General features: G+C 68.7%; 41 protein-coding genes and 3 pseudogenes. 28 read left to right on the plus strand and 16 right to left on the minus strand.

Annotation, left to right across the window (positions count from 1 at the left end; all coding sequences use genetic code 11):
- Positions 1-410, minus strand: a pseudogene (locus QR77_RS44690) (ATP-binding protein); the annotation flags it as partial.
- Between the two features lie 861 nt (positions 411-1,271).
- On the opposite strand from QR77_RS44690, the gene QR77_RS41620 reads away from it, so the two are divergent.
- Positions 1,272-1,610 carry a MerR family transcriptional regulator gene (locus tag QR77_RS41620; RefSeq protein WP_040029648.1) on the plus strand — a complete coding sequence of 113 codons (339 nt, stop codon included), beginning with the start codon at positions 1,272-1,274 and terminating at the stop codon, positions 1,608-1,610.
- A 490-nt stretch (positions 1,611-2,100) separates the two neighbouring features.
- Here the strand turns inward: QR77_RS41620 and QR77_RS41625 are convergent, their stop codons facing one another.
- From QR77_RS41625 to thpD, 3 genes and pseudogenes are all read right to left on the minus strand, one after another.
- A complete protein-coding gene (locus tag QR77_RS41625) occupies positions 2,101-3,414 on the minus strand; it encodes an MFS transporter (RefSeq protein ID WP_160311034.1) in 1,314 nt (437 codons plus the stop codon).
- A 410-nt stretch (positions 3,415-3,824) separates the two neighbouring features.
- Positions 3,825-3,956, minus strand: a pseudogene (locus tag QR77_RS49705) (M56 family peptidase); the annotation flags it as partial.
- Positions 3,957-3,972: 16 nt separating this feature from the next.
- A complete protein-coding gene (gene thpD, locus QR77_RS41630) occupies positions 3,973-4,875 on the minus strand; it encodes an ectoine hydroxylase (RefSeq protein ID WP_040029650.1) in 903 nt (300 codons plus the stop codon).
- Between the two features lie 322 nt (positions 4,876-5,197).
- Between thpD and QR77_RS41635 the strand changes: the two genes are divergently transcribed.
- The 16 genes from QR77_RS41635 (at position 5,198) to QR77_RS41710 (ending at position 19,118) form a co-directional block, all read left to right on the plus strand.
- Positions 5,198-5,773, plus strand: coding sequence for a CGNR zinc finger domain-containing protein (locus QR77_RS41635; protein WP_040029651.1), 576 nt, complete (start codon positions 5,198-5,200; stop codon positions 5,771-5,773).
- Between the two features lie 341 nt (positions 5,774-6,114).
- Positions 6,115-7,098 (plus strand): LuxR family transcriptional regulator, encoded by a 984-nt coding sequence (locus QR77_RS41640; protein ID WP_040029652.1) that lies wholly within the window; start codon positions 6,115-6,117, stop codon positions 7,096-7,098.
- Positions 7,099-7,163: 65 nt separating this feature from the next.
- The gene (locus QR77_RS41645) at positions 7,164-7,451 is read left to right on the plus strand and encodes a hypothetical protein (RefSeq protein ID WP_040029653.1); all 288 of its coding nucleotides are present in this window, start codon (positions 7,164-7,166) and stop codon (positions 7,449-7,451) included.
- Positions 7,452-7,662: 211 nt separating this feature from the next.
- Positions 7,663-8,148: a winged helix-turn-helix domain-containing protein gene (locus QR77_RS41650; protein WP_040029654.1), complete on the plus strand. Its 486-nt coding sequence runs from the start codon at positions 7,663-7,665 to the stop codon at positions 8,146-8,148.
- 50 nt (positions 8,149-8,198) lie between these two features.
- Positions 8,199-8,729, plus strand: coding sequence for a transposase (locus QR77_RS41655; RefSeq protein ID WP_040029719.1), 531 nt, complete (start codon positions 8,199-8,201; stop codon positions 8,727-8,729).
- Positions 8,730-8,967: 238 nt separating this feature from the next.
- Positions 8,968-10,254 carry an alanine racemase gene (locus QR77_RS41660; RefSeq protein ID WP_040029655.1) on the plus strand — a complete coding sequence of 429 codons (1,287 nt, stop codon included), beginning with the start codon at positions 8,968-8,970 and terminating at the stop codon, positions 10,252-10,254.
- Positions 10,255-10,301: 47 nt separating this feature from the next.
- Positions 10,302-11,255, plus strand: a complete 954-nt coding sequence (locus QR77_RS41665) for a 4'-phosphopantetheinyl transferase superfamily protein (protein WP_040029656.1) — start codon at positions 10,302-10,304, stop codon at positions 11,253-11,255.
- The gene (locus QR77_RS41670) at positions 11,255-12,805 is read left to right on the plus strand and encodes a class I adenylate-forming enzyme family protein (protein WP_040029657.1); all 1,551 of its coding nucleotides are present in this window, start codon (positions 11,255-11,257) and stop codon (positions 12,803-12,805) included. Before QR77_RS41665 ends, QR77_RS41670 begins: the two co-directional genes overlap by 1 nt.
- Before the next feature lie 67 nt (positions 12,806-12,872).
- Positions 12,873-13,136: an acyl carrier protein gene (locus QR77_RS41675; RefSeq protein ID WP_040029658.1), complete on the plus strand. Its 264-nt coding sequence runs from the start codon at positions 12,873-12,875 to the stop codon at positions 13,134-13,136.
- The gene (ectB, locus tag QR77_RS41680; protein WP_040029659.1) at positions 13,133-14,395 is read left to right on the plus strand and encodes a diaminobutyrate--2-oxoglutarate transaminase; all 1,263 of its coding nucleotides are present in this window, start codon (positions 13,133-13,135) and stop codon (positions 14,393-14,395) included. The genes QR77_RS41675 and ectB overlap by 4 nt, the downstream gene beginning before the upstream one ends.
- Positions 14,396-14,459: 64 nt before the next feature.
- On the plus strand, positions 14,460-14,993 hold the full coding sequence (ectA, locus tag QR77_RS41685; protein WP_107069182.1) for a diaminobutyrate acetyltransferase: 534 nt from the start codon (positions 14,460-14,462) through the stop codon (positions 14,991-14,993).
- A 60-nt stretch (positions 14,994-15,053) separates the two neighbouring features.
- The gene (locus QR77_RS41690; RefSeq protein WP_040029661.1) at positions 15,054-16,259 is read left to right on the plus strand and encodes a cytochrome P450; all 1,206 of its coding nucleotides are present in this window, start codon (positions 15,054-15,056) and stop codon (positions 16,257-16,259) included.
- Between the two features lie 25 nt (positions 16,260-16,284).
- On the plus strand, positions 16,285-16,482 hold the full coding sequence (locus tag QR77_RS41695) for a ferredoxin (protein ID WP_040029662.1): 198 nt from the start codon (positions 16,285-16,287) through the stop codon (positions 16,480-16,482).
- The gene (locus QR77_RS41700) at positions 16,479-17,720 is read left to right on the plus strand and encodes an FAD/NAD(P)-binding oxidoreductase (protein ID WP_040029663.1); all 1,242 of its coding nucleotides are present in this window, start codon (positions 16,479-16,481) and stop codon (positions 17,718-17,720) included. The genes QR77_RS41695 and QR77_RS41700 overlap by 4 nt, the downstream gene beginning before the upstream one ends.
- 62 nt (positions 17,721-17,782) lie before the next feature.
- The gene (locus tag QR77_RS41705; RefSeq protein WP_040029664.1) at positions 17,783-18,193 is read left to right on the plus strand and encodes an ectoine synthase; all 411 of its coding nucleotides are present in this window, start codon (positions 17,783-17,785) and stop codon (positions 18,191-18,193) included.
- 151 nt (positions 18,194-18,344) lie between these two features.
- Positions 18,345-19,118 (plus strand): NAD(P)H-dependent oxidoreductase, encoded by a 774-nt coding sequence (locus QR77_RS41710; RefSeq protein ID WP_040029665.1) that lies wholly within the window; start codon positions 18,345-18,347, stop codon positions 19,116-19,118.
- A 93-nt stretch (positions 19,119-19,211) separates the two neighbouring features.
- On the opposite strand, the gene QR77_RS41715 is transcribed toward QR77_RS41710, so the two are convergent.
- The 3 genes from QR77_RS41715 to QR77_RS41720 all read right to left on the minus strand — a co-directional run bounded on the left by QR77_RS41715 (position 19,212) and on the right by QR77_RS41720 (position 22,300).
- Positions 19,212-21,203, minus strand: coding sequence for a S9 family peptidase (locus QR77_RS41715; protein WP_236711254.1), 1,992 nt, complete (start codon positions 21,201-21,203; stop codon positions 19,212-19,214).
- 212 nt (positions 21,204-21,415) lie between these two features.
- The gene (locus QR77_RS46365; RefSeq protein WP_150130637.1) at positions 21,416-21,616 is read right to left on the minus strand and encodes a hypothetical protein; all 201 of its coding nucleotides are present in this window, start codon (positions 21,614-21,616) and stop codon (positions 21,416-21,418) included.
- Between the two features lie 9 nt (positions 21,617-21,625).
- Entirely contained in the window at positions 21,626-22,300 is a 675-nt protein-coding gene (locus QR77_RS41720; protein ID WP_040029720.1) for an HNH endonuclease family protein, read from the minus strand.
- A gap of 125 nt (positions 22,301-22,425) precedes the next feature.
- Here QR77_RS41720 and QR77_RS41725 point away from each other — a divergent pair, with 125 nt between their 5' ends.
- Complete coding sequence (locus QR77_RS41725) at positions 22,426-23,199, plus strand: hypothetical protein (RefSeq protein WP_040029667.1); 774 nt, start codon at positions 22,426-22,428, stop codon at positions 23,197-23,199.
- Between the two features lie 276 nt (positions 23,200-23,475).
- Here the strand turns inward: QR77_RS41725 and QR77_RS41730 are convergent, their stop codons facing one another.
- Positions 23,476-23,985, minus strand: a complete 510-nt coding sequence (locus tag QR77_RS41730; protein WP_040029668.1) for a hypothetical protein — start codon at positions 23,983-23,985, stop codon at positions 23,476-23,478.
- Between the two features lie 445 nt (positions 23,986-24,430).
- Between QR77_RS41730 and QR77_RS41740 the strand changes: the two genes are divergently transcribed.
- The 4 genes from QR77_RS41740 to QR77_RS41750 all read left to right on the plus strand — a co-directional run bounded on the left by QR77_RS41740 (position 24,431) and on the right by QR77_RS41750 (position 26,076).
- Complete coding sequence (locus tag QR77_RS41740) at positions 24,431-24,955, plus strand: hypothetical protein (protein ID WP_040029670.1); 525 nt, start codon at positions 24,431-24,433, stop codon at positions 24,953-24,955.
- 281 nt (positions 24,956-25,236) lie between these two features.
- A complete protein-coding gene (locus QR77_RS49930; RefSeq protein ID WP_269084377.1) occupies positions 25,237-25,362 on the plus strand; it encodes a hypothetical protein in 126 nt (41 codons plus the stop codon).
- 100 nt (positions 25,363-25,462) lie between these two features.
- Complete coding sequence (locus QR77_RS41745; RefSeq protein WP_052489863.1) at positions 25,463-25,762, plus strand: hypothetical protein; 300 nt, start codon at positions 25,463-25,465, stop codon at positions 25,760-25,762.
- On the plus strand, positions 25,759-26,076 hold the full coding sequence (locus QR77_RS41750; RefSeq protein ID WP_040029671.1) for a hypothetical protein: 318 nt from the start codon (positions 25,759-25,761) through the stop codon (positions 26,074-26,076). The genes QR77_RS41745 and QR77_RS41750 overlap by 4 nt, the downstream gene beginning before the upstream one ends.
- Before the next feature lie 847 nt (positions 26,077-26,923).
- On the opposite strand, the gene QR77_RS46370 is transcribed toward QR77_RS41750, so the two are convergent.
- Both QR77_RS46370 and QR77_RS46375 read right to left on the minus strand, forming a co-directional pair.
- Positions 26,924-27,415 (minus strand): hypothetical protein, encoded by a 492-nt coding sequence (locus tag QR77_RS46370; protein ID WP_150130638.1) that lies wholly within the window; start codon positions 27,413-27,415, stop codon positions 26,924-26,926.
- Between the two features lie 515 nt (positions 27,416-27,930).
- Positions 27,931-28,254: a DUF6233 domain-containing protein gene (locus QR77_RS46375; RefSeq protein WP_150130639.1), complete on the minus strand. Its 324-nt coding sequence runs from the start codon at positions 28,252-28,254 to the stop codon at positions 27,931-27,933.
- A 72-nt stretch (positions 28,255-28,326) separates the two neighbouring features.
- Here QR77_RS46375 and QR77_RS41755 point away from each other — a divergent pair, with 72 nt between their 5' ends.
- A complete protein-coding gene (locus QR77_RS41755; RefSeq protein WP_236711255.1) occupies positions 28,327-28,566 on the plus strand; it encodes a hypothetical protein in 240 nt (79 codons plus the stop codon).
- Here the strand turns inward: QR77_RS41755 and QR77_RS41760 are convergent.
- Positions 28,556-31,276, minus strand: a complete 2,721-nt coding sequence (locus tag QR77_RS41760) for a hypothetical protein (RefSeq protein ID WP_040029672.1) — start codon at positions 31,274-31,276, stop codon at positions 28,556-28,558. The two genes, QR77_RS41755 and QR77_RS41760, sit on opposite strands and share 11 nt — an antisense overlap.
- Before the next feature lie 282 nt (positions 31,277-31,558).
- Between QR77_RS41760 and QR77_RS41765 the strand changes: the two genes are divergently transcribed.
- A complete protein-coding gene (locus QR77_RS41765; protein ID WP_150130640.1) occupies positions 31,559-31,780 on the plus strand; it encodes a hypothetical protein in 222 nt (73 codons plus the stop codon).
- 125 nt (positions 31,781-31,905) lie between these two features.
- Here the strand turns inward: QR77_RS41765 and QR77_RS41770 are convergent, their stop codons facing one another.
- Positions 31,906-33,450: a pentapeptide repeat-containing protein gene (locus QR77_RS41770; RefSeq protein WP_040029674.1), complete on the minus strand. Its 1,545-nt coding sequence runs from the start codon at positions 33,448-33,450 to the stop codon at positions 31,906-31,908.
- Positions 33,447-35,333, minus strand: coding sequence for a zeta toxin family protein (locus tag QR77_RS42770; RefSeq protein ID WP_236711257.1), 1,887 nt, complete (start codon positions 35,331-35,333; stop codon positions 33,447-33,449). Before QR77_RS42770 ends, QR77_RS41770 begins: the two co-directional genes overlap by 4 nt.
- A gap of 139 nt (positions 35,334-35,472) precedes the next feature.
- On the opposite strand from QR77_RS42770, the pseudogene QR77_RS49710 reads away from it, so the two are divergent.
- Both QR77_RS49710 and QR77_RS49935 read left to right on the plus strand, forming a co-directional pair.
- Positions 35,473-35,727 (plus strand): annotated as a pseudogene (locus tag QR77_RS49710) (helix-turn-helix transcriptional regulator); the annotation flags it as partial.
- Positions 35,728-35,745: 18 nt separating this feature from the next.
- On the plus strand, positions 35,746-36,111 hold the full coding sequence (locus tag QR77_RS49935; RefSeq protein WP_269084378.1) for an N-6 DNA methylase: 366 nt from the start codon (positions 35,746-35,748) through the stop codon (positions 36,109-36,111).
- 375 nt (positions 36,112-36,486) lie between these two features.
- Here QR77_RS49935 and QR77_RS41785 read toward each other — a convergent pair whose 3' ends face one another.
- A complete protein-coding gene (locus tag QR77_RS41785; protein WP_052489865.1) occupies positions 36,487-37,071 on the minus strand; it encodes an AAA family ATPase in 585 nt (194 codons plus the stop codon).
- 147 nt (positions 37,072-37,218) lie between these two features.
- Entirely contained in the window at positions 37,219-37,560 is a 342-nt protein-coding gene (locus QR77_RS46380; RefSeq protein ID WP_150130641.1) for a hypothetical protein, read from the minus strand.
- Between the two features lie 193 nt (positions 37,561-37,753).
- Here QR77_RS46380 and QR77_RS41790 point away from each other — a divergent pair, with 193 nt between their 5' ends.
- Together QR77_RS41790 and QR77_RS41795 are read left to right on the plus strand one after the other, a co-directional pair.
- The gene (locus tag QR77_RS41790) at positions 37,754-39,985 is read left to right on the plus strand and encodes a helix-turn-helix transcriptional regulator (RefSeq protein ID WP_040029676.1); all 2,232 of its coding nucleotides are present in this window, start codon (positions 37,754-37,756) and stop codon (positions 39,983-39,985) included.
- A gap of 12 nt (positions 39,986-39,997) precedes the next feature.
- Positions 39,998-40,555, plus strand: a complete 558-nt coding sequence (locus tag QR77_RS41795; RefSeq protein ID WP_040029677.1) for a hypothetical protein — start codon at positions 39,998-40,000, stop codon at positions 40,553-40,555.
- Positions 40,556-40,781: 226 nt separating this feature from the next.
- On the opposite strand, the gene QR77_RS41800 is transcribed toward QR77_RS41795, so the two are convergent.
- Positions 40,782-41,161, minus strand: a 380-nt coding sequence (locus tag QR77_RS41800) for a hypothetical protein (RefSeq protein ID WP_160311035.1), incomplete at its 5' end; no start/stop codon positions are given.

A 41,161-nucleotide genomic window follows, 5' to 3' on the forward strand; every position in this document is an offset into this window, starting at 1 on the left:
GTCAGCCCCGTAATTTTCAAGATCCGCGAAGCGCGAAGCCATCAACCGGGTTGTTCCGTATCGGCGGGTGACGGCGGTGGTGGTGGCGAGGCGGTTGACCATGGGCCAGCCGAACCCTCCGGTGCCGCCGTTGAGGTCGGGGGTGCGCATGCGCGGCGGCTGCGAGCTGCCGTCGCGCACGGCCACCTCGAGGCCGTCCGGGTGGGCGGTTAGGTCCAGGTTGCAGGTGCCGCCGCCGTGGCGCAGGGCGTTGGTGACGAGTTCCGAGACGACCAGGACCACCGGTCGGCCACCTGGGCTGCGATCGTCGGCGCTCCGAGGGCTTCGAGGAAGTCCCGGGCGCTGTCGCGTGCGTCGGCGGCGGAGGTCACGCAGGAGGCTGTTGCGACGCTGACGCTCGTCTTGTCCATCAGGTCACCGTCCCTGGATCGCCATGCCCGCTGCCGTCTGCGGGGGCTCGTACCCCGCATGCAGTCCGGCAACCCGGGGCTGAAGGGCTGCCGGACCGTCTCCGTTCCTTTCCTTCGGAGGCGATTACCGCACCACCGGACACACGAAAATCTATGATGGCTGGAGTAGACATTGGGTGGTGGCGTGGTTATGGTTTCTCTCGTAGCCGAGATCGACAAGGCCCGGCAGAGACGAACTGGCGGGCAGCAGTACAGCAGTTGCAGTTCGCACGACGGTGCGGTGGCGGAGTTTCGAAGCCAGGGTTGGCGCAGGACGGCGACGGGACTGGCGACCGGACCGGGTGGCCCGCAGTGATCAGGGGCCGCCGCGAGCAGGACCGCGGCTGACGCGGTGGCAGTACCAGTAAGTGCAGTTCGCAGTACCCAGCAGTGAGTAACACAGCAGCACCTTGGTGAAGGCGTCGGCTGCGGGCGCGCGCACCGGGAGGTTCGGCAGTGGGGTTCCAAGCCAGAGCAGACGCAGGACAGGCGACGGGGCTGGCTGCCGAAGAGTGACGCTTACTCAGGTCACAGCAGTACGCATCAAGATAAGTGCTGATCAAGAGGGAAGAACGGAGGAGCCGAGCGCCATCAGGATCGCCCGGGCGGACGTCTTGAGTCCGGGTACCGCAGGACATCGATAGTGAGGTGGTCTCCGGTCGAGCAACCGCGATCCCCGCACCCCCTGCCAGCCCCCTCGGCGGCGGTGCGGAGACAGTAGGCCGGCGCAGTCCCAGGGTCGGCAGATGGTGTAGCAGTTCCTTCGGGGCCCTGGTGCCACATGGCACCAGGGCCCCTCCACGCGTCCCCAGAGAGGAACAGATGGCAGCAGACGACTTCTACGGCCGTCTCGACGACGACGACTACCCCGCCTACACCATGGGCCGCGCCGCCGAGATACTCAACACCACCCAGGGCTTCCTGCGCGCCATTGGCGAAGCCCGCCTCATCACCCCGCTGCGCTCCGCAGGCGGACACCGCCGCTACTCCCGCTACCAGCTGCGTATCGCCGCCCGCGCCCGCGAACTGGTCGACGCCGGCACCTCCATCGAGGCCGCCTGCCGCATCGTCATCCTCGAAGACCAGCTCGAAGAAGCCCAGCGCATCAACGCCGAACACCGCAAGACCGCCGAATCGGCCAGCCCCACGACCGCAGCCTGATACCGCCCGGAACGCCGACGTTCCCGGCAACTCTCTCCACGGCCGCCGGACCGGTGGACCATGACGCGGCGCCCGCCCGACGGGGCCGGCGGGTGCACGGTGATCGGCGCAGAAGCCATACCTCCAGCGTGCGCGCGGTCGGTCATCTCAGCACCCCGAGCGCGGTGTCCGGCCGGCAATACGGACCCGACTCCACACCATCAGCGAGCAGCTGCCGGGCCTCTTCCGTGCAGGCGGCAGCCGCCCGGCTGACCTCGTTCGGCAAGGGGAAAGGGAATCGCATGGCGACGCTTGCCCCCGAGGCTCCGTGGGCGATGCGGCTGGTCACCAACCGGCTGCCGGCCGGCCCGCCGTCCTACGCGACGGTGACGCTCGACGCGACACGCAGACCGCCCGCTACACCGACACCGTCGGCCAGCCGGTAGATCGCTGAACGCGGGTGGTCACCGGCGGACCGGTGGCCACCCGCGTGACCCGTGAGGCGCTCGGGCTACGCCTTGAAGATGCCCCGGTTGCAGCGCAGCGCCGCCACGACGACTGCGACGATGACCGCCGTGATGACGGCCGTCCCCACGATCGAGTCGGTGGCGGCGAAGATGCCACCGAAGCCGGCCACGCCTAGCGCCGCACCCACCGCGAGGGCCGTCTCCTGGAGGGCCGCGGCGCGCGCGACGTCCTTCGGCGGGACGCTGCCCAGCAGGTAGGCGTCGCCGGAGGCCATGGAGACGCCGACGCCTAGGCCGATCAAGAAGCTGGCGGGCCACAGGCCGATGGAGGCGGCCACGATGAGGCCGACGGCGCAGGTGGCCAGGCTGACCTGGAGCATGTGCACCGCGGTGAATCGGGCCTGGAGCTTGTGGAACGCGAACCCGCCGAGGGAGACCCACAGAGCCAGGACCGAAACCGGCAGGATCGACAGGAGCGAGTCGGCCTCCGCGCTGAACAGGAAGACCGATCCCGTGTAGCTGGCGGAACTCACGACGAGCGCAAGGGAGGGCGCGCCAAGCCGGGAGAAGCTGAGCATCCGTACGTCGATAAGCGGGTCGCGCGAGCGGAGCTGCCGCGTGCAGAAGACCGCCAGGACCAGGCAGCCCGCGACCGTCGCGAGGAGGCGCCCGAGCGCGGCGCCATGGCTCTGCAGTCCGGCCACGAAGAGTCCGAAGCCCACGAAGGCGAGGGCGGAGGAGGCGACGTCGACCTTGGTCGACGAGGCCTGTCCCAGGGTGATGCCGCGCAGCAGCGCGGTGGCGAGCACTCCGCACACCAGGGCGACGGCGGCGGGCAGCCAGAAGAGCATCGTGTAGGCGCCCATGCCGACGAACGCCCGGCCGATCAGAGGTCCTGTACCGGCTCCGATGGCGTACGTGGTGATCCACAGGGAGTAGCCGAGGGTGCGCTCCGACGTCTCGGGCAGTCCGCCGATGACCGAGGCGACGCTGGAGACGATCAGCGCGTAGCCGAAGCCTTGGATGAACCGGCTCCCTGTCCACGTCGTCGCCGAGTCCAGCAGTGCGGGACTCGCCCCTGCGAGGGCGAAGACGAAGAGGCCGGTCGCCAGCGTCACGCCGGGACCCAGGCGTGCACCCAGACGCGAGCCGAGGACGACGCTGGAGGCGAGGGCGATCGTGTACCCGTCGATGAACCACAGGTGCCATGAGCCGGTCAGGACCGGCAGGTCGTAGGCGATGGAGTTGAACAGCGTGGAGTCCACACCGCCCAGGAACATGGGGACCAGCAGCAGCGGGAAGAGGACCTTCTTCGACACGGTGGTGGACCGTGCTGGGGCAAGGACGGTTCCGGTCATGGCAGACCTCGTCTCAGTTGGCATTCTTCGGCGAGCGCAGCAGGAGGAGGACCGTTGCGACGACGCCCGGCAGGACTGCTAAATCCACAGTCGGTCTTCTTTCTCCGAGCCCGGTGGGAGGTGCGTGCGCCGCGCGGTGGGCCGCAGGGCACTCAGGGCTGGTTTTCGAGGGGGCCATGAAGTCTCCAAGCCGAAAAGTGAACCATCTAAGATGGTTCTACCAGTCCGCGGTTCCTACGACAACCGGCCAAGCCGGTTCCACGCTCCTGTCTGGGGTGCCGCGCGAGCAACGCGTCGGAGGCCGACTCCGCGGCGGGCCGGCGGCCGGAACTACGCAAGTCGGGCCCCGCCCCGTGCGGCGCCCGGAGAGGGAGCGCCACGGCCGAGGCCGACACGGCCTCACCTGTGCACAGGGCGGCCGTGGCGGCGCGGCCGGACACCTCGTCGTACGGCACCGCTTTCCTGACCTCGAGGTCCGACCAGGCGTCGGGCAGCGGATTGCCGGGGAGCTGCGCCGTACCGACCACTCCGAGCAGCGCCACGACGGGCGTGGGTGCCCTACATGCCCCGCGGGTAAGGGAATTCGCGGTTGCTGAGGTACTGCGGACGCGGAGCGTCCGCAGCGTAGGGTGCCCCCAGCGTGTTCTCCACGCTGTTGTAGACAATGAAGATGTTCGAGCGGGCGAACGGCGAGAGGTTCCCGTTGGAGCCGTGCAGCAGGTTGGAGTCGAACATCACCGCGGAGCCGGCGGGACCCGTGATCTGCTCGATCCCGTGCTCCTCCGCCATGCGCGTCAGGTGCTTGCGGTCCGGGGAGCCGACGCTGGGGGCGGCCACGCGGAGCGACTCCTTGTGGTAGTCCTGCGGGGTGGCCCCGACCGTGGGGACGAACGTCTTGTGGGTGCAGGGCATGACCATGAGCGGGCCGTTGAACGGGTGGTTCTCGGTGAGGGAGATCGAGACGCTGAACGCGCGCGGCCGGGGCATGCCGTCCTCGGAGTGCCAGGTCTCGAAGTCGGAGTGCCAGTGGAACGGGGCGCCGCCGAACCCCGGCTTGTAGTTGACCCGGCTCTGGTGGATGTAGGCCTCGGAGTCGAGTACCTGGCGGGCGATGTTCATGAGCCGGGGCGACCGGAGCAGTTCGGCGAAGATCTCGCTGACCTTCTCGACCTCGAAGACGGAACGGACCTCGTCGGACTCCGGTTCCAGGATGACGCGCTCGCTCGCGCGCAGCGCCGGGTCTTCGCCGAGGCGCCGGAGTTCGGAGAGGTAGAGGTCCACCTCCTGCGCGGAGAGCAGTTTGTCGAGGACCAGGTAGCCGTTGGACTCGTACTGCTTGAGCTGTGCGGCGTCGAGGGGGCCCGGAGCCTCCCCCCATACCGACGGGTCCGTCCGCGGCTTGGGAACGGCCTCACCGAGGACTCGGGTCGGATAAAGGTCGGGGCGCTGAGCGACAGTCATGTACTGTTCTCCTTTTCAGGGGAGCGGCGGCTTTTTCTGCCGCGCAATTCATCGGCTCGCGGGGCGAGGTGCCGGAATTCCAAGGCATTTTTTCTCGCGGCTCATTGGTCCGCCCTCCGGCCCTTTCGATACTGCAAGCTCGCAGAGAGTAAAGAAAGGGTCTTCGAGTGTCCTGAATCGTCCTTGGCCTAATCAGGACCGCGAAGTGCACCGTCCGTCCACGGAGACGCGGACGCGGAGCGCCGTGCCCTCCAGCAGCGCGGAACCGCCTGGAGCGGTTCTCTTGCTTGTCCTCGATGTGGCAACCGGCTAAGGTGGTTCCATGTCCGTCAAGCGATTCCCCGAGTTCCGTCTTGGCAAGGTGCTGGCGACCAGCTTCACGGCGACCCTCACCGAACGCTGCGGTGAATCCGTCGAACGCATTCCCGTCCCCGAGCGGCTGGTCGACTGGTTGGCGGTCAACGGGCTCAACGTCGTTTCGTGCAGCGATTCCCAGCTGGAGCATGCTCGGCAACTGCGTGAAGCGATCCACGAAGCCGCCACCGCCTTCGCGACGCAGGTCCCCCCTCCCGCCGCAGCCATCCAGGTCATCAACGACTGCAGTACGGGCGGCCAGGCCTCGGCGGTCCTTTCGCCCCGAGGCGAACAGGAGTGGTACCTGGGTTCCGCCTCCGTCGAGGACGCCCTCAGCGTGATCTCCGCCGACGCGGTCGACATCGTCTCGGGCGCGCGCGAGGGGAGGATGGCGCTGTGCGCGTCCCCGACGTGTCGGGCCGCCTTCTTCGACACCAGTCGAGGCGCCACGCGCAGATGGTGCGAGATGAACACCTGCGGGAACCGCGAGAAGAAGGCACGGTTCCTCGCCAACAAGCGCCAAGACCCGAGCCGCGCCGGCTGAGGTCGCACCGGGCGCCGTTCTGAGCCGACGCCCTCCTGCCTCCTGGCCGTCCCTCCCCGTCAGGGAGGTGCCCGACCCAGTCGCACGGTGGCCAGAACGCCCCGTGTTCGACCGTCGCAAGCGGGTAGCCGCGCCATCGTCGCTCATCCCGACCGCGTCCACACCAGGACTTGCCTCGTGCGTTGGAAGCGGCCCGCGCCGCAGTGTGCTGCTCGCAAGTTCGGAATGCTGCCGCTCGACAACCGTCGGGCGCTGTAGACGACGAGGACAGGGCGTCGTTGCCATCAGGCTCCCGCACTCCCTCGTCCCGCCACCGCACGCAGGTGCAGAGGGGGAATTACATGCTGGACGTTCTGAAGATCGACGCCACCGCGGAAGTGGTCTACCGCGAGATGCTGGCGCATCCGCAGGAGGGCGTGACCGAGCTGGTGCGCCGGCTCGAACTGACCGAGCAGGACGTACGGGCAGCACTCGACGCCCTCGGCGAGATGGCCCTGGTGCGGCACTCCCTCGAAGACCCTCAGATCTTCCACGTCGTGGAACCTCACCTCGCTGCGGAGATCCTGCTTGCCAAGGAACGGGCCGACCTCGCGGCCCAGCAGCAACGCGTGCAGGAGGTCCAGGCCGCCGCCTTACAGCTCAAGTCGGAGTTCACCCAGGAGAGTCCCAAGGACGAGGTGCACCGCCTGACCGGGGTCGACTCCGTACGCGACTACCTGGCGGCGCTTCACAACGAGGTCCAGGACGAGCTGCTGACCTTCGCCCCGGGCGGAGCGCAGACGGAGGCCAACCGGCGCAGCTCGCGCCCGATCGCGGACGCCCTGCTCGCGCGAGGGGTACAGATGCGCACCGTGTACCTGGACAGCGTCCGCAACGATCCCCTCACGGTCGCGCACGCGGACTGGCTCGCCGAACGAGGCGGCCGCATACGCACCGCGCCTTCGCTGCCGAACCGCCTGATCATCTGCGACAAGAAGATCGCCATCGTCGCCGTCGACTCAGAGGACACCTCGGCCGGGGCGGTGGTCCTCCTGACGGCTGGAGTAGTGTCGTCCCTGTACGCCCTTTTCGAGAATATTTGGCAGACTGCCCAACCCATTGGAGAGAGCGCCCAGTCGAGTGACGAACAGGGCCTCAGTCCGCAACAACTGGAAGCCCTGAGGCTGTTATCCCTCGGGCACACCGACGACTACGTTGCGGCGCGGCTGGGCGTGTCAGGCCGCACGGCACGCCGAATCGCCACGAAGCTCATGGGCCACCTCGGCGCGCGAAGCCGGTTCCAAGCCGGCCTGCACGCGGCTGCAAGGGGCCTCATCCGGCCATGACGGCGCGTACGTCGCCGATCGACAAGCAGTCGAAAGGAATGGCCATTCGGACAGGACACCCACTCATGTACCTCGTACATCTCACCCTTGCACCCTCGGGCGATGCCCACCCACCCGCTGAGATCAAGCAGGCGCTCCACGACGCGGCGCCGGACGTCGTCGACCACGTCACCGTTCACACGCAGACGCGGCCCCACCTTGTCGTCAGCCTCTTCCTCCGCGCCGCCTCCCTGGATGAGGCTGAGGCGGCGGCGAAGCGGATCTGGCAGCACGCGACCACCAGATGCAGCCCTCTGGCCGCCTGGTCCCTGCGGCGGGCCGAAGTGCCCCTCCACCCCTACGACATGGAGTGAGCCCGGCTCCTCTCGACGCCCGTGCCACGCGCCGCCGATGCCCGCGCCCGGGCGGTGCGTGGGACCTGCATGCACATTTTTGCGTGTCCCAAACGGTCCAGCCCGGAGAATGTCGCGATCGCCGTGGCCCTTTGGCCGGATGACTACTGAGATTGAACTCGTGAAGTCATAGGTGCTGACGGGTGGTGCCTGCCTGCGGTATCACCGGAGGATGAGGTATCCACAGGGTGGCGGGTTGACCGCTGAACGGCAGTGCAAACGCGAGGAGTTACGGCTTCAGGCGGCTGAGCGGTTCGCCCTGGGCGAGGGCAGTTCAGCGATCGCCAGGGATCTGCGGGTCAGCGTCCGGTCGGTGCAGCGATGGCGTCAAGCGTGGGCCGACGGCGGTCCACGATCCCTGCGATCGCAGGGGCCTGCATCGCTGCCGCGACTGAGCGAGAAGCAGTTCGCCCAGTTGGAGTCGGAGCTGGCCAAGGGGCCGGCCGCCCACGGCTGGGAGGACCAGCGCTGGACTCTGAGCCGTGTGAAGACGGTGATCGGACGGCGCTTCCACCTCACTTACACGATCCAGGGCGTACGCAAGTTGTTGGTTCGTAACGGCTGGTCATGCCAGGTCCCGGCCCGTCGTGCCGTGGAGCGCGACGACGACGCGGTGGCCGGGTGGGTCAAGGAGGTGTGGCCCCGCGCGGAAGACTAGCGGCGGCTCATGGAGCCTGGCTGGTCTTCGAGGACGAAGCCGGCTTCTCCATGACGCCGTCGCATGCCAGGACATGGTCCCAGCGCGGCCGAACCCCGGTGGTGCGAGTCCGCGGCCGCTCTCGCAGACGTATATCGATCGCCGCGCTGACCTGCTACAAACCCGGCCACCGATCCCGGCTGATCTACCGGCCGCGACGGGACGACGGCCGACGTGACGGGCGCAAGAGCTTCTCTTGGCGCGACTACCGGGACCTTCTGATCGCAGCCCACCAACAGCTCGGCGGCCCCATCGTCCTGATCTGGGACAACCTCAACGTGCACAAGGCGGCAGGTCTACGGGAGTTCGCCGCATCCCGGGACTGGCTGACCATCCTCTACCTGCCGGCCTACGCACCCGACCTCAACCCCGTCGAAGGCATCTGGTCCCTGCTACGTCGCGGCTGGCTCTCCAACATCGTCTTCTCCACGCCAGAACACCTCAACCACACCCTCCGGAGCGGCCTACGGCACATCCAGTACCGCAGCAACCTCATCGACGGCTGCCTCACCGAGACCGGCCTGACCATCAGAACCGCATGACGACACCACGAGTTAAACCTCAGTAACCCGACCGCAGGCCTGAACAGGTCAGGACCCATTCAGGCCAACCGTCCGCCCTTCCCTCGCCGCTGCGAACATCGCAGACTCGTTATCGCCGGACAGCAAACCAGCGAAAGGCGAGTCATGAAAGAGCGAATGTTCATCTCCGATAGCTCACCGGTGGAGAGGGGAATTCCTCGCCTCTCACCCGAAGACGACGGCGGGTGGCAGTGACCGTATGACGACCTCGAAGAACAGTGTCCAGGGAAATTCGATGGCGGATCTCGCCGAGAAGTACGGCACCCCGCTGTTCGTCTACGACGCGGACGTCCTCGCGGACACGTACCGCACGTTGCGCGGCCTGCTCCCCGCCGGCGCCGACATCTTCTACTCGCTCAAGGCGAACCCGAACATCAGCGTCTGCGCCCTGCTGAACTCGTTCGGTACGGGAGCCGAGGTCTCCTCCTACGCCGAACTGGCCACCGCCCTGCGGGCGGGAGTCGACCCTGGCGACATCATCTTCCTCGGCCCCGGCAAGGACGAGAGGGAGCTCACCGCGTGCGTCGAAGCCGACATTCACGCCATTGTCTGCGAGTCACTGGACGAACTCGACCTGCTCGACTCCCTGTTGGCAGCGGCAGGACGTGACGACTTCCCGGTGCTCCTCCGGGTGAACCCGGCCTTCGGCAGCAAGGGATCCGGGCTGGCCATGGGCGGTAAACCCCGGCAGTTCGGCATCGATGAAGCCGAACTCCGCGGTTCCAAGCACCGCCTCGCGGCCCTCCGCAACGTCCGAGTGAAGGGCGTGCACGCGTACATGGGGACGCGGTTTCTTAACCACGAGGACGTCGTCGAGAACACCCGGCGCATCCTCGCCACCGCGGAGGACCTGGCCGGACAGCTCGGTTTCCCTCTGGAGACCGTCGACTTCGGCGGCGGACTCGGCGTCGCCTACTTCGAGAACGAGGAGGACCTGGACCTCGATGCGCTGGGCGCCGGCCTCGCGGAGGTCATCACCCCCTTCTCGGTGCGCAACCCAGACTGCCGGATGATCATGGAACTGGGCCGCTTCCTCACCGCCACGGCCGGGACGTACGTCGTCCGCGCCCGCTACGTGAAGGAGTCCATGGGAGAGAGCTTCGTGGTGGCCGACGGCGGCACGAACCACCACATGGCCGCCGTCGGCGTCGGCAGCTTCGTCAAGCGCAACTTCCCGGTCCGCCACCTGGAAAACCGGGCCGCCGGAGCCTCGCGACCCTACAGCGTGACCGGACCCCTGTGCACGCCCAACGACGTCGTGGCCAAGAAGGTCCGCCTGCCGGAAGTACGGCCGGGAGACCTGCTCGCGGTGGAGCGGTCCGGAGCCTACGGGCCGACCGCCTCACCCGGCCTCTTCCTGAGCCACGGCTTCCCGGCCGAGGTGCTCGTCCACGGCGGGCGCGCCCACCTCATCCGGGAGCGCGACACGACTGAGGACCTGCTGGCGAAGCAGCGCCTCGTCGATCTCCGCGCCGCGTCCGCCTGAACACGTGATCCGTATGGACACCTGATCCGAACGAGAACCCGATCCGAATGAGAACCGCAGCGAAGCAAGCTGCGCGAGTCGGACTGGACGTACTCGACCGCTCCGAACTCCGCCGCCTCATCGAACGACCCTGGTTCTTGCGCTTCAGTTTCGCCCCGGAGGAAATAGCCCACGCCGAGACCCTCGGCGAAGATCGCCGCCTGGAATTCCTGGCCGGTCGGTTCGCCGCCAAAGAGGCCATCCTCAAAGTCCTGGGAATCGGTTTCCTACAAGGTGTGACGCCACGGGAGATTTACGTGGAACACACCGCGCACGGCGCTCCTGTCGTCCACCTCCGCGGACGAGCCGCGCAACTGACCCCGTCATCCGTCTCGGTCTCCATCACTCATAAGCAGAACGTCGTGGCCGCCGTCGCCATCAGCCTCCCCGAGGCCCTTGGTGCGACCGCCGACGACACTACCGGCGAAGCAGCCGGAAACGGACGAACCGAACCCACTGCACCGAAGGAGCTTGACGCCGTGCCGCTGCCGAACACTCCCGTGACCGCGACCATCGGGACCAGTACCCGCGACGAGCGAGAAGCGCAGACCACCGCCTTCCTCCGCGTACGCGTCGGCCAGGAAGAGGCTCACTACGGGGGCAATCTCGTCGACGGTGCGCGCATCTTGCGCCTGTTCGGCGACCTCGTCACCGAGATCACCGTCCACACGGACGGCGACGAAGGACTGCTGGCCCAGTACAGCGACATCCGCTTCACCGCACCCGTGAGGCCTGGCGACTACATCGAGGCGCGCGCACGGCTGGTGCGCCAGACTCGACTGCGCCGCGTGGTCGAGCTGGAGGCGCACAAGGTCATCCGCGCCAGCCCCGAAGTGGCCGACAGCGCCGGCAAGGTCCTCGACGAGCCTCAACTCGTGTGCGCTGCGACCGCCACCACCGTTGTACCCCACCGCCGGGCACACACGGCGACCGCCCGCACCTCCACGGCCGAGGAGGCCTGATGCCCCGCACTCCGCAGCTCCTGCACGAGATACTGGACCGAGCCGCCGACCGCGACCCGGAGTCGGCCGCACTGAGCTCACGCGATCGCGGCCTCACCTATCGGGAATTCGCCACCGCCACCACCGCCATGGCCGCCCGTCTGCGGCGCGAGGGCCTGCGGCGCGGCGACCGGATCATCGTCACCGCCTCCGACGGCATCGGCATCGCCATCCTGGTCTACGCCGCCTCGCGCGTCGGCGCCGTCTTCAGCGTGCTCCATGAGCAAGTACGCGGCGGGCCGCTGGAACACGTTCTGCGCGACTGCGAGCCCGCGCTGCTGGTTTCCGACGACCTCGACGCCGGACGGACCGCCGCCGAGCACGGCGTCCGCTCCCTCGTGCTCGACGAGCTCGTGCGCACGGCACTCGACGCGGACATCGCCGAGGCCGCTCCCCCCGCCGACCCGAACGCCCTAGGCGTGGACCCTGCCAGCCTGATCTACACCTCGGGCACCACCTCCCTGCCCAAGGCCGTGGTCAGCACCCACCAGCAGGTGCTATTCGCCGCCACCGCGATCCAGGAGTGCCTGGAGTACCGCAGCGACGACGTCGTCTACTGCCCGAACCCGCTCTCCTTCGACTACGGCCTCTACCAGGTCTACCTCGCGGCCCTCAGCGGCGCCCGACTCCACCTGGCCACGGTCGCCGAGGTCGGCCCCCCGCTGCTGCGCAGCCTGGAGGAGGCGGGCGCCACCGTCCTGCCCTCCATGCCTTCCGTCTCGGACCGACTCGCCTGGCTGCTCAGCCGCAGCAGCGGAGGGCCGAGCCGCCTACGCCTGCTCACCAACACTGGTGCGGCGCTCTCCGGGCCCACCATGACTGCGCTGCGGGCCGCCCTGCCCCACCTGCGAATCCAGGTGATGTACGGCCTCACCGAGTGCAAGCGCACGACGATCATGCCCCCCGATGGGGACCTGGACCGCCCGGGCTCCTGCGGGCTGCCGCTGCCAGGCACCGAGGTCTTCATCGTCGACGACGACGGAGACCGGCTGCCCACGGGAGAGATCGGCCAGATCGTCGTCCGCGGACCCAACGTCATGGCCGGGTACTGGCGTCGCCCCGAGCTGACCGACGAGCGCTTCCCGCGCACGGAGGGGCTGTTCCCTGAGCTGCACACCGGCGACTACGGCTGGCAGGACAAGGACGGCTACCTCTACTTCTCCGGCCGCAGGGACGACCTCTACAAGGAGCGCGGGTTCCGCCTCAGCACCACCGAGGTCGAGGCCGCCGCGACCCGGGTCGACGGAGTGACCTCTGCCGTCGTACTGCCTCCCGAGGGCAAGCGGACCGCGCTCCTCGCCGTCGTCGCGGACCTCCCCGCCGACCAAGTGCGCGAGGGCATGCGGGACCACATCGAACCCTTCAAGATCCCGCGCCGCTGCGTCCGCCTAGACGCCCTGCCCACCAACGGCAACGGCAAGGTCGACCGCAAGAAGCTGGCCGCCTTGATCGAACAAGACCCGCCCGCCTCGGTCACCGCAGAGGCCCTCCAAGCGCGCCTAGCCCACTGACCCCTGTACGCCCCACCAGAGCAACGCCCGAGAACGACAACCACCCGACACACGTGAGGAACTGACCATGGACCGCCAGCACGTCGTCACCGCTCTCGAGAACGCCCTCACCGACGTCCTGGAGCGCCCCGTAGCCGGTCTCACCGGCGACGTGAAGCTCTTCGCCGACCTGCACCTGGACTCCACCACCATGCTCGAGATGCTCATGTTCCTCGAGGACTCCATCAGCCTGGTCGTCGACCCGGAGGAGCTGGACGCGGACGACTTCGTCTCCGTGGACACCTTCACCGACTTCGTCCTCGCCACACAGGGCGAGCAGGTCGCGGCATGACGCTCACTCAGCCCGACCTCAGCGTCTTCACGACCCTGGAGTCCGAGGTACGCAGCTACTGCCGCAGCTGGCCCACCGTGTTCAACCGCGCGCAAGGTAGCCGGATGTACGACGAGGACGGGCACGAGTACCTCGACTTCTTCGCCGGGGCCGGTTCCCTCAACTACGGCCACAACAATCCCGTGCTCAAGCGCACTCTGCTCGACTACCTGGAGCACGACGGCGTCACCCACGGGCTGGACATGTCCACCACGGCCAAGCGCGCGTTCCTCGAGTACTTCCAGAACACGGTGCTGGGCCCGCGGGACCTGCCCTACAAGGTCATGTTCCCGGGCCCGACCGGCACCAACGCCGTCGAGGCCGCCCTCAAGCTGGCACGCAAGGTCAAGGGCCGCGAGTCGATCGTGTCGTTCACGAACGCCTTCCACGGCATGTCGCTCGGCTCGCTCGCCGTGACCGGCAACGCCTTCAAGCGGGCCGGCGCCGGCATCCCGCTGGTACACGGTACCCCCATGCCGTTCGACAACTACCTCGACGGCAGGACCCCGGACTTCATCTGGTTCGAGCGGCTCCTGGAAGACCAGGGCTCGGGCCTGAACCAGCCGGCCGCCGTCATCGTCGAGACGGTCCAGGGCGAGGGCGGCATCAACGTCGCCCGCGCCGAGTGGCTGCACTCCCTCGCCCAGCTCTGCCGCCGGCACGACATGCTGCTCATCGTCGACGACATTCAGATGGGCTGCGGCCGCACCGGCGCCTTCTTCTCCTTCGAGGAGTCGGGCATCACGCCGGACATCGTCACCGTCTCCAAGTCCATCAGCGGCTACGGACTGCCCATGTCGCTCTGCCTGTTCCGAGCGGAGCTCGACGTGTGGGAGCCGGGCGAGCACAACGGCACCTTCCGCGGCAACAACCCGGCCTTCGTCACCGCGACCGCCGCCCTCAACACCTATTGGAGCGACGACACGCTGGAGCGGCAGACCCTGGCGCACGCCCAGACCATCGAGGCCGCGCTCCACGACACCGCCGCACACCGCAGCGGATCGGCCTACCGCGGCCGTGGGATGGCCTGGGGTCTGGAGCTCGCCGACCCTTGGCACGCGGGGCGCGCCGCACGCCGCGCCTTCGAACTCGGGCTCCTCGTGGAGACCTCCGGGGCCCACGACGAGGTCTTGAAGCTGCTGCCCCCGCTCACCATCACCACCGACGACCTCGACGAGGGACTGCGCACCGTGCAGCGCGCGGTCTACGAAACGGCGTGACCGCGCCCGCCACCGACATGAGAGACACACGAAAGAAAGGCCCCGACCCGACATGACGATCACTATGCCCACTGCAGCCTCCACGGAGCCGAACACTGCCGAGAAGAAGCGGGCCGTCTTCCGCGCACCGGTCCCTCAGGACGGACCCGCCGTGTGGAAGATGGTCGAGGACACTCCCGGCCTGGACTCCAACAGCCTCTACTACTACTCGCTGTGGTTCCGAGACTTCGCCGACGGCTCGCTGGTCGCGACGGTGGACGACGAACTCGTCGGCTTCCTCACGGGCTACCGCCGCCCCGAGGAGCCCGAGACCTACTTCGTGTGGCAGACCGCCGTCAACCCGCGCCACGGCATCCCGTTCCTCGGCGTCAAGCTCTTCCAGGAGGCGGCCGACCAGCAGGTTGCCAACGGCGCCCGGTACGTCGAGGCCACGGTCTCCGCCGAGAACAAGGCGATCATCATGGTGCTGAAGCAGTACGCAAAGAAGCACTTGGCCCCCGTCGAGACCCGCGTGCTCTTCCCTAGCTCCCTCTTCGCCGACAGCGAGGGCCACCACGACGAGGTCCTGTACCGCATCGGCCCGCTGACCGCCGGCTGAACCGGGCCGCCCGTCACTGGTCCGAGCAGCACCGCATCCGACGACTGGGAGCCGACCGCCATGGCCACGCAACCCACGACACTGCACCTCGACATCAGCAACGCCCACTTCCGCATGGACTCCGAGGAGGTGCTGAAGGCACGAGACGCCCACTGGTACGCACGTACGGATTGGGGCATCGCCGTCCTGCGCTACGAGGACAGCAGCGACCTCCTGAAGAGCCCCCTGTTGACGCAAGGATCGGCCAAGTGGCCCGCTCAGCACGAGGTCGTCGAAGGACGCTTCGACGAGTGGTGGCAGAAGACCCTGCTGGTGCTGGAGGGCGGCGAGCACAACAGGATTCGCCGCTTGGTGAACCCCGCCTTCTCGCCTCGCCGGATAGCGCCCCTGCACGCGAAGTTCCAGGACCTGGCGGACGGCTTGGTGGACGAGTGGATCGAGGACGGGCGCACCGAGTTCGCGAGCCGGTTCGCCGCACCGTACGCGACCAGGATTCTGTGCGTGATGCTGGGCATCGACGAGAACGACTGGAAGAAGATCCACGAACTCGCCTCTACGATCGGCCTCGGCCTCGGCATCACCATCCAGGAGAACATCGCCCGGATCGACCAGGCCATCGTCGAGCTAACCGAGTACGCCGAGTCTCTGGTCCGCAGCCGCAGGGAGTCCCCTAAGGGCGACATCCTGAGCACCCTTGTGGACGCGAGGGACGAGGACGCGGGCAAGCTTTCCGACAAGGAGCTCATCAACCTCATCATCCTGTTGATCTTCGCGGGCATCGACACGACCCGGAACCAACTGGCCCTGAGCGTCGAGGCGTTTTCCAAGCAGCCCGACCAGTGGGAGAAGCTGGCATCGGACCCCGAGCGCTACTCCGCCGCGGCGGTCGAGGAGGCGCTGCGCGTCAACCCGATCGGCCGCTGGATCTCGCGCGAAGCGGCGGAGACGTTCCAGTACAAGGAGCGCACGATCGAGAAGGGGACCACGCTCCACCTCTTCACCATGACGTCGGCCACCGACCCGGCCGCGTTCGACGACCCTGACCGCATCGACCTCGACGCCGAGCGCTCCCCGCACTTCGCGTTCGGCGGCGGACTGCACCACTGCCTTGGGCACTTCGTCGCCCGTGCGGACATCGGCGTGGCCCTCTCGACGCTGGCCACGCGGCTGACCGACCTGCACGTGGGGGAGGACGCCGAGTGGCTGCCCGACTCCGGCAACACGGGGGCGGTCGCGCTGCCCATCACGTTCACCTCGCGTTCCTAAACCGCGCTTCCGATCGGAGGAGACCATGAAGATCACTGTTGACGAGGTCAAGTGCCAGAACCACGGCCTGTGCGCCATCTCGGCGCCGGATCACTTCGAGCTCGACGCCGACGGGAAGCTGGCGTACCAGGAGACGTTCGACGAGGAAAGCCTCGACGCGATCGAGGACGCCATCGACTCGTGCCCCTTGCAGGCGATCGTCATGGACCGTGACGCCGCATGACTGGCGCAGCGCCGCGCATCGGCATCGTCGGCTCCGGCATAGCCGGCCTGCGGGCAGCCCAATCGGTCCTCACTTGCGAAACCGGTGCCAGGATCACCGTCTTCGGGGACGAGGCCCACCGCACGTACAGCCGGCCAGGTCTCACGAAGAAGCGCTACCCGCCGTCGGCCGACCTCAGAGCGGCCATCACCGAGGACCTGAGGGTCAAGGGGGCCGAGACCAGCGCGCTCGACTGGCACCTCGGCACCCGCGTTGAGGCGGCGGACCTGCGCGGCAGGGTCCTCCACCTGAGCACCGGCGGAACGTTCGCCTACGACGGCCTGGTAGTCGCCTCGGGAGTACGCCCGCGGACCGCCGTCCGCGACGACGAGGAGTGCGCCTCGCACGCGCACAGGACGCTGCGCGGCCTGGACGACGCGCACTCCATCCACCAGGAGCTCCATAGGAGAGAGGTGGTGACGATCGCGGGCGCCGGGTTCGTCGCGTGCGAACTGGCCTCGTTGGCCAAGGAGTACGGCTGCGACGTGGTCATGCTCGAAGCGATGAGGCACGGGCCCTTCGAGAACATCCTGGGCGAGGACGTCGCGCGAGCGCTCGGACGCTGGGTCACCGCGAACGGCGTCACCCTGCTGACAGGCGAGGCGGCGAAGGAGCTCCTCTGCGACCGCTCGGGAAGGCGCTCCGGAGGCGGACACTCGGCGTCGCCTCCCGGGGCGGCGTCCGAACGACCGCTCTTCATCGAGGCCATCGGCAGCGTTCCCAACGTGGAATGGCTGGACGGGAACGGCCTGGATCTGTCTGACGGGGTACGGGTCGACGAGTATATGCGCGTACTGGAGTGCGAGGGCGTTTTCGCAGCCGGCGACATCGCCCGCTATCCCGACCCGTGGGGCACAGAAAGGCTAACCCGAATGGAATTCTGGAAAAATGCGATTGACACCGGCAATATCGCCGGGAAGGCGCTAGCGTCGTCTCTGGGATACGGATCGAAGATGACCCGGATCGCATACTTCCCCAGCATGTCTACCGAAGTATTCGGACTTCGCATCCAGATCGCGGGGAAACCCAGGAACGCGGACTCCGTGGAGATCGTTCGCGGTGACCTCGAGCGCCCCGGTGATGGAGTCCTCGTCACGTACCTGCAGGAGAGCGCGATCGTCGGGGCGGCCTACCTGGACAAAGGGGCCCAGTTCAACCGCCTCTACATCGAGCTCCTGAAGTCGCTGAAAACGCGCTAGCCCTATCGACCTCACCTCATTTGTCATAGCACCAAGATTCGAGAACGATCAGGAGGAACATCATGCAGGTTCGTAGGATTTCGGAGATCGAAGGTACTGACCGCGATGTCACGGCGGCGAGCGGCGCGTGGCGCAGCAAGCGCATCCTGCTGGCTTCGGATGGATTCGGGTACTCGGTTTCCGAGACCGTCGTGTACGCCGGAACCGAGACCGACATCTGCTACGCGAACCACGTGGAAGCCGTCTTCTGCATCTCCGGGAAGATGATTCTGGTCGACCGCGACGAGAACAAGGAACACGTCATAACGCCCGGCACTCTCCACATCCTGGACGACGCCGACAACCACACGATCAAGCCGATCGAGGACAGCACGTTCCTGTGCATCTTCACCCCGGCCCTCACCGGCCGTGAGGACCACGACGAGAACGGGGTCTATCCGCTGCTGACGGACGAGGTGGTGGAGGCCAAGTAGGCCGCGCCGCGACCCCGCGCACCCCTGGAGTCTCCGCCAGGCCACTGGCGGGGACTCGGCGTCACCGCGTCCGGGACGGCCCCGGCCGGGGTGCCTCGGGACCGGCCGGGTAGGTGCGCACGATCATGGATCTGCCAGAAGGGAGCCTACAGTGAAAGTCCTATGGCTCACCGCCCACCCCGAACCCCGTTCCCTGAACGGCTCCTTGTACCGCGACGGTGTCCAACACCTCCTGGACCAGGGGCGCGAGGTGCGCACCAGCGACCTGTACGCGATGAAGTTCGACCCGGTCGTCAGGGCCAGTGACTTCTCCCACCCCGACGGCGAGCGGCTGTTCGTCGGCAGCGCGGCCCAGCAGGCCTTCGAACGGGGTGCGTTGTCCCCTGACATCGCCGTCGAACACGACAAGTTGTCCTGGGCGGACACGCTCGTCGTGCAGTTCCCGTTGTGGTGGTACGGAATGCCGGCCATCCTCAAGGGCTGGTTCGACCGCGTCTTCGTCGGCGGGTTCGCCTTCGGCGTCCGCGACGCCCGGGGGCGCCAAGTGCGCTACGGCGAGGGAGCGCTCGCGGGTAAGCGCGCGATGGTCGTCGTCAGTGCCGGTGCTCGGGAGGCGAGCCTCGGCCCTCGCGGCGTCAACGGTGAGCTCAACGACCTGCTCTTCCCTCTCCAGCACGGCACGCTGTGGTACGCAGGGATCGAGGTCCTGCCCCCGCTGCTCGTCCACGGAGCCGACCGTGTGGACGAGGCCGCGTACGCCTTCCACGCGAACGTCCTGCGCCAGCGTCTCGAGGACCTTCCGTACACCGGGCCGCTGCCGTTCCGCCACCAGAACGGCGGCGACTACGACGAGGACCTGGTCCTGCGCCCCGAACTCAACCCGCACGCCACAGGGATCGCCGCCCACTACCGCACTGAGAGCTGAGCTTGTTCTTTAACCACCGCGCGGAGACTGGTTGGTCTGGAACTCTGGAGACATGACGTATCGCATCGAGTCCGATGAGGCACTGGCTGAGCTCTAGAGCCAGCGGTCGTACCAGGCGCGGATGCGCCGGAGGGCGTCCAGTTGGTGGGCGCGCTCGTGGAGTCCGTGGCCCTCGCGGGGATAGACGACGAACTCGTGCTCCACCCCGAAGTGTCGCAGCGCGCGATGGAAGTGGATCGCCTGGCCGAGCGGGACGTTGGTGTCCTCCTCGCCGTGCAGGATCAGTACCGGAGTACGGATCCTGGAGGCGTAGGAGATCGGGCTGTGCCGGTCGTGAACGTGTGGTCCTGGGCCCTCCCAGTCGGTGCTGCCGCCGAGCGCCGCGTCGAGGATCCCCCAGTCGCCGGTCCCCGCCTGCATGCCCCAGTCGCTGATGCCCGCGCCGGTGATGGCGGCCTTGAACCGGTCCGACTGTCCTATCGCCCAGGCTGCCATGAAGCCGCCATGGCTCCAGCCGGAGATTCCCAGGCGTTCGGGGTCGGCGATTCCCTCCGCGACCAGCAGGTCGATGCCGCTGAGGATGTCGGTCCACTCGTCGCCGCCGACCGCACCCGCGACCATGGCGGCGAACTCGTGGCCGTGGCCCGAGCCGCCTCGGGGGTTGGGCAGGAAGACCGCGTACCCCGCGGTCGCCAGCCACTGGCCGGAGTCGATCGCATTGATGGTGAACTCGTCGGCGTAGCGGGCGTAAGGGCCGCCGTTGACCACGGTGACGAGCGGAAATGGTCCGTTGTCCCGGGTGAGGCCGGCCGGCAGGATCAGTAGTCCGTCCAACTGGATTCCGTCGGAGGCCTGGTAGCTGAGGCGCTCCTGGCCACCCCAGCGAATCCTGCGTAGTTCGGGCCTAGTGTCGCTGAGCCGGAGCAGTGGCCCGCCGACGGGTCCCGCGTGGACGTTCTTCGGTTCGTACGCAGTGCTCCTCAGTAGGGCGAGGGTTTCCCCGGAGCGGCTCGCGGTGAGCCTGGCGAGCGTGCCGGGGGCGGAGGACAACTTATGGAATCGCAGGGACTGCCGGTCGAGCCGGTACAGCGCGGTGTCCAGCCCGTCGGCGAACAGCGCAAGCGGGGGCCCGTCCGCGACCTGTACCAGCTCGGTGGGGCTGACGGACATGCCGGCGGTGAGGTTGCGGTGTTCGAGGGCGGGGCCGGTCGTGGGCGGGACGGTGTCGATCACGGCGAGCCCGCCGACCGAGTACGGAGGGGTCACGGCCAGGTGCGCAAGATGCCAGACGCCGTCATGGTTCCACCAGACCGGGGACCCGGCCTCGACCCCGACCGGGCCCAGGTCCTGGACGGCTGCCGTGCCCGGGTCAACCAGGTGCAGCTCCGCCGTCATGACGCCGGGGTCAAGTTCGGGGGTAGACCAGCTCAGCACCGCCAGCGGGCCGCCGTCCGGACGCTGGGCCAGCTCAGCCACATGACGGTCACCAAGGCCATAGACAGTGCGGAGCTTGCCGGTGGCCAGGTCGAGGAGACGCAGCCGGGTGACGGGGAGGTGCTCGCCCCAGACCTTGGCATCGTCGCGCTCGGCCTCCCGGCGTTCGTCTTCGACGGTAGGTTCGTCCTCAGCGAGCAGGGCGACGGTGCGGCCGTCGGCGAGCGGGCAGTGGTCAGAGATTCCGCCGCGCCATCTGGTCAGGGCCTCGACCCCGGCGACACCCTCGCTGCCGTCCACAAGGATCCGCTGAAGTTGGGCGGTGCCCCGCTCCCCGCGGTCGGAAGTGAAGAAGAGGGAGGCCGAGTCCGGCGCCCACTTCGGGGCGAGGTCGCGGGCCGTGCCGTCGGTCAGCCTGCGGGGGGTGGTGCTGCCGTCCGCGGCAGCGACCCAGATAGAGCCGTGCGGACGCCCGTCCTTTCCACCGTTCGCGACCACTCCGTGAGCGACCAGGCGGCCGTCCGACGAGATGGCCGGTGCCACGGCGGCGGCGACATCCACCACCAATTCGGCGGTAAGCGGGTCGGTCGGGTTGGGAGCCGGGTGCGGCATACGGACGGCCTTTCGCTCGTCGGTGAGGCAAACGGACATCCTGTCGCACTGTCGAGCCGATGTCAGTGGCCTCCCGGCGGATGGGGTCGGGTGAGCAGTCGTGCAGGAGAACGCGGATCCCGGGGTCGTAGGGGTGCCGGTTGAACTCGGGCACGTCCGGATGGCGTCTCGGCACCTGAAGCGTCGCCGCGACGTTCCTCTCCCGCGTCTGACGGTCTCCCTCCGGGTGCTGGCCGAAGGGCCGGCCGCCTTCAGCCTGTCAGGTCGGTCCCCGCCGACGGATGGCCCTCCCGTACGGAGGCGCTCTCACGGCCCAGACGGCGGTCGGGGAGCGGCTGCACGGCGAGCGCGGCGCACAACGGGCCCCAGCCTGACGGCGGGTAGCGCCGCGGGAGAGGCACGGCTGCCAGGGCTTTGATGAGGCGGCCGAGCGGACTGTCGGTTCTGAGCACGGGTCCCGCCTACGGGGCGGGTTCGTAGACGACGGTGGTGGTGGGGCATTCCTGGGCGAGCGCGAGGAGCGCCTGGCGCTCGACGGGGTCGACGGCCAGGCCCCAGCGGGACTTGGTGCCGGCCCAGGTCGCGGCGTAGGCGCAGCGGTAAGAGCCGTCCGAGGGCAGCCATTCCGCCGGGTCCTTGTCTGATTTGCTGCGATTCGAGGCGGCGGAGACCGCGATCAGGGTGTCCGGGCTGCCCTGGTCGTTCGCGTACGCCTCCCGCCGGGCCGCGCTCCACGGTGTCTGCTCGGAGTCATACACCTCCGCCAGTGGTACGAAATGGTCGACGTCCAGGCGGCCGGCGTCAACGACGACCTGGTCGTCGTAGGCGCTGTGCCAGGTGCCGCCGGTGATTTTGCAGCCGGCTCCGACCTGCGGGGCGGTGACGGCCTCGGAGAGGATGACCTCCCGGCGGGTGTCGCAGCCGTCTGCGAGGTCCAAGCCGCGGTTCCAGTGCTTGTACAAGTCCCTCTTGTAGCCGGTCCGGTGCTCCTCCGCGACGGGGAGCTGGGTGACGGCCTGGCGGAGGGTGGTGGTCACAGGGGCCGGGACCGATGCGGCGGCGGCCGGGGCGGTGGGGGTCAGTACGGACACGGCGAGAGCGGCGGCAGCGAGGCCGCGAAGGATGTTCACGGGGATAGTCGTAGCGGTCCGTGCTCCCGGCTCAGGCCCGGATGACGCCGCATTCACCCGACCGGGCGCGCACAAGTACCCAATGTCAGCGTTCCGCTGACAGCCCGTCGGGTCAGTGGAACGCTGACGCCATGACGATGGACTACGCAGCACGGCGCCATGCCCGGAACACAGCGGAGAAGCTGCTCCGGGAGCGCTACAACGACGGACGCGAGTTCATTGATCCGACGGAAGCGATGAGAGCGGTCCGTGCGGCGGCGTACGGGTATTCGGCCCGGCAGGGAGAGAGGTCGCAGGAGGTCCCGGCGGAGGACATCCTGGCCGCCCTGTCGCAACTGGGCGAAGCCCGCGACCAGATGGACGCTCTGGAGTCCGATCTGATCCGCGCCGCCCGCATGCGCGAGGCCCCGTGGGGCGCGGTCGCCCAGGCGCTGGGGCTGCGCACCCGGCAGTCCGCGGAAAGCCGGGCGCTTCGTCTGGAGCGGGCACAGAAGTCCGCGGACGGCACCCGGGATGCTGCCGCCCAGCGCCAGGAGCGCAGGTGTCAGCGGAACGCTGACACCTGGTGTCTGGCGCGCGAGGACCGGATCCGGGAGGTCTGCGAGCGCCTGGTCGACGCCTCGGCGGCGTGGCCGCAGGAGGGAAATCCGTCGGTCGCGGCGTCCATGCACGCGCTGGCCGCCGCACTGGCGGCGGGCGCTGGGCCGGTGCGCCTGGCCGACGACCTGACCGGACTGCGATGGGCGGTCGCACCGTACGACGCACCATTCCTCGAGCCGGTGGGCAAGCAGGCCGCCGACGCCGCGCAGGCTCGCGACGCGATGCTGGAGCTGCTCGCCGAGCTGTCCGGCGTACGGTCCGGGCGGCTCACCTCCGACGGCACTCTCGCGTCAGCGGCCCTCTGACGCAGGCGGATCGCGAAGACAGGTGACGCATGAATGTCCCCGCCCCTCCGTTGACCTGGAGCGCCGCAGACCTGCGCAGCCGCCTTACCCGGACCCGCCTGCCGGAGGCCGACGGCGCCCGGGCCCAGCCGCCGGCCGACGACGACGTCCAGTCCCCGCCTCAGATCGACGACGTGAGGTAAAGCGTCCAGAGCGTCGCGGGTGTCGGCCGGGCGTATTTCGTCCGGACGACTGGCTTGCCAGTACCGACAGCCGCCTTGGGCCCACGGGCCTGCTTCACCGCAGAGACTTCCCTCCCCACAGATCGTCGCGAAAGGCATTGCGTACAGCAAGTTCCGCGTCCTCGAATTCTTCGAGCAATCGATCCATCGCGGCATCTCGTGAGCGCAGGTAAAGCTGTCTGCGGTCGGTGATCCGCGAGTGCAGAGCGTAGGCGCAGTTCACCAGGCCGATCATGGCGTCCATCACGGGATCTGCCGCGATGCGCATACTGAGCGTTGCTGCGACGTTGGCGAGATCCGCGTAATGAGCGCGCACCTCGTTCGCGAGATCCGCAGAGAGCTGCGATGCCTGCGCAGCATGGCCTACGGAAGCGCGGAAGCGAAACATGACACGGACGAAGTTGGCGTACTCCTCGCTGCGAATCTGCCAGTCGGCTTGTTTGCGCTGAGCTTCTGCGGTCTTCGCTACCTGCCGGAGCGCTGCCCAACCGGCTAAGCACCCGACTACGAGCGCAGAGAGCGCGCCAACAGCTGCGGCGTACAGCGCGGCCTGTGTCTCTGTCACGGTCCTGATGGTGGCAGGGGAACTCACGGGATGTCGCACATCACCGTTGTTTGCGGCTGGTGACATGATTCTTACCGGCACTCCCCGGACTCGTCGACCTGGACGACGAGTTCGACACCCGCCACGGACAGGGCCACTGAACGCCCGCCGCCTGCACGGCCACCGACCTGGGCCCGGCGGCGCTTCACGTCGAAGCAACGCAGGAACGACCGCCAGCAGCAGCGGTCGACGTCGTCCGCGGTAGCACCGACGTACGGCCACAACCACCGCTGGTGACGACCGGGGTGCATCGGCGGCAGTCCAGGGGGCTGTGGAGAGTTGGTGTGTCGTTCGAACTCGGTGGTCATAAGGAATTCACGGGTCCGGATCTACCCGCGTAGCGAGGTGTGGGGTGTCATGGACGCGTCCCCGGCTGCCGCGCCGGGACCTATGACAGGGAAGTGGAATGCGCGCTCTGGTCCGCACACTCGTCACCACCAGCTCCGCCCTCACGCTCGCCGCCGCTACCGTGGTCCTGGGTACGGGTTCCGCGCAGGCTGCGACCTGCTCGCAGTCCTATCTGCCGCTGCCCGACCCGGCGTGTACGCCCGGTGTGTACAACTCTGATGTGACGCAGTCGACGATCAACTCCACGATCTGTGTGTCGGGGTGGACCGCGACGGTCCGCCCGCCGACCTCGTACACGACTCCGCTGAAGGTCACGCAGATCGCGCAGTACGGATACGCCGACACGTCCACGTCCTCCTACGAGGAGGACCACCAGATTCCCCTGGAGCTGGGCGGTTCACCGCGGGACCCGAAGAACCTGTGGCCCGAGCCGTACTCCGGCACGCACACCGCCACCAGCAAGGACGGTGTCGAGACCAAGCTGAAGAACGCAGTCTGCAAGGGCACCATCACCCTCTCCGCCGCCCGCTCCGCCATCAAGAACAACTGGACGACCGCACTGTCCGTCACCGGCATCGGCTGACAAGCACGTCAGGCCGCCAAGGAGCCGGCCCCGGAGATATTTGACTACCTCCGGGGCTCCTCTGCCTCCCGCGCGGGTCTCCAGGAACCGCATTACCGCCAGATCGAGGCAGGGCGGTAGGCCCTGGGACCGGCGGGCGATGACGGTCCGCACGCGGGCGCCGATGAGAGGGTGTGACTCGCAGGTCAGGTGTCGGGCGGGGTAGTCCTTGCAGTCCTCGGGGCCCGGCGCCGCAGCACTCGCGGCCAGTCGCACCGTACGACGCGCCATTCCTTGAGCCGGTGGGCAAGCAGGCCGCCGGCGCCGCACGGGCTCGCGACGCGATGCTGGAGCTGCTTGCCGAGCTGTCCGGCGTACGGTCCGGGAGGCTCACCGGCGACGGCACTCTCGCGTCAGCGGCCCTCTGACGCAGACGGATCGCGAAGACACTGAAGGCGCGGTGCGAGGCGGTGGAAAGCTGGAGACCGGCAGCACCGAAATGCATGCGGGAGCTGAGAGGATGAGGGTATGAGCGCTCAGACCGTGCATCCCAGCGACGCCGGGCCGCCGTCGCTGCCGCGCACGCAGAACGATGTGGCCAAGGCCCTGCCCCCGGCGGACCGGATGGAGTTCTACCGGGAGATGGGCGAGGCGGACGAGACGGAGCTGCTGGGCGTGCTGCGCCGCTGGTGGCTGCGGGCCCGTCTGTATGCCGACCCGCTGCCGGACGAGACGCGTGCCGCAGTCGAGGCAGGCCTCGCCCCCGGACGCCCGGCGGCCAGGGCGGTCCGTGAGGCTGTCGACACCCGTACGACGGGGGAGCGTTGAGCGAAGACCATCCCGGACAGGACAGCGAGGAAGAGGACCGTATCCGGCTCTCGCCGGCTGTCTACCCGCTGCTCAACCCCGAGGTGTCCGCGTCCGTGTTCTCGGCGGTCGTGAACCTGCTGGTCGAGTTACGTGTCAGCCCGGTACCGCCCCTGGCACAGCCTGTTCCGGGGCGGCCGGGCTGGTACTCGGCGCCGCTCTCCCGGGATGTCGGCCTGGCCGAGTACTACGTCGGCGACACCGAACTTGGCAACGACGGGCCGAACATCTACGTCGCCCGGATCGTGATCTCGGACGACTGGCCCGACTTCTAAAAGCGGCAGGCCTGAGCCGTGCTCGGCGCGGTCAGGCCGTGTACTCGTGGGCGGCCGCTCCCCGCCATTGCGCCCAGGCCGGGCTGTCGAGGACCCTCTCCGCGTCGTCGACCCCGGCAGCCTCAAGGAAGACCGCCAGGTCGTGGTGTTTACCGATCTCGAATGAGATCGTATCGCCTCTGAGCTGGAGCGTTACGATGCGAAGATGTCCGTGACGCTGTGCAGAAGATCTTGTAGTGCAACGGGGATACGTGGCAGGGACAATGAGATGATCTCGAACCTCGCGCGTGGACAATTGGGGTGCAAGGAATCCCGGCGAGAAGCATGATCGCTAGTAGATCGGCCGGGGACTCCGCTGGGGTTCGCGGAAGTTCGCCGATCGGGTATCGGCGCCGGCTACGGTCCGCCTCGTGCCGGTCGAATTTCTGACCAACGAGCAGGCCGAGGCGTACGGGACGTTCGCTGAGGTCCCCAGTCCGAGCTGGAGCATTTCTTCTTCCTCGACGAGGCGTCCCTCTGTCTGACCTGGCACAGTGAGGCCAGAGTTTGAAATGGGGGCCGGGTTCCCTCGACGGCGGAGGCGGTCACCCTGCGGTGACCGCCTCCGCCGTTTTCGTCCCGTGACGCCGTGGGTGCTGGCTGCGCCAGGTGACCCAATGCAGTTGTCGCGGCTTCGAGGATCAACGCAACAGCGGAAGGCGCACAAGAAACGATCTTGTGCTAACCCAGGGCATTCCCCTGCGGTCAGATTCCCCAGGCTGAGCCGGCCGACTCCAGCGGACCGGGCCCGGGGCCGGGCTAGAGGTCATCGACGAGGGCATGCTCACCTTTGCCCTCGCGTCCCCCGCTATGGGCGGATTACATTCCATTGCGCCTCGGCCCGGTTAGACGACCCGGAGAGGATGATGGAACTATGCATACGGGTGATGACGGATCCCGGGTACTGCCTGCTCTCGATCTTGGTGAGTGCCTGGTCGATACGCACGGCCCATCTCTGCGACTTGCCGGGATAATGCGAACAGGTCGCCAAGCCAACATCGGTTTTGGATTTGGCCTTGATGCAGAGGTCGGTTCCGGAAAGCTCGATTTGGTACACCCCCTGAGGAGCCCCAGGGAGCGAATACATCACCCAAGTCTGTACCTGGCCTTCTGCGGACATCAATCCCGTAGTCCCAGAACTGTGGAGATAGTTTCTGGGGTTCTCAACATCGCGAAACTGCAGCTTCGCGACTCGGGTTGGGCCTGGGGCTTCGGCGTTGGCCGGCGTGGCGGCGAGCACACTGGCGCAGATCCCCATCACCGCGGCTGCTGCTGCGCAGGTTTTCTTCAGGTTGGCCATCAATCCACCATGCCTTTCGAGGGCGTTCTGTCGGCACCCGCCGCTTGGCCTGGCAAGGCGTCCAGGCCATAGTCAACCCCTTGATGTACGGGGCTCCTCCCATTCACCTGATCGTGGGCGTGATCGCGTGAACTCTGCCGCCGGGCATCCGGCCGTGGATGCTGCCAGGGGCCCTTGTGGAGCGCCCCCTTGAGAGCGGCGCCACGAGTGCCGGTGAGGTGTACCGGAGATCACCGACCACCATCGTCCGCCGCATCCGGCCTCCTGCGTTCACTCCCGTACCTCGCGGAAGAACGCGGACAGTCGGCAAAACCGTACGGGTTGGGATCAGGGGCCCTTCGAGCGAGGGATCCGGTCACAACGAGAAAGGTCGGTAAAGTGGTCGCTGTACGCCAGGCCGAGGCTCCCCTCACGGCCGCCGGACCGGTGGACCGTGACGCGGCGCCCGCCCGAGGGGACCGGCGGGTGCACGGTGATCAGCGCAGAAGCCATACCTCCAGCGTGCGCGCGGCCGCTCATCCCAGCACCCCGAGCGCGGTGTCCGGCCGACAATACGAACAGGACGCCACGCCCTCAGCGAGCAGTAGCCGCGCTTCTTCCCGCGTGCACGGCCGGCCTTTGCCCATGGTGCAGTCGCCGTGATGCACCCTCCATGGGGCCCCGCGCTGGACCTCGGTCTTCCATCCGGCCGCCGGCGGCGCCGCGCGAGCGGTTTCTCGTACGGCCTGCCGCTGCTTCGCCTCAGCCTCTGTGATCGCTGCCTGGATCAGCTTCAGACACGTGGCGTGCCAGGTCTCCAGCGTGCGGAGGCGCGGGAGATCTGGCGGCAGTTCGAACATGTGCCCGATTCTATGTATGGTCGGGCCGTGTCGGTCGAGGGGGCCGGTCTGGTGCGTCGTAGGGTCGGGGATGTGGCGATCGAACTGAATGACGAGCTGGTCGGCCTGCGTCGTGGGGCTCTTGAGGCGCAGGCGCTGGCGACTGCGGGGGAGTACAGCGCGGAGGCGTGGCGCCCGTGGCTGGAGGCCGCCCAGGCGGCCGAGGCTGCGATCACGGCCTACGCCAAGGAGACGGGGCAGAACCGGCTGGAGGTGTCGATGGCCGTCAACAGGGCCGCGGCGTCGAGCGGAGAGCCGGCTCCTACGGCGTGAGGTGGGCGCGCCGGGTGGTGACCAGGGCGCGCCAGCGGTCGCGGGTTTCCTGTTCGCTGTCGAGCCATCGTGCTGGTGAGGGGGCGGGGAGGGTGAGGCCGGCCATGAAGTGGGTGATGTCGGCGTAGTAGGCGTAGTCGCCGGTGTGGATGCGTTCGCGGAGGCGGGCGATGGTCCCGGCGAGTGCGGCGCGGTCGCCGGTGACGGCGTGGTGGAAGCACAGGGCGAGGTCGAGGGTTGCTTCCGCGGAGGTCAGGCCGGCGACGTTGATGTCGGAGCGCAGCAGGCGTGCGCGGTCTTCGACGTTCCGGTCGGTTCCGGCGTCGCGTACGAGGGCGGCGATCTGGGTGGTCAGGGTGGTGGCGCGCAGGTCGAGTCCGGACAGCAGCTGCTGGGCGAGGTCGAGTTCGGCGTCGGCTTGTTCGGGGTCGGTGAAGGCGAGGACGAAGGCGCGCTGGGCCTGGGCGGTGGCCTGTTCGCCGGCGATGCCGTGCTCTTCGGCTTCCGCGCGAGCGTTCTGGTAGGCGGCGGCCGCGCGGGTCATCTCGGCCTGGACCCACCACACATCGCCCGTCACACGGTGGTGGCGGCCTTCCCAGCCGAGGGACTGGGCGGTTTCGAGGGCGGTGGGGAAGTCTCCGGCGAGCCGGGCCAGATGGGCGAGGCCGCGCCGTGCGGCGGGCGCGAGAGGGCCCCCGCCGTCGGCGACGTACCTCATTCCCCGGTGGGAGGCGTCGCTGCGTCCGAGGTCGCGTTGGGCTTTGGCCTGGTAGTAGACGGCCATCTGGTGGAGTTCGGCGGGCAGGAGACGGGTGTTGATGACTGCGGTGAGCCGGTCGGCTGTGCGCTCGCGGTGTTCGTGCTGCCGGCGGGCGAGCGCGCTGAGCGTTTCGACCAGGGCGTCGGCCGGGGTCAGGAGCTCCGTCTCCGCGCTGCTCGTGCTGCCCGTGCTTTCCGTCAGGGGGGTGTGGTCCGTGGTGGGCCGGGCGGGCGGGGCGAGGGGTTCCCACACGGAGTCGCCGATGTAGGTCCAGGTGGCGTCGGCGAGCCAGCCGAGGTCCAGGCGGAAGTCCCGGGCGAGGGCCAGGCCCTGGCGCAGGCATCCGATCAGCAGCATCCGTCCCGGCGCGCTGCTGGTGGCCCACTGCTCCCCGAGTGCGGTGAAGGCACGCTGGGCGGCCTGCTGCCAGTCGTGCGGTGACCAGCGGTCGTCCGTACGGTCGTCGGCGGTACGGATCGTGGAGCGGATCAGGGCGTGGAGGTGGAAGGGCCACAGCCCGAAGGGGTCCTCCCGTACGAACGGCCGCTCCAGCAGGCGCAGGACCGGTGCGTCCCGGTCGGTGCCGGCGGCCCGGACGGCGAGGGGGAGGTCGAAGGCGTCCAGGAGGGCGACGGAGCGCAGGACGTGGCGTTCCTCGCGGGTGAGGTCGCTGAGGGTGCGGGCGATCAGCGCGGGGAAGTCGACGTCGAAGTCCTCGGGTTCCGGGGTGCGGGTGCGGCGGATCTCCAGGAACCGCATCACCGCCAGATCGAGGTAGAGCGGCAGGCCGTGGGACCGGCCGGCGATGACGGTCCGCACGGGGGCGCCGATCAGGGGCTGTCCCTCGCGGGTGAGGCGGCGGGCGAGGTAGTCCTCGCAGTCCTCGGGGCTGAAGTCACCGATCAGGACCTGCCGCCCGGCCGTCGCACCGTCACCGGCCTGAGCGGGGCGGGGGCGGGGAAGCGTGGTGGTGTTCAGGCCGGGCCAGGCCACGGGGCCGGTCCAGTCGAGCTGCCCCTGCAGGCTCGCCTCGGCCCACTGGAGGCGGCTGCGGCCGGTGACGATGAAGAACGCGTTCGGCATCAGCCACACAACCCGCTGCAGCAGCCGCTCCAGATCCCGGTGCGTACGGTCACCGGTGTCCTCGAAGGTGTCCAGCAGAATCACCGGCACCACCCGCTTCGTGGCGGGGAGCTGGGCGAGCTCCCATGCCAGAAGGTGCGGGTAGTAGGAGAGTGCGTCCACGTCAGGCTCGGCCTGGAGGAGATCGGCCAGACGGGCACAGCCGGCCAGGGCCCGCACGGACTGGCGCCGCTCCCGCAGGGCGCGCACCAGCGAGCCGGTCACTTCCCCGAGGACGGAGCCGACGGTGCCGGGCAGGAGCAGCGCCTGGGCGAGGTCGGCGAGCGCGGACTGCATCTGCTGCGGCAGTGCCTGCCCGAACCGGGCCCCGAGTCCGCCGCGGCGCAGGTACTCCTCCAGCGGCTCGCCGGGGTGCTGGTGCTCCCAGTAGCGGCGCAGTGCGATGTCGAAGGCGGGCAGCGGGCGGTCGAGGCGGGCGAGCGCGAGCCTGATCGTGAGCACGACCCGTTCGAAGTCGGTGCCGGCCGACCGGGCGAGGTCGATCCGTACGGGCAGGACCGACGCACCGTGAGGCCAGACGGGTTCGCTCCACTGGACGGGGCGCTGCCCGGCGAGGGCGGCCTCCAGGGTGCGGGAGAGCGTCGACTTCCCGATCCCGCCCACCCCGTGGAAGACCAGCAGATTGCGCCGCGGGGCCTCGAGGTCTTCGACATCGAAGCCGGGCGCCGTGATGTCCCGCATGTGTTCGGTGAGCGCGGCCGCGACCGTCTGCCACTGGCTCTGCCGGTTCGTGAACGCCTCGTCCCCGCCCAGATGCTGGTCGTTCGAGCTGAACAGCGCCCTCAGATCCCGACCCGCACCCGCCACAGCACAACCCCCTGGTGATCACCTTGGCCCCTCAACCTACGCGCGTCCGGGCACCTTTGGACAAGCCTCCCCGAAAGGATGACGACCCACGGGCGCTTCCCGGCCGCTCCGGTGCTCCATCGCGGCGGAGGTTGCTTTGCGGGCGGGTTTCCGCGCGGCGGACAATGCCCTTTCGCTCCGACACAGAGGCGGTTCCCCATGCACGACCACCCCGGCACACCCCAGGCCGGCAACTCCGAGCCCCCGTGCTCCGATGACGGACGGCAGGGGGATGAGCACGACGTGGCACTGCAGAATGTGCGGGCGGTCATGAGCTGGTACCGGCAGGAGATCTTCCGGGAGCGTCAGTCCGGCGAGGCGAACCGGGCCCGGCTGGAGCAGTTGACGGCCGCCCTGCGGGAATGCGTCGCCGACCAACAGGCGCTGGAACAGGCCGGGCCCGAGGAAGCCGAGCGGATCACCACCCTCTACAAGACCCGCTACGCCGCACTCACCAAGGAGTAGCCGGCCCGGCGCCGTCTTGCCTTCTTCGCACCATGGGCCCCTCCCCTTGGTGACGTTGTGCGCCTTGTACGCCCGCTCAGGCCATTGAGCCCAGCCAGAGGGAGCCGAATTGGGCAATTTAAGTGTCATGGAACTGGGGGCAGCCAAGCGGAAGCTAGGACGACCGTCGCAGGGACAGGAGTGCCGACGGCAGTGAGAAGCCCATCGGGAATCAGACCTATCGCCTCGCCGAAGTTCACCGTGCCGCCGGAAAACGTCGCCCCGCTGAAGTCCACCGTGCCGCCGGAGAACCTTGCGCCGCTGAAGTCCACGGTGCCGCCGGAGAATGTCGCGCCGCTGAAGTCCACGGTGCCGCCGGAGAACGTTGCCCCGCTGAAGTACACCGTGCTGCCGGAAAACCTCGCGAGGCGGAAGTCCACCGTGCCGCCGGAAAACGTCGCGCCGCCGAAGTTCACCGTGCCGCCTGAAAACGTCGTGAGGCGGAAGTTCACCGTGCCGCCGGAGAACCTCGCCCCGCTGAAGTCCACGGCGCCGCCAGAAAACGTCGCGCCGCTGAAGTACACCGTGCCGCCAGAGAACCTCGCCCCGCTGAAGTCCACGGCGCCGCCAGAGAAACTCGCGCCGCTGAAGTACACCGTGCCGCCGGAGAACATCGCGCTGCGGAAGTTCACCGTGCCGCCGGAAAACGTCGCGCCGCTGAAGTTCACCGTGCCGCCGGAAAACGTCGCGAGACGGAAAGTCACCTTGCCGCCAGAGAACATCGCGCCGCCGAAGTCCACCATGCTGCCGGAGTCCGCCGTGCTGCCGGAAAACGTTGCGCGCACGAAGTACACGGTGCCGCCAGAGAACCTCGCGCCGCTGAAGTCCACGGCGCCGCCGGAAAACGTCGCGCCGCTGAAGTCCACGGCGCCGCCGGAAAACGTCGCGCCGCTGAAGTCCACGGCGCCGCCGGAGAACGTCGCCCCGCCGAAGTACACGGTGCCGCCAGAGAAGATCGCATCGCTGAAGTCCATGCTGGCGTCGATGGTGACGCCGGCGAGGTCGAGGTCGCAGCCCTGCCAGGATCGGTGGGTGCCCTGGGGGCGTCGGTAGTGGTCGCCGATGAGGCGCAGGATGGTGTGGCGGACCTTGCGGAAGGCGAGGTAGCGGTGGTGTTCCTCTTGTTGAGTGGGGTCGTCACCGGGGTCGGGAGTGAAGGGGAGTTGGAGGTAGGCGCACAGGACGTCGATGCAGGTCTGGCGCAGGCTGTCGTCGGGGGCGTCGTCGGCGAGGCCGGCGAGGGCGTGGACGCCGCCGAGCCGGACTGCGGGTGAGTCGGATCCGAGTTTGTCGACGGCTTGGGAGAAGCGTTCGGTGTGGAGGCGGGTGGCTTCGCGGTGGGCGCCGGCCTCGTCGACGCGCTGGCGACGGTAGGCAACGACCAGGGCGACGAGCGCACCGGATCCAGCGACCACCCCGAAGGAGAGTTTCACCAGGTCGAACAGCGTCTTAGCGTCGAGCTTGACGGTGGTGTCGATCTCGTTGAAGCCGAGCAGCACGACCAGGCCGTAGAAGACGCTGCCCGCGACCAGGACCGCAGCGACGAAGGCGAGGGTCAGGGCCCGGCCGACCCTCCACAACCGTAACTCCCGATCATTCGGATCGGATGGTGACCTTCGGTTGGGTGTCATGGCGATGAAGACAGGCCTTCGGCGGCAAAGGTTGCATCCGATCCATTGAGCGGGATGGCTTGCCCGCGTACGAGGGCTCCGTGACCGATGAGTTCCGAGGGCACGCTCGGGGAGATCGGCCGTGGCTGGAGGTGGCCGGGCAGCAGCGGAAGGGCGAGGGCGGCGATTTCCCTGAGCTCGGCGCGGTACTGCGGCAGGTCGGCCGCCAGCTCCCGGTGCACGGAGAGGAACAGGCCGGCTTCCCGCGAGGTGTAGGGGCGCCGGCGCTCCAGGGTGAGCGTCAGGGCTGCCCGCGGTGCTCGCTTCCAGCCGTCGGCGGTGCGGTCGTTACGGAAGAGGAGATGGAAGTCCCTCCGCAGTACCATCAGCGACGCCACCGCCGGCTCCGCTTCCGCACTGCGAACCACGTCGGACAGCGCCCTGTAACACGTGTCGTGACCGGCCTTGGACGTGAAACGGCCCGGTACGCCGCCTCTGATGACGTCGGCGTACCGGCGCGCGGTGCCCTGGCGGCTGTCCGCTTCCCGCACTGCCAGCACGACCAACTCGATCCGGTAGCCGTCTCGCGCGAACGGACGAGCGCTGCGCCAGAACTCTGCGGCGCTGCCCGGAGCTGCCTCGATCAGAACATCACCGCGGCGTGCCCGGACATACGCTTCCGCTTCAGCCATCCAGGCCCGGTAGTCGGCCCGGATCGCCGCCCCCGCGCCACGCGGGTCCTCGACGAGGAGCTGGTGGTAGTCCGGATGGTTCACCTTCATGTCGTCCCCGGACAGCCGGGTCACCCCGCGGCCGGTCATCGCCCGCTTCACCACATTGGCGGCCCTCCACTTCCCCGCACCGGGCTGCCCGAGCACATACGTCACCACCGGCCGCTCCTGGGCGGTGATGGCGCTCAGGTAGGAGGGGGCAATCAGTTCCTCGAACGTCCACCGATGTTCTTCCGCCGACAGCCGGTGGTAGTCGACGCCCGGCGGATCCGGCCGGGGCTGAGCCACCCGCCGTACGGGCTCGGCCAGGGCGAAAGCACGCTCGGCATCCCTGCGCACTGCCAGGCGCCGGTCGTCCTCCACCTCCTCGTGGTGGAGCCGTCGCTCCGCGGCCGCCAGCTCCTCCCGGAACCACGCGGACTGCCGCGCCGTCCACGGCCGTAACCGGCCGCTGATCACCGCCGTACCCGCGGCCGGCACCCGGCGCCACGCCCCGCCGACCAGCTCGTTGGCATACAGCGGCTCGACGTCCCGGCGCACGACGGTGATCCGGTCGGCCAGCCGCTCGGCCTCGATGACGGCCAGGGTCCGGGGCAGCTGCTTCACGCAGCAGTCGTGGTTCTCCCAGGACACATACTGCCCGTCGCCGGTGAGGAAGCGGTTCAGGATCCCCAACTGGCTCAGCGCCTCCGCCGTGGCCAGGACCACGACTTCGACACGGAAGCCGGCCTCTCGGCTCGCCACCGCGACCGTACGGAAGGCGTTGGCGTCGTCGAGAGCCGTCTCGATCACCGCGTCGAACCGGTTCTCCCGCACGTACGCCTCGACCGCCGCCTGCCAGCGCCGCACATCAGGACGGACGGCGATGCCCGCCGTACGCACGTCGCCGGCCAGGAGCCCGGCGTAGTGGGGGTGGGCGGCCTTGTACAAGTCGCCGCCGATACGGACCGCGCCGCCACGCCGGTCCAGGACGGCGTGCACAAGGTCCGCGACCCGCGTCTTCCCGCTGCCCGGCTGACCGGCGACGAAGACGACGACCGGCCAGTCCTGGCGGGCGGCACCCCTCGTCCACACTGGCAGGATCTGCCGTACGAGGACCTCGTGACCCGCCTCCTCGGACAGAACGACCGATACGGCCTCCTCTCGCACCGCTTCTCCCCCCGGGGCTGTCACAGGCATCTCCTCACCGGGCGGTATACGGGACACTCACGCGCAGCACGGTTCGATCTTGGCAGGGGGAAACATAACACCGACGAGCGATCGGAGAGCGTTTGGGGTGCTATTCACGAGCGATCTGGGGATAATGTAGGGAATGGAGGTGAGCGTGTCCAACGATGAGAGCACGCTGTTCAGCGCGGTCGACGTGCTGCTGGAACAGGTCGCGCAGGACCCCCTGCCGGAGCCTGCAGAGCGCAAACGCCTGCGCGAAGCGGCGGGACTGAGTCAGGACCAGATCGCGAAGGCCCTGAAGGCACGACGGGAGGCAGTAGGCAGCTGGGAAGCCGGCCGCACAGAGCCGCGGCCGCCGAAGCGTGCTGCCTACGCACGGCTCCTGGAGGGCCTCGCCCTCACGCGAGGCGTCAGGATGCGGACGACTCTCGACGCCCCCGAGGCCCCGGAGGCAGCCGACGTACCGGTGACTACCGGGGCCCCCGGCTACCGTGCTGTCCTCGACACCACGGTGGTGACGGCCGACGGCGACGTCGTCCATCTGTCGGTTCCCGCCGGCATCACCGTCACGGTCGAGCCTCGGCCCGCCACAGACTCCTACTACACACCGCGTGCCGTGATCGAGACGCTGGCGGAGATGATCAGCGACTCTGCCATCGAAATCACCGACCCGGCGATGGGCGCCGGAGCATTCCTCACCGCCGCACTCCTCGCAGCGCAACTGCGCAGCCCGGAAACGATCGAGGCTCTGGCCCGGCGTCTGGACCAGGTGAGCCCATGACCGCGAACGCCGTGCCGCACCTTCGGGTCCTGCACGCTTCTGGGGCGGTGCAGGATCTTCCGCGAAAGGCGGCCGAGCAACTGGTGAACGAGGTACACGAGCAGAGCTGACTCGCCAATATCAGCGAAACCCTGGAGAGTCGCGTTCGTTGCCTCGGTGTGGGCTCCTCGAATGCCCATCGACGCAGCCCGAGGCGCTGCGCGCAGTGCGCGCGACTCGGGCGGGACAGGTGACCACGACCTGATAGGCGACCCGGCCGCCGATCCGTACGTACATGGCCGGCCCCGTACCGCCCGGCCATGCCCACACCTCCGGCCGCTCGCCCTTCTTCGGCCGCCACAGCGGCGCCTGCACCGGCGTCCCCTGCCGTCGGTGTCACCGCGCTCGCGCCTCGTCGAGCGGTTCCCGCGGTCCGGCCCTCGGCCTCTCGCTCGGCGCGAAGGCGAGCGCGGCCAGGCCAGACACCCGCATCACCTGGTCGACCGTCTCGTCCAGAGCACTGCTCGCGGAGATCAGGGTCTCGACTCCACCCGGCAGCAGATCCAGCGGCCGATACCACTCACGCAGATGCGCCTCGCCGACCTCACGGGCGATCGGCTTGGTCGCGTGCCGTTCCAGGGTCTGCTCGAACGGGACGTCGAAGTAGAAGCAGTAGCTGTGCCCGGGGTAGTCGGCGAGGAGTCCGGCAAGCATGTCGCCGTAATGGGCGACGTACAGGATGCCTTCCAGCACTGCGTGGAAGCCGTGCTCCAGGGCGTAGCGGACGGTGAGGTCGATCAGGCCGACGTTCGCGCCGCCGAGGATGTCGCGCTCGCGCAGTACGTTGCGCCGCAGGGTGTCCTGGCTGACCACGGCGATGCCGCGTCCGTAGCGCTCGCGCACTGCGGCGGCGACCGAGCTCTTGCCGGAGGCGCTGTTGCCCCGCAGCACCACGAGACGAGTCTGGGAATTCGTTGTCACCCGCCTCACCGTACCGAGCCGGCCCGTATGCGAGGGGATCTCGCGAACCGGACTTCGCTCGGCGGAACCGGGGAGCGCCGGGCCGTGGGTAAGCCACCCTTGGACGGGGCTTGCCCACCCCGGCGGTGCGCGTTGAGATGGGGCTGGTCAGCGCCAGGGGTGTTCTCCCAGGTGTTCTGCCGGTAGCGGGCATACGTCCAGGCCGTCGACGCCGCCTTCCGGCTCGGCACCGCAGGAGTTAAGCGGCACGATCTCGTAGCCGGCGCTGTCGGGCCGCTCCGGGCCATCCCAGACCACCCACCAGGTCACTGTTTCCTGGCCGGGGTATTCCTGTGTCTGGACCTCGAAGGCGTGGCGTCCGGGGTGGCGGGCGAGGTGCGAACAGCCGTCCGCTTCAGGAACCTGATTCGTTGCTTCGGGGAGGTCTTCCAACCACGTGACCTCCTCTGAGGTGAGGGTGACGGCCGCAGTGCACAGTCCTCGTGTCATGGGGCCGAGCGTAGGGCGGTACTGAGAGAACTGGCAGCACCTCACGTTGCACGCCGAGCGGGCGCACGGAGGAAGCTGCGGGCGTCAGCATGAAATGTCGCCTCACCCCATAGAGTGTTCGTACGGTATCCGTACGGTAAAAGTGCGCAATCCTTACGGTTCATGAGGTAGATTGTGGGTCAGGAGGTGTTCCATGTCCGAGATGTTCGATGCGGTCGACGCGCTGGTTGCGTCCCGCTCTCCGCTGCCGTCGGCGGAGGAGCGCAAGCGGCTGCGGGTCGCGCACGGCCTGACGCTGGACGATGTCGCCGGCGCTCTCCACGTGCGGCGGGCCACGGTGTCCGCCTGGGAGTCGGCGAAGAAGCCGACCGAGCCGCGCGGCTCGGAGCGTGAGGCGTACGCGCGACTGCTCAAGCAGCTCGCGGAGCTTTACCCGGCCCCGGTGCCCGCCACGTTCACCGGCGCACCCGCACCGGCGGAAGCGCCGACTCTGTCCACAGGTCCGGCCCCCGAGGCTGCGGTCATGACTGCAACCGAGAACACCCAGACCCCTGCCCCTGCTCCCGCCGCCGCTGCTTCGGCGGCTGCGCCGCGTCCGGCGCCCACCACCAGGCCGACGTCGTCGACGTCGCGCCGTCCGGGCGCGAAGAAGGCGGCCCCGGCCGGAACCCTGGCGGGCGGTGCCGATCCGCGGTTCGAGAACGGACCGTTGGCGGTCGTCGACGTCGAGGACGGGAAGGTGCTGGCGTACTGCACCGGCGGCCTGGTCCTTGACGTGCCCGCCAAGTCCCTGCCGTCCTTGGTGGACTGGACGCTCAAGGAGGCGAAGCTCGGTCAGCCGAAGCTGTCCGGCCCGGGAAGGCCGGCCGACCCGCTGATCGTGCTCACCGAGGCCGCGTGCGAGCGCTACGGCCTGCCCGTCTCGCTCACGGAGGAGGAGAAGCACGCCGGGCGGATCCCGGAGAGCCACAAGGTCATCAAGCAGCTGACCCGTGCGGAGTGGAAGCTGACCAAGCGCGGGTTCGGGCCGTGGGCGCGGATCTACCGTCCGGCCAAGGGTTCGGACCGCCAGTGCGTGCAGCTGTGCATCCCGTCGTGGAACGCGCTGGACCCCCGGTTCTGGGACGACGCAGCGCAGCTTCCGCCGGCGGAACTCGCCCGCGTCCTGGGCCTGTACGCGTCCCGGGTGATGACGCCGCGCGGCTCCACCGCCGTCACCAGCCTGGAGCTGATGACCGCCCTGCACCCGCCGACCCACGCCGTGCGGGATGAGGAGACCGGCGTCCTGCGGCAGGCCGAGACCAAGACGCCCGGGTCGCTGGGCACGGACCCGGTGGACTGCGCGCCGTGCGAGGCCCCGGACGGGCACCCGGTGCTCAACGTGCTGGAGCTGCCGCGCTTCCACGTGCGCGGCCCGGCGGAGAAGCTGTTCGAGGAGGCGTACGACTGGGCGCGGCCGATGACCGATGCCGAGTGCACCCTGCGCCACCTGGTCGGCCTGGACGTGAACATGGCCTTCGCCGCCGGCGCGAACGGGCTGACCGTCGGCCTCGGTGAGCCGACGCACGTCAAGAACCCGGTGTTCGACCCGAAGCTGCCCGGCTCGTGGCTGGTCGACCTGTCCCACGTCGACCTGTCGAAGGTGAAGGTCGGCAAGGAGTGGGTGGAGCTGGACGGCAGCCTGCTGCCGAGTCCGTTCACCCAGAAGGGCGACCGCCCGACGGGCCCGGCCTGGTACGCGACGCCCACCGTCGCCTACGCGGCGGAGCTCGGCTACGACGTCGCGCCGACCGAGGCGTGGGTCCGGTACGACAACGGCCGCTACCTGGACGGCTGGTACAGCCGGTTGCGCGACGCCTACCTCGCCACGATGGCCGACCTTGGCGTCGACGCCGACCTGTCGCCCGCCGACTTCCTCACGGCGATGGACGGCTACAAGGAGCGCGACCCGGAGCTGACGATCGTCATCACGGCGATCAAGGCGACGGTCAAGGGCGGCATCGGCAAGCTCCGCGAGCGGCCCCGCGGCGAGGGCTGGCGGCCGGGCGAGCCGTGGCGCGCCCTGTCCCGCCCGACGTGGCGGCCGGACATCCGCGCGGCAGTCATCTCCCGCACCCGCATCAACCTCCACCGGAAGATCGTCAAGCACGCGGCATTCACCGGGCAGTATCCGATCGCGATCCTGTCCGACTGCGTCGTCTACGCGGCAGGCGGGCCCTCGCCGCTGGACTTCCTGCCCTACCGCGACGGCAAGCCGCTGCCCGGCGGCTTCAAGCTCGGCATCAACCCCGGCCTGGTCAAGCACGAGGGCACCCAGTCCGTCCTGTGGGGCGAGGAAGTCCGCGAGCGATTTGACGCCCCGGCGCTCAACCTCGCCCGGTCCATCAAGGACGGCACCGTCACCGACGTCGACAACGGAGAGTAGGAGAAGGCCACGATGAGCCTGATCGGGGACGGCCTGGACAAGGCGGTGCAGAAGGCGTTCACCCGCCCGGCACCCAAGAACGCGGGCCCGCAGATGCGGTACCTGGTCAAGCAGCTCGGCGGCACCAAGGCGGTCGCCCAGATGCTGCGGGTCTCCCAGCGCACCGTCGAGCGGTACGTGAAAGACCAGATCAAGAAGCCCCGCCCCGACCTCGCCGCGCGCATAGAGCGCGAGGTGAAGAAGCGGTGGCAGCCGCAGATCCGGGCCAAGGCCCGCGAGAAGGCTGCGACGACCGGCGGCATCGTCATCGACACCCGCGCCCGCATGGGCTACACCGCGCCGATCGGGTCGACGGACCAGGACCGCATCCGGCACCTGACTATCGCCCTGCCCCCGCAGCACGCCGCCCGTCTCTTCGACGCCCAGGAGCAGGGCGCCAGCGACGCCCGGCTCCAGGAGATCGCGGCCGAAGCACTCAAGGAGGTCTACTTCCAGGACGGCGGCCGCCGCGCCGGCTCCCTGGAGGAAGTCCGGTTCACGGACATCGAGCACCTCGAGTTCGACCTGTAGCCCCGCCTGCGCCCCGGACAGCCCGCGAGCCCGGACCAACACGGTCCGGGCTCGCCTCGCGTATCCGCTCGGGGGTCGGACGTCGGTACGCACCCCGTGCTCAACAGCCCTGGCCACCACCAGTCACGGCTCGCCGAAGCCGGGCTCGAAAGCCCTTGACGGGGTGGTGGGCGGTGCTCGGCTGGGACGTCGTGGTGATGGTGACCTGTCTGGCGCACTCAATGACTCAGTCGGAGTCCGCGTCTCTGTCGGACGGCAGGGGTGGCATCGACTGTTCGTGGACGTACACGTCCCCGTGGATGGTCCGGGCCTGGAGGATGGCCCCGGCCGACGAGTGGTGTACCACGTTCCCCCCGGCGCCGATCGTACGGCCACCGCGCCGCTGCGGGTCCTTTTGCTCCGCTCGGTCCAACACCTCGACCGGCCAGGCGAGTTCTCGCCAGGCCGGTACGTTCGCGGTAGTGGTGGGGGCCAGGCCGAACCGCTGTGCGGCGGCGACGACGGCGGACCCCAGGCACAGGCGCCGCCCCAGATCGTCGATCTGCGCCTTCAGCTGCCCGATCCGCGTCTCGACCGCCCGCTCCTCCGCGGCATACGCCAACTGCT

It is taken from the genome of Streptomyces sp. 150FB (genome assembly GCF_000818195.1).
Taxonomy (GTDB): domain Bacteria; phylum Actinomycetota; class Actinomycetes; order Streptomycetales; family Streptomycetaceae; genus Streptomyces.

What these genes read in the sequence shown, in the direction of transcription:
- QR77_RS46380 (WP_150130641.1), bottom strand. Translation starts at nt 37,560, where the DNA reads ATGACACGAGGACTGTGCACTGCGGCCGTCACCCTCACCTCAGAGGAG.
- QR77_RS41725 (WP_040029667.1), top strand. Translation starts at nt 22,426, where the DNA reads ATGACGATGGACTACGCAGCACGGCGCCATGCCCGGAACACAGCGGAG.
- QR77_RS41770 (WP_040029674.1), bottom strand. Translation starts at nt 33,450, where the DNA reads ATGACACCCAACCGAAGGTCACCATCCGATCCGAATGATCGGGAGTTA.
- QR77_RS41705 (WP_040029664.1), top strand. Translation starts at nt 17,783, where the DNA reads ATGCAGGTTCGTAGGATTTCGGAGATCGAAGGTACTGACCGCGATGTC.
- QR77_RS41620 (WP_040029648.1), top strand. Translation starts at nt 1,272, where the DNA reads ATGGCAGCAGACGACTTCTACGGCCGTCTCGACGACGACGACTACCCC.
- QR77_RS49935 (WP_269084378.1), top strand. Translation starts at nt 35,746, where the DNA reads ATGCGGACGACTCTCGACGCCCCCGAGGCCCCGGAGGCAGCCGACGTA.
- ectB (WP_040029659.1), top strand. Translation starts at nt 13,133, where the DNA reads ATGACGCTCACTCAGCCCGACCTCAGCGTCTTCACGACCCTGGAGTCC.
- QR77_RS41660 (WP_040029655.1), top strand. Translation starts at nt 8,968, where the DNA reads ATGACGACCTCGAAGAACAGTGTCCAGGGAAATTCGATGGCGGATCTC.
- QR77_RS41700 (WP_040029663.1), top strand. Translation starts at nt 16,479, where the DNA reads ATGACTGGCGCAGCGCCGCGCATCGGCATCGTCGGCTCCGGCATAGCC.
- QR77_RS41715 (WP_236711254.1), bottom strand. Translation starts at nt 21,203, where the DNA reads ATGTCCGTTTGCCTCACCGACGAGCGAAAGGCCGTCCGTATGCCGCAC.
- QR77_RS41790 (WP_040029676.1), top strand. Translation starts at nt 37,754, where the DNA reads ATGTCCGAGATGTTCGATGCGGTCGACGCGCTGGTTGCGTCCCGCTCT.
- QR77_RS41665 (WP_040029656.1), top strand. Translation starts at nt 10,302, where the DNA reads ATGAGAACCGCAGCGAAGCAAGCTGCGCGAGTCGGACTGGACGTACTC.
- QR77_RS41695 (WP_040029662.1), top strand. Translation starts at nt 16,285, where the DNA reads ATGAAGATCACTGTTGACGAGGTCAAGTGCCAGAACCACGGCCTGTGC.
- QR77_RS41655 (WP_040029719.1), top strand. Translation starts at nt 8,199, where the DNA reads ATGACGCCGTCGCATGCCAGGACATGGTCCCAGCGCGGCCGAACCCCG.
- QR77_RS41675 (WP_040029658.1), top strand. Translation starts at nt 12,873, where the DNA reads ATGGACCGCCAGCACGTCGTCACCGCTCTCGAGAACGCCCTCACCGAC.
- QR77_RS41635 (WP_040029651.1), top strand. Translation starts at nt 5,198, where the DNA reads ATGTCCGTCAAGCGATTCCCCGAGTTCCGTCTTGGCAAGGTGCTGGCG.
- QR77_RS41740 (WP_040029670.1), top strand. Translation starts at nt 24,431, where the DNA reads ATGCGCGCTCTGGTCCGCACACTCGTCACCACCAGCTCCGCCCTCACG.
- QR77_RS41795 (WP_040029677.1), top strand. Translation starts at nt 39,998, where the DNA reads ATGAGCCTGATCGGGGACGGCCTGGACAAGGCGGTGCAGAAGGCGTTC.
- thpD (WP_040029650.1), bottom strand. Translation starts at nt 4,875, where the DNA reads ATGACTGTCGCTCAGCGCCCCGACCTTTATCCGACCCGAGTCCTCGGT.
- QR77_RS46370 (WP_150130638.1), bottom strand. Translation starts at nt 27,415, where the DNA reads ATGGCCAACCTGAAGAAAACCTGCGCAGCAGCAGCCGCGGTGATGGGG.
- QR77_RS41625 (WP_160311034.1), bottom strand. Translation starts at nt 3,414, where the DNA reads ATGACCGGAACCGTCCTTGCCCCAGCACGGTCCACCACCGTGTCGAAG.
- QR77_RS41690 (WP_040029661.1), top strand. Translation starts at nt 15,054, where the DNA reads ATGGCCACGCAACCCACGACACTGCACCTCGACATCAGCAACGCCCAC.
- QR77_RS46375 (WP_150130639.1), bottom strand. Translation starts at nt 28,254, where the DNA reads ATGTTCGAACTGCCGCCAGATCTCCCGCGCCTCCGCACGCTGGAGACC.
- QR77_RS41745 (WP_052489863.1), top strand. Translation starts at nt 25,463, where the DNA reads ATGAGCGCTCAGACCGTGCATCCCAGCGACGCCGGGCCGCCGTCGCTG.
- QR77_RS41670 (WP_040029657.1), top strand. Translation starts at nt 11,255, where the DNA reads ATGCCCCGCACTCCGCAGCTCCTGCACGAGATACTGGACCGAGCCGCC.
- QR77_RS41650 (WP_040029654.1), top strand. Translation starts at nt 7,663, where the DNA reads ATGAGGTATCCACAGGGTGGCGGGTTGACCGCTGAACGGCAGTGCAAA.
- QR77_RS41640 (WP_040029652.1), top strand. Translation starts at nt 6,115, where the DNA reads ATGCTGGACGTTCTGAAGATCGACGCCACCGCGGAAGTGGTCTACCGC.
- QR77_RS41645 (WP_040029653.1), top strand. Translation starts at nt 7,164, where the DNA reads ATGTACCTCGTACATCTCACCCTTGCACCCTCGGGCGATGCCCACCCA.
- ectA (WP_107069182.1), top strand. Translation starts at nt 14,460, where the DNA reads ATGCCCACTGCAGCCTCCACGGAGCCGAACACTGCCGAGAAGAAGCGG.